The sequence below is a fragment of the Shewanella sp. BC20 genome (assembly GCF_003129585.1).
Taxonomy (GTDB): domain Bacteria; phylum Pseudomonadota; class Gammaproteobacteria; order Enterobacterales; family Shewanellaceae; genus Shewanella; species Shewanella seohaensis.
In genome coordinates, this window is sequence record NZ_NHRI01000030.1 from 1 (window position 1) to 42,397 (window position 42,397).

At 46.9% G+C, this 42,397-nt stretch carries 53 protein-coding genes and 1 rRNA gene; 47 read left to right on the forward strand and 7 right to left on the reverse strand.

Annotated features, from left to right (window positions below; genetic code table 11):
* The 41 genes from tuf (CBX96_RS20665) to rplQ form a co-directional block, all read left to right on the forward strand.
* Window positions 1–1,146, forward strand: a 1,146-nt coding sequence (tuf, locus tag CBX96_RS20665) for an elongation factor Tu (RefSeq protein WP_109287937.1), incomplete at its 5' end; no start/stop codon positions are given.
* Between the two features lie 276 nt (window positions 1,147–1,422).
* Complete coding sequence (gene secE, locus CBX96_RS20670) at window positions 1,423–1,794, forward strand: preprotein translocase subunit SecE (protein ID WP_011621018.1); 372 nt, start codon at window positions 1,423–1,425, stop codon at window positions 1,792–1,794.
* Between the two features lie 9 nt (window positions 1,795–1,803).
* Window positions 1,804–2,355, forward strand: a complete 552-nt coding sequence (nusG, locus tag CBX96_RS20675) for a transcription termination/antitermination protein NusG (protein WP_109287938.1) — start codon at window positions 1,804–1,806, stop codon at window positions 2,353–2,355.
* Window positions 2,356–2,483: 128 nt separating this feature from the next.
* A complete protein-coding gene (gene rplK / locus CBX96_RS20680) occupies window positions 2,484–2,912 on the forward strand; it encodes a 50S ribosomal protein L11 (protein ID WP_011621019.1) in 429 nt (142 codons plus the stop codon).
* A 4-nt stretch (window positions 2,913–2,916) separates the two neighbouring features.
* Window positions 2,917–3,618 (forward strand): 50S ribosomal protein L1, encoded by a 702-nt coding sequence (gene rplA, locus CBX96_RS20685; protein WP_109287939.1) that lies wholly within the window; start codon window positions 2,917–2,919, stop codon window positions 3,616–3,618.
* 265 nt (window positions 3,619–3,883) lie between these two features.
* Complete coding sequence (rplJ, locus tag CBX96_RS20690; RefSeq protein ID WP_011070609.1) at window positions 3,884–4,384, forward strand: 50S ribosomal protein L10; 501 nt, start codon at window positions 3,884–3,886, stop codon at window positions 4,382–4,384.
* Window positions 4,385–4,438: 54 nt separating this feature from the next.
* Window positions 4,439–4,810, forward strand: a complete 372-nt coding sequence (gene rplL, locus CBX96_RS20695) for a 50S ribosomal protein L7/L12 (protein WP_011624800.1) — start codon at window positions 4,439–4,441, stop codon at window positions 4,808–4,810.
* 242 nt (window positions 4,811–5,052) lie between these two features.
* Window positions 5,053–9,090: a DNA-directed RNA polymerase subunit beta gene (rpoB, locus tag CBX96_RS20700; protein ID WP_089066695.1), complete on the forward strand. Its 4,038-nt coding sequence runs from the start codon at window positions 5,053–5,055 to the stop codon at window positions 9,088–9,090.
* An 83-nt stretch (window positions 9,091–9,173) separates the two neighbouring features.
* Complete coding sequence (gene rpoC, locus CBX96_RS20705; RefSeq protein ID WP_109287940.1) at window positions 9,174–13,391, forward strand: DNA-directed RNA polymerase subunit beta'; 4,218 nt, start codon at window positions 9,174–9,176, stop codon at window positions 13,389–13,391.
* Between the two features lie 179 nt (window positions 13,392–13,570).
* On the forward strand, window positions 13,571–13,945 hold the full coding sequence (gene rpsL / locus CBX96_RS20710; RefSeq protein WP_011494631.1) for a 30S ribosomal protein S12: 375 nt from the start codon (window positions 13,571–13,573) through the stop codon (window positions 13,943–13,945).
* An 82-nt stretch (window positions 13,946–14,027) separates the two neighbouring features.
* Complete coding sequence (rpsG, locus tag CBX96_RS20715; RefSeq protein ID WP_011070613.1) at window positions 14,028–14,498, forward strand: 30S ribosomal protein S7; 471 nt, start codon at window positions 14,028–14,030, stop codon at window positions 14,496–14,498.
* A gap of 78 nt (window positions 14,499–14,576) precedes the next feature.
* Complete coding sequence (gene fusA, locus CBX96_RS20720) at window positions 14,577–16,673, forward strand: elongation factor G (protein WP_089066697.1); 2,097 nt, start codon at window positions 14,577–14,579, stop codon at window positions 16,671–16,673.
* A gap of 71 nt (window positions 16,674–16,744) precedes the next feature.
* The gene (gene tuf / locus CBX96_RS20725) at window positions 16,745–17,929 is read left to right on the forward strand and encodes an elongation factor Tu (RefSeq protein WP_011715454.1); all 1,185 of its coding nucleotides are present in this window, start codon (window positions 16,745–16,747) and stop codon (window positions 17,927–17,929) included.
* A gap of 337 nt (window positions 17,930–18,266) precedes the next feature.
* Window positions 18,267–18,578 carry a 30S ribosomal protein S10 gene (rpsJ, locus tag CBX96_RS20730; protein ID WP_011070616.1) on the forward strand — a complete coding sequence of 104 codons (312 nt, stop codon included), beginning with the start codon at window positions 18,267–18,269 and terminating at the stop codon, window positions 18,576–18,578.
* A 27-nt stretch (window positions 18,579–18,605) separates the two neighbouring features.
* A complete protein-coding gene (gene rplC, locus CBX96_RS20735; protein WP_011070617.1) occupies window positions 18,606–19,244 on the forward strand; it encodes a 50S ribosomal protein L3 in 639 nt (212 codons plus the stop codon).
* Window positions 19,245–19,261: 17 nt separating this feature from the next.
* On the forward strand, window positions 19,262–19,867 hold the full coding sequence (gene rplD, locus CBX96_RS20740) for a 50S ribosomal protein L4 (protein ID WP_011070618.1): 606 nt from the start codon (window positions 19,262–19,264) through the stop codon (window positions 19,865–19,867).
* A complete protein-coding gene (gene rplW / locus CBX96_RS20745; RefSeq protein ID WP_039977607.1) occupies window positions 19,867–20,169 on the forward strand; it encodes a 50S ribosomal protein L23 in 303 nt (100 codons plus the stop codon). The genes rplD and rplW overlap by 1 nt, the downstream gene beginning before the upstream one ends.
* A 16-nt stretch (window positions 20,170–20,185) precedes the next feature.
* A complete protein-coding gene (gene rplB, locus CBX96_RS20750; protein ID WP_011621028.1) occupies window positions 20,186–21,010 on the forward strand; it encodes a 50S ribosomal protein L2 in 825 nt (274 codons plus the stop codon).
* A gap of 14 nt (window positions 21,011–21,024) precedes the next feature.
* Window positions 21,025–21,303 (forward strand): 30S ribosomal protein S19, encoded by a 279-nt coding sequence (rpsS, locus tag CBX96_RS20755; protein ID WP_006083596.1) that lies wholly within the window; start codon window positions 21,025–21,027, stop codon window positions 21,301–21,303.
* 15 nt (window positions 21,304–21,318) lie between these two features.
* Window positions 21,319–21,651 carry a 50S ribosomal protein L22 gene (rplV, locus tag CBX96_RS20760; RefSeq protein WP_006083595.1) on the forward strand — a complete coding sequence of 111 codons (333 nt, stop codon included), beginning with the start codon at window positions 21,319–21,321 and terminating at the stop codon, window positions 21,649–21,651.
* A gap of 9 nt (window positions 21,652–21,660) precedes the next feature.
* Window positions 21,661–22,353 (forward strand): 30S ribosomal protein S3, encoded by a 693-nt coding sequence (rpsC, locus tag CBX96_RS20765; protein WP_011070621.1) that lies wholly within the window; start codon window positions 21,661–21,663, stop codon window positions 22,351–22,353.
* Between the two features lie 11 nt (window positions 22,354–22,364).
* Window positions 22,365–22,775: a 50S ribosomal protein L16 gene (rplP, locus tag CBX96_RS20770; protein WP_006083593.1), complete on the forward strand. Its 411-nt coding sequence runs from the start codon at window positions 22,365–22,367 to the stop codon at window positions 22,773–22,775.
* Window positions 22,775–22,966, forward strand: coding sequence for a 50S ribosomal protein L29 (gene rpmC / locus CBX96_RS20775; RefSeq protein WP_007644429.1), 192 nt, complete (start codon window positions 22,775–22,777; stop codon window positions 22,964–22,966). The genes rplP and rpmC overlap by 1 nt, the downstream gene beginning before the upstream one ends.
* A complete protein-coding gene (rpsQ, locus tag CBX96_RS20780; protein WP_011070622.1) occupies window positions 22,966–23,214 on the forward strand; it encodes a 30S ribosomal protein S17 in 249 nt (82 codons plus the stop codon). The genes rpmC and rpsQ overlap by 1 nt, the downstream gene beginning before the upstream one ends.
* Window positions 23,215–23,392: 178 nt before the next feature.
* The gene (gene rplN, locus CBX96_RS20785; RefSeq protein WP_011715463.1) at window positions 23,393–23,761 is read left to right on the forward strand and encodes a 50S ribosomal protein L14; all 369 of its coding nucleotides are present in this window, start codon (window positions 23,393–23,395) and stop codon (window positions 23,759–23,761) included.
* 11 nt (window positions 23,762–23,772) lie between these two features.
* Window positions 23,773–24,087, forward strand: coding sequence for a 50S ribosomal protein L24 (gene rplX, locus CBX96_RS20790; protein WP_011070623.1), 315 nt, complete (start codon window positions 23,773–23,775; stop codon window positions 24,085–24,087).
* A 12-nt stretch (window positions 24,088–24,099) separates the two neighbouring features.
* The gene (gene rplE, locus CBX96_RS20795; RefSeq protein ID WP_011715464.1) at window positions 24,100–24,639 is read left to right on the forward strand and encodes a 50S ribosomal protein L5; all 540 of its coding nucleotides are present in this window, start codon (window positions 24,100–24,102) and stop codon (window positions 24,637–24,639) included.
* 10 nt (window positions 24,640–24,649) lie between these two features.
* Window positions 24,650–24,955, forward strand: a complete 306-nt coding sequence (gene rpsN, locus CBX96_RS20800; protein WP_011621030.1) for a 30S ribosomal protein S14 — start codon at window positions 24,650–24,652, stop codon at window positions 24,953–24,955.
* A gap of 24 nt (window positions 24,956–24,979) precedes the next feature.
* A complete protein-coding gene (gene rpsH / locus CBX96_RS20805) occupies window positions 24,980–25,372 on the forward strand; it encodes a 30S ribosomal protein S8 (RefSeq protein WP_007644434.1) in 393 nt (130 codons plus the stop codon).
* Between the two features lie 10 nt (window positions 25,373–25,382).
* Complete coding sequence (gene rplF, locus CBX96_RS20810) at window positions 25,383–25,916, forward strand: 50S ribosomal protein L6 (RefSeq protein ID WP_011715466.1); 534 nt, start codon at window positions 25,383–25,385, stop codon at window positions 25,914–25,916.
* Between the two features lie 10 nt (window positions 25,917–25,926).
* Window positions 25,927–26,277, forward strand: a complete 351-nt coding sequence (rplR, locus tag CBX96_RS20815; RefSeq protein ID WP_011715467.1) for a 50S ribosomal protein L18 — start codon at window positions 25,927–25,929, stop codon at window positions 26,275–26,277.
* Between the two features lie 12 nt (window positions 26,278–26,289).
* Complete coding sequence (rpsE, locus tag CBX96_RS20820) at window positions 26,290–26,793, forward strand: 30S ribosomal protein S5 (RefSeq protein WP_007644438.1); 504 nt, start codon at window positions 26,290–26,292, stop codon at window positions 26,791–26,793.
* A 6-nt stretch (window positions 26,794–26,799) separates the two neighbouring features.
* Complete coding sequence (gene rpmD, locus CBX96_RS20825; protein WP_007644440.1) at window positions 26,800–26,982, forward strand: 50S ribosomal protein L30; 183 nt, start codon at window positions 26,800–26,802, stop codon at window positions 26,980–26,982.
* 3 nt (window positions 26,983–26,985) lie between these two features.
* Window positions 26,986–27,420 (forward strand): 50S ribosomal protein L15, encoded by a 435-nt coding sequence (gene rplO, locus CBX96_RS20830; protein WP_011070628.1) that lies wholly within the window; start codon window positions 26,986–26,988, stop codon window positions 27,418–27,420.
* A 7-nt stretch (window positions 27,421–27,427) separates the two neighbouring features.
* On the forward strand, window positions 27,428–28,768 hold the full coding sequence (gene secY, locus CBX96_RS20835) for a preprotein translocase subunit SecY (RefSeq protein ID WP_011621032.1): 1,341 nt from the start codon (window positions 27,428–27,430) through the stop codon (window positions 28,766–28,768).
* A 21-nt stretch (window positions 28,769–28,789) separates the two neighbouring features.
* Entirely contained in the window at window positions 28,790–28,903 is a 114-nt protein-coding gene (rpmJ, locus tag CBX96_RS20840; RefSeq protein WP_006083579.1) for a 50S ribosomal protein L36, read from the forward strand.
* 115 nt (window positions 28,904–29,018) lie between these two features.
* Window positions 29,019–29,375: a 30S ribosomal protein S13 gene (rpsM, locus tag CBX96_RS20845; protein WP_089066698.1), complete on the forward strand. Its 357-nt coding sequence runs from the start codon at window positions 29,019–29,021 to the stop codon at window positions 29,373–29,375.
* A gap of 14 nt (window positions 29,376–29,389) precedes the next feature.
* On the forward strand, window positions 29,390–29,782 hold the full coding sequence (rpsK, locus tag CBX96_RS20850) for a 30S ribosomal protein S11 (protein WP_006083577.1): 393 nt from the start codon (window positions 29,390–29,392) through the stop codon (window positions 29,780–29,782).
* A gap of 31 nt (window positions 29,783–29,813) precedes the next feature.
* The gene (rpsD, locus tag CBX96_RS20855) at window positions 29,814–30,434 is read left to right on the forward strand and encodes a 30S ribosomal protein S4 (protein WP_011070631.1); all 621 of its coding nucleotides are present in this window, start codon (window positions 29,814–29,816) and stop codon (window positions 30,432–30,434) included.
* Between the two features lie 24 nt (window positions 30,435–30,458).
* Window positions 30,459–31,448 (forward strand): DNA-directed RNA polymerase subunit alpha, encoded by a 990-nt coding sequence (locus tag CBX96_RS20860; RefSeq protein ID WP_011070632.1) that lies wholly within the window; start codon window positions 30,459–30,461, stop codon window positions 31,446–31,448.
* A gap of 40 nt (window positions 31,449–31,488) precedes the next feature.
* Window positions 31,489–31,884 (forward strand): 50S ribosomal protein L17, encoded by a 396-nt coding sequence (rplQ, locus tag CBX96_RS20865; protein WP_011621033.1) that lies wholly within the window; start codon window positions 31,489–31,491, stop codon window positions 31,882–31,884.
* Window positions 31,885–31,948: 64 nt separating this feature from the next.
* Here rplQ and CBX96_RS20870 read toward each other — a convergent pair whose 3' ends face one another.
* From CBX96_RS20870 to ccmA, 6 genes are all read right to left on the reverse strand, one after another.
* The gene (locus CBX96_RS20870; protein ID WP_109287941.1) at window positions 31,949–32,953 is read right to left on the reverse strand and encodes an ABC transporter substrate-binding protein; all 1,005 of its coding nucleotides are present in this window, start codon (window positions 32,951–32,953) and stop codon (window positions 31,949–31,951) included.
* 114 nt (window positions 32,954–33,067) lie between these two features.
* Complete coding sequence (ccmE, locus tag CBX96_RS20875) at window positions 33,068–33,553, reverse strand: cytochrome c maturation protein CcmE (protein ID WP_109287942.1); 486 nt, start codon at window positions 33,551–33,553, stop codon at window positions 33,068–33,070.
* Complete coding sequence (gene ccmD / locus CBX96_RS20880; RefSeq protein ID WP_011621036.1) at window positions 33,550–33,750, reverse strand: heme exporter protein CcmD; 201 nt, start codon at window positions 33,748–33,750, stop codon at window positions 33,550–33,552. The genes ccmE and ccmD overlap by 4 nt, the downstream gene beginning before the upstream one ends.
* Window positions 33,750–34,496, reverse strand: a complete 747-nt coding sequence (locus CBX96_RS20885; RefSeq protein ID WP_011621037.1) for a heme ABC transporter permease — start codon at window positions 34,494–34,496, stop codon at window positions 33,750–33,752. The genes ccmD and CBX96_RS20885 overlap by 1 nt, the downstream gene beginning before the upstream one ends.
* 1 nt (window position 34,497) lies before the next feature.
* Window positions 34,498–35,184: a heme exporter protein CcmB gene (ccmB, locus tag CBX96_RS20890; RefSeq protein ID WP_023265614.1), complete on the reverse strand. Its 687-nt coding sequence runs from the start codon at window positions 35,182–35,184 to the stop codon at window positions 34,498–34,500.
* An 11-nt stretch (window positions 35,185–35,195) separates the two neighbouring features.
* A complete protein-coding gene (gene ccmA, locus CBX96_RS20895; RefSeq protein ID WP_086904164.1) occupies window positions 35,196–35,846 on the reverse strand; it encodes a cytochrome c biogenesis heme-transporting ATPase CcmA in 651 nt (216 codons plus the stop codon).
* A gap of 325 nt (window positions 35,847–36,171) precedes the next feature.
* Between ccmA and CBX96_RS20900 the strand changes: the two genes are divergently transcribed.
* Window positions 36,172–36,471: a cytochrome c5 family protein gene (locus CBX96_RS20900; protein ID WP_011621040.1), complete on the forward strand. Its 300-nt coding sequence runs from the start codon at window positions 36,172–36,174 to the stop codon at window positions 36,469–36,471.
* Window positions 36,472–36,554: 83 nt separating this feature from the next.
* On the opposite strand, the gene ccmI is transcribed toward CBX96_RS20900, so the two are convergent.
* Entirely contained in the window at window positions 36,555–37,802 is a 1,248-nt protein-coding gene (ccmI, locus tag CBX96_RS20905) for a c-type cytochrome biogenesis protein CcmI (protein WP_109287943.1), read from the reverse strand.
* 399 nt (window positions 37,803–38,201) lie between these two features.
* Here ccmI and CBX96_RS20910 point away from each other — a divergent pair, with 399 nt between their 5' ends.
* The 5 genes from CBX96_RS20910 to CBX96_RS20930 form a co-directional block, all read left to right on the forward strand.
* The gene (locus CBX96_RS20910) at window positions 38,202–40,181 is read left to right on the forward strand and encodes a heme lyase CcmF/NrfE family subunit (protein WP_109287944.1); all 1,980 of its coding nucleotides are present in this window, start codon (window positions 38,202–38,204) and stop codon (window positions 40,179–40,181) included.
* Window positions 40,182–40,192: 11 nt separating this feature from the next.
* Window positions 40,193–40,747, forward strand: coding sequence for a DsbE family thiol:disulfide interchange protein (locus tag CBX96_RS20915; RefSeq protein WP_109287945.1), 555 nt, complete (start codon window positions 40,193–40,195; stop codon window positions 40,745–40,747).
* Entirely contained in the window at window positions 40,744–41,223 is a 480-nt protein-coding gene (nrfF, locus tag CBX96_RS20920; protein WP_011621044.1) for a heme lyase NrfEFG subunit NrfF, read from the forward strand. The genes CBX96_RS20915 and nrfF overlap by 4 nt, the downstream gene beginning before the upstream one ends.
* Window positions 41,220–41,801 carry a TlpA disulfide reductase family protein gene (locus CBX96_RS20925; protein WP_109287946.1) on the forward strand — a complete coding sequence of 194 codons (582 nt, stop codon included), beginning with the start codon at window positions 41,220–41,222 and terminating at the stop codon, window positions 41,799–41,801. Before nrfF ends, CBX96_RS20925 begins: the two co-directional genes overlap by 4 nt.
* 477 nt (window positions 41,802–42,278) lie before the next feature.
* A 16S ribosomal RNA gene (locus tag CBX96_RS20930) occupies window positions 42,279–42,397 on the forward strand; the annotation flags it as partial.

Consider the following 42,397-nt stretch of genomic DNA (forward strand, 5'->3'; position numbering starts at 1 on the left):
AACGTGGGCACCATCGGTCACGTTGACCATGGTAAAACCACTCTGACTGCAGCTATCTCTCACGTACTGGCTAAGACCTACGGTGGCGAAGCTAAAGACTTCTCTCAAATCGATAACGCTCCAGAAGAGCGTGAGCGCGGTATTACCATCAATACCTCTCACATCGAATACGATACTCCAACTCGCCACTACGCACACGTAGACTGCCCAGGCCACGCTGACTATGTTAAAAACATGATCACTGGTGCTGCACAGATGGACGGCGCGATCCTGGTAGTAGCTTCTACTGACGGTCCAATGCCACAAACTCGTGAGCACATCCTGCTGTCTCGCCAAGTAGGCGTACCATTCATCATCGTATTCATGAACAAGTGTGACATGGTTGACGATGCTGAACTGTTAGAATTAGTAGAAATGGAAGTACGGGAACTGTTATCAGAATACGACTTCCCAGGTGATGACTTACCAGTTATCCAAGGTTCAGCTCTGAAAGCGCTAGAAGGCGAGCCAGAGTGGGAAGCTAAGATCATCGAATTAGCAGCGGCACTGGATTCATACATTCCAGAACCAGAGCGTGATATCGATAAGCCATTCCTGATGCCAATCGAAGACGTATTCTCAATCTCTGGCCGTGGTACAGTAGTAACTGGTCGTGTTGAGCGTGGTATCGTACGTGTTGGTGACGAAGTAGAAATCGTTGGTATCCGTGCAACCACTAAGACAACCTGTACTGGTGTTGAAATGTTCCGTAAGCTGCTTGACGAAGGTCGTGCAGGTGAGAACTGTGGTATCCTGTTACGTGGTACTAAGCGTGATGACGTAGAACGTGGTCAAGTATTATCTAAGCCAGGTTCAATCAACCCACACACTACTTTTGAATCAGAAGTATACGTTCTGTCAAAAGAAGAAGGTGGTCGTCACACTCCATTCTTCAAAGGCTACCGTCCACAGTTCTACTTCCGTACAACTGACGTGACTGGAACTATCGAACTGCCAGAAGGCGTAGAGATGGTAATGCCAGGCGACAACATCAAGATGAAAGTGACTCTGATCTGCCCAATCGCGATGGACGAAGGTTTACGCTTCGCAATCCGTGAAGGCGGCCGTACAGTAGGTGCTGGTGTTGTAGCTAAGATTTTCGCTTAATCGCGAATTAGTTATAGTACTGAAAAAGGAAGCTTCGGCTTCCTTTTTTGTTTAAGTCGATTATTTACTAGGTTTTGTGGGTTGCAACGGCTGTGCATCCTTGCTAACAAAGTCGAATAAGAATACAATCTATGGCCGATTTTTGACCCTGAGCTTATGCAACATGCGTTTCTAAGGGTATTCGGAATGCAGAGTATCTAAAGCGTATTGTAACTGGGTCGTATGTCCCTAATTATTGTGCTCAAGCTCAGGCCGTATTGAGTAACGGAATAACCGATGACAACAAATACTGAAAACCAGACTAACTCTCTGGATATCGTGAAGTGGGGTTTAGCGATCCTATTGCTGGCCGCTGCTGTTATTGGCAATCAAATGTATAGCGAGACAAGTGCAGTGATCCGTGCACTGGCTGTTATCGTTGCATTCGCTATTGCTGGTTTTATTGCCCTGCAAACAGAAAAGGGTAAGAAAGCCTTAGCGTTCGCTCGTGAGTCGCAAATTGAAGTGCGCAAGGTCGTATGGCCAACACGTCAAGAAGCGCTTAACACCACTTTTATTGTCCTTGCTGCAACAGGTATTTTAGCCCTTGTTTTATGGGGTTTAGATGCAGTGTTAATGCACATTGTCAATTTCATCACTGGCGTATAGGCACCTCGAATGACTGAAGCTAAAGAAGCTAAAAAAAGATGGTATGTAGTGCAGGCATTCTCAGGCTATGAAAGCCGAGTTTGTAAGTCACTGATTGAATACATTAAAATGCACGGCATGGAAGAGTACTTCGGCGAAGTATTGGTTCCGACTGAAGAAGTCATTGAAATGCGTGCAGGCCAGCGTCGTAAGAGTGAGCGTAAGTTTTTCCCTGGTTATGTTCTAGTCCAGATGGAAATGAACGATGACAGCTGGCATTTAGTCAAAAGCATCCCGCGTGTTTTAGGCTTTATTGGCGGAACTTCTGATCGTCCTGCCCCAATTTCAGATAGAGAAGCGGATGCAATTCTGCGTCGCTTACAAGAAACCACAGCTTCACCGACTCACCGTGTTATTTTCGAGCCGGGCGAAGTGGTGCGTGTTTGTGATGGTCCATTTGCTGACTTTAACGGTACTGTTGAAGAAGTGGATTATGACAAGAGCCGTGTAAAAGTGTCGGTAATGATCTTTGGTCGTTCTACACCTGTTGAGCTCGATTTTAGTCAAGTCGAAAAAGGCTGATTAAATTAAATACAAAAATCCGTTTGGCAACGGGTGCGGATTTCTATATAATCCGCACCCGTTGTTTTCGGGGGAGCACGTCGGCATGTCGCTGATGCGCGTTTGAACCCAAACTGAGGAAATGTCAGATGGCAAAAAAGATTGATGCTTATATTAAGCTACAAGTGAAATCAGGTTCTGCGAACCCTTCACCACCAGTTGGTCCAGCTCTGGGTCAGAAAGGTGTGAACATCATGGAATTCTGTAAAGCGTTCAACGCCCGTACAGAAAAAATGGAAAAAGGCATGCCTATTCCAGTCGTGATCACTGTATACAGTGACCGTTCATTCACTTTCGAAACTAAGACTCCACCAGCTTCTTACTTACTGAAGACTGCTGCAGGCCTGAAATCAGGTTCTCCACGTCCAAACACTCAGAAAGTAGGTACTATCGCTCGTGCTAAGATTCAAGAAATTGCTGAATTGAAAGCGGCCGATATGACTGGTGCTGATGTTGAAGCGATGACTCGCTCAATCGAAGGTACTGCGCGTTCAATGGGTTTGGTTGTAGAGGGTTAATATAATGGCAAAACTAACTAAACGCATGCGCGTAATCCGCGAGAAAGTTGACGGTACTAAGTTATACGAAATCAACGACGCTGTTGCTCTGTTAAAAGAATTAGCGACTGCTAAGTTCGTTGAAAGTGTTGACGTTGCTGTTAACCTGGGTATCGACCCACGTAAATCAGATCAAAACGTTCGTGGTGCTACTGTATTACCACACGGTACTGGTCGTGACGTTCGCGTTGCAGTATTTACACAAGGTGCAAATGCTGAAGCTGCAAAAGCTGCTGGTGCAGAACTCGTTGGTATGGATGATCTGGCTGAGCAAATCAAAGCTGGTGAAATGAACTTCGACGTAGTTATCGCATCTCCAGATGCAATGCGCGTTGTTGGTATGTTAGGTCAAATCTTAGGCCCACGTGGTTTAATGCCTAACCCAAAAACTGGCACAGTAACGCCAAACGTTGCTGAAGCAGTTAAGAACGCCAAAGCTGGTCAAGTTCGTTACCGCAACGACAAGAACGGTATTATCCACACTACTATCGGTAAAGTGGATTTCACACCAGTTCAATTGAAAGAAAACTTGGAAGCGTTAATCTCTGCACTGAAAAAGGCTAAGCCTGCAGTTGCAAAAGGTGTATACGTGAAAAAAGTAAGCATCTCTACCACTATGGGTGCAGGTGTAGCTATCGACCAAGCGACTCTCGATACAGCTAACTAATTTTACAAGGTGAGCGCATTAGTCTATAATGCGCGCACTTTGTGGGTTGAAGCCTGTTTTTGATGCTTAATGCATCATTAATTAGGCTTCCGTCCAAGACCGCAGGTGTTTACTTTAACGGTTTACTTAATTTCCTGCGTAGACGGTGTCAGGCCCCAGCTAAATTTTTTTACTGGATAATCTGCACCGTAAGTCACTAAATACATAAGTATTTAGTATGGTAAGTACTAGGGAATACCCTAGGTGGAATCCAGGAGTAAAGCCAATGGCATTAAGACTCGAAGACAAAAAAGCGATTGTTGCTGAAGTCAACGAAGCTGCCAAAGGTGCGCTATCTGCAGTAGCCGCTGATTCTCGCGGTGTAACTGTAGGTGCTATGACCGGTCTGCGTAAAAAAGCTCGCGAAGCTGGTGTTTATGTACGTGTAGTACGTAACACTCTGGCTCGCCGTGCTGTTGAAGGTACTGCATTTGAGTGCCTAGCAGAAACGTTCACTGGCCCAACTTTGATTGCTTTCTCTAACGAGCACCCAGGTGCTGCAGCTCGTCTGTTAAAAGACTTTGCTAAAGAGCAAGCTAACTTCGAAGTTAAAGGCGCAGCCTTTGAAGGGAATTTCATCCCTGCAGCTGACATTGATCGTTTGGCGAAACTGCCAACATACGAAGAAGCACTAGCTCAGTTAATGATGACTATGAAAGAAGCATCTGCTGGCAAGTTCGTTCGTACTCTGGCCGCCCTGCGCGATCAAAAACAAGAAGCCGCTTAATTTTAAGCTGGCTGCTTAATAAAATTGAATTCAGAACAATAGGAAACATTTGTTATGTCTATCACTAAAGACCAAATCTTAGAAGCCTTTGCAGCTATGTCTGTAATGGAAGTTGTTGAACTGATCGAAGCTATGGAAGAGAAGTTCGGCGTTTCTGCTGCTGCTGCAGTAGTTGCTGGCGGTGCTGCTGATGCAGGTGCTGCTGCTGAAGAACAAACAGAATTCACTGTTATGTTAACTGCTCACGGCGACAACAAAGTTGCTGTTATTAAAGCAATCCGTGGCGCAACTGGTTTAGGCCTGAAAGAAGCTAAAGCAATGTCTGAAGCTGCTCCAGTAGCAGTTAAAGAAGGCGTTTCTAAAGAAGAAGCTGAAGCTCTGAAGAAAGAACTGGTTGAAGCTGGTGCTACAGTAGAGATCAAGTAAGCTATTATGTAGCTTACTCACCCAAGCCAATTGGGTGGAGGCTGGCGGTTTTTTAACCGTCGGCCTTTTTTGCGCTATATGCGTCGGCGATTTTTTTTCACCGTTTATCGCCAAATTTTGCAGTCCCTAGCAGAGATTACTGGTTAGGTTCTTGCCATCAACGGTGATGGGCAAACGTGCTGAATTTAATGACTATTGTTATAAGTTCAGTCTTGGTCACATCTCGCAAGCAGAGGAAACCCATGGTTTACTCCTATTCTGAAAAGAAGCGTATTCGCAAAGACTTTGGTAAGCGTCCACAGGTGTTGGATATTCCTTACCTTTTGTCTATTCAGTTAGACTCTTTTAAGAAGTTCACCGATCAAGATCCTACCGGTGAGCGCGGTTTAGAAGCCGCCTTCCGTAGCGTTTTTCCCATCAAGAGCTTTTCTGGTAATTCAGAACTGCAATACGTCAGCTATAAGCTTGGCGAGCCTGTTTTTGATGTGAAAGAGTGTCAGATCCGTGGTGTTACATATTCAGCTCCACTGCGCGTTAAGTTACGCATGGTGTTGTATGATCGTGAAGCAGCGGCCGGCACTGTAAAAGATATTAAAGAACAAGAAGTCTACATGGGCGATATCCCATTGATGACTGACAATGGTACCTTTGTGATCAACGGTACTGAGCGTGTAATCGTATCTCAATTACACCGTTCTCCAGGCGTATTCTTCGATCACGACCGTGGTAAAACCCACTCATCAGGTAAGGTGCTGTATAACGCACGTATCATTCCTTACCGTGGTTCATGGTTAGACTTTGAATTCGATCCTAAAGATGCGCTGTTCGTACGTATTGACCGTCGCCGTAAATTACCTGCGACCATCATTCTGCGAGCATTAGAGTACTCTACTCAAGAGATCCTCGACCTGTTCTTCGAACGTGTTGAATTCAAGATCAAGAAAGATACTCTGGTTATGACCTTAGTTCCTGAGCGTCTGCGTGGCGAAACCGCCAGCTACGACATCAAGGATGCTGAAGGTACCGTCTTGGTTGAAGCGGGCCGTCGCGTGACTGCACGTCATATTCGCCAACTCGAAAAAACCAACACCACTGAACTCGAAGTACCAGTTGAGTACATCGTGGGCAAATATGCTGCTCAAGATTACATCGATCCGGACACGGGTGAAGTATTAGTTTCTGCTAACAGTGAAATCAGCTTAGAAGACTTAGCGAAGTTATCACTGGCAGGCATCAAAGAGCTGAGCACGTTGTACATCAACGAGCTAGACCACGGTGCTTATATCTCTGACACTCTGCGTATCGATCCAACCACTAACCGCTTAGAAGCGTTAGTTGAGATCTACCGCATGATGCGTCCTGGTGAGCCACCAACCAAAGATGCCGCAGAAGCCCTGTTCCAAAACTTATTCTTCAGCGAAGAACGTTATGACCTGTCTAAAGTAGGTCGTATGAAGTTCAACCGTCGTCTCAGCATTCCTGATGACGAAGGTAGCGGCGTACTGTCTAAAGAAGACATCGTTGCAGTAATGAAGAACATCATTCACATCCGTAACGGCTTCGACGAAGTGGACGATATCGACCACTTAGGCAACCGTCGTATTCGTTCTGTGGGTGAAATGGCTGAAAACCAATTCCGTGTTGGTCTGGTCCGTGTTGAGCGCGCCGTGCGTGAACGTCTATCATTAGGCGATCTGAACGAGCTGATGCCACAAGACTTAATCAACGCTAAGCCAATCTCTGCTGCAGTGAAAGAGTTCTTCGGTTCTTCTCAGCTGTCACAATTCATGGACCAAAACAACCCGCTGTCAGAAGTAACGCATAAGCGTCGTATTTCTGCTCTAGGCCCAGGTGGTTTGACCCGTGAACGTGCTGGCTTCGAAGTCCGCGACGTACACCCAACGCACTATGGTCGTTTATGTCCAATTGAGACCCCTGAAGGTCCAAACATTGGTCTGATCAACTCATTAGCCAGCTTTGCCCGTACTAACTCTTACGGCTTCTTAGAAACCCCATACCGCAAAGTGGTAGACGGTGTGATCACTGACGATGTGGAATACTTGTCAGCGATTGAAGAAGGTCGTTATGTAATTGCACAGGCGAACATCGAAGTTGACTCACAAGGTCGCATGGTTGAAGAACAGATCGCATGTCGTCACAAAGGTGAATCTACCTTTATGCGCGCGTCTGACATTCAATACATGGACGTATCGCCACAACAGATCATCTCTGTTGCTGCGTCTCTGATCCCGTTCTTAGAACACGACGACGCGAACCGTGCATTGATGGGTGCGAACATGCAACGTCAAGCGGTACCAACACTGAAATCAGAGAAGCCTCTGGTCGGTACTGGTATTGAGCGCACGTTAGCTGTGGACTCAGGCGTAGTTGTTGCTGCCAAACGTGGCGGTGTGATCGATTACGTTGATGCGAGCCGTATCGTTGTTAAAGTAAATGAAGACGAGCTGCGCCCAGGCGAAGCAGGTATCGACATTTACAACCTGACTAAGTACACCCGTTCTAACCAAAACACTTGTATCAACCAACGTCCATGTTGTTCAGTTGGTGAGCCAGTGGTTCGTGGTGACGTGTTAGCAGACGGTCCGTCTACTGACTTAGGTGACTTAGCCCTTGGCCAGAACATGCGTATCGCGTTCATGCCTTGGAACGGTTACAACTTCGAAGACTCGATCTTAATTTCTGAGCGTGTTGCACAGGAAGACCGTTTCACCACTATCCACATTCAAGAGCTGTCTTGTATCGCTCGTGATACCAAGCTGGGTAGCGAAGAAATCACTGCTGACATTCCAAACGTAGGTGAATCTGCTCTGTCGAAACTCGACGAGTCAGGTATCGTTTACATCGGTGCAGAAGTGAAGGGTGGTGACATTCTGGTAGGTAAAGTCACGCCAAAAGGCGAGACACAACTGACTCCAGAAGAGAAGTTACTGCGCGCCATCTTCGGTGAGAAAGCGTCTGATGTGAAAGACAGCTCACTGCGTGTACCTAACTCTGTTAAAGGTACCATCATCGACGTTCAGGTATTTACCCGTGACGGCGTTGAGAAAGACAAACGCGCCATTGAAATCGAAGAAATGCACATTGCCCAAGCTCGTAAAGACTTAGGCGAAGAGTTCAAGATCCTTGAAGAAGGCGTATTGAGCCGTGCGCGCAACTTATTATTAAGTGCCGGTTTCACTGAAGCACAAATCGCAGCATTGCCACGTAAAGATGTATTGGTTCAAGTCATTGACGATGAAACCAAACAAACTGAACTTGAGCAATTAGCTGAACAGCATGAAGAGCTGAAAGCAGACTTCGATAAGAAGTTTGAAATCAAACGTCGCAAGATCACCCAAGGTGATGACTTGGCACCGGGCGTACTGAAGATCGTTAAGGTTTACTTAGCGGTTAAACGTACTATCCAACCAGGTGACAAGATGGCGGGTCGTCACGGTAACAAGGGTGTTATCTCTAAGATTAACCCAATTGAAGACATGCCGTACGACGAGCAAGGCAACCCTGTGGACATCGTATTGAACCCGCTAGGCGTTCCATCACGTATGAACATCGGTCAGGTTCTTGAAGTTCACTTAGGTGCTGCTGCTAAAGGTATTGGTAACAAGATTGCTGCCATGCTGGAAGATCAGCGCGAGAAGGGACTTGCAGAAGTTCGTAGCTACATCAAGCAAGTGTACGAATTAGGTGACGAAGTGCAGCAGCGCGTTGACATCGATTCATTCACTGACGATGAGTTACTGCGCTTAGCGAACAACCTGAAAGGCGGTATCCCAGTTGCTACGCCAGCCTTCGACGGTGCTAAAGAGAAAGAGATCAAGCAGATGCTTGAGCTTGCAGGCTTGCCAACCTCTGGTCAGCTGAAATTATTTGATGGTCGTACCGGTAACGAATTTGAGCGTCCAGTAACTGTAGGTTACATGTACATGCTCAAACTGAACCACTTAGTTGACGATAAGATGCACGCCCGTTCTACCGGTTCGTACAGCTTAGTGACTCAACAACCACTGGGCGGTAAAGCTCAGTTCGGTGGTCAGCGTTTCGGGGAGATGGAAGTGTGGGCACTAGAAGCATACGGTGCCGCTTATACGCTTCAAGAAATGCTCACCGTGAAATCGGATGACGTTAACGGTCGTACTCAGATGTATAAGAACATCGTCGACGGTAACCATCAGATGCAGCCTGGCATGCCAGAGTCCTTCAACGTATTACTGAAGGAGATCCGTTCACTCGGTATCAACATCGAGTTGGATCAGGAATAAGCGCAGGTATTTAGCCGCGTTTGGCAACAGAATGGTGCTCCGTGAGAGCGGAGCACCCGGTTTAACTCCTTCAGGAGAGAAACGTGAAAGACTTATTAAAGTTTCTGAAACAGCAAAGCAAGACTGAAGAATTTAACGGCATCAAAATTGGTCTGGCATCGCCTGATCTGATCCGTTCTTGGTCTTTTGGTGAAGTTAAGAAGCCAGAAACCATTAACTACCGTACCTTCAAGCCTGAGCGTGAAGGTCTGTTCTGTGCGCGTATCTTTGGCCCAGTCAAAGATTACGAATGTTTGTGCGGTAAGTACAAGCGTTTGAAGCACCGTGGTGTGATCTGTGAAAAGTGTGGCGTAGAAGTTACCCAGACTAAAGTACGTCGTGAGCGTATGGGTCACATTGAACTGGCTAGCCCAGTTGCCCACATTTGGTTCTTGAAATCACTGCCGTCCCGTATCGGTTTAATGCTGGACATGACGCTACGTGATATCGAGCGCGTACTGTACTTTGAATCTTTCGTCGTGATCGAGCCTGGCATGACCAGCCTTGAACGTGGCCAAATGCTGACAGAAGAAAACTATCTGGACGCATTAGAAGAGTACGGTGACGAATTCGAAGCTAAGATGGGTGCTGAAGCGGTATTAGAACTGCTGCGCGCAATCGATCTCGAAAAAGAAATCGAACAAATGCGTGAAGAGCTGCCATCAATCAACTCTGAGACTCGTCGCAAGAAAGTGACCAAGCGTCTTAAGTTGATGGAAGCGTTCCACACGTCTGGCAACAAGCCAGAGTGGATGATCTTAAAAGTACTGCCTGTGTTACCACCTGACTTACGTCCGCTGGTACCGCTCGATGGCGGCCGCTTCGCAACTTCAGATCTGAACGATCTGTACCGCCGCGTGATCAACCGTAACAACCGTTTGAAGCGTCTGTTAGATTTAGCTGCGCCGGACATCATCGTACGCAACGAAAAGCGTATGTTACAAGAGTCTGTTGATGCGCTATTAGATAACGGTCGTCGTGGTCGTGCTATTACCGGTTCTAACAAACGTCCTCTGAAATCTTTGGCCGATATGATCAAAGGTAAACAAGGTCGTTTCCGTCAGAACTTGTTAGGTAAGCGTGTTGACTACTCTGGTCGTTCGGTAATTACCGTAGGTCCTACTTTACGTCTGCACCAATGTGGTCTTCCTAAGAAGATGGCACTGGAACTGTTCAAGCCATTCATCTATGGCAAGCTGGAAGGTCGTGGCTTAGCGACAACCATCAAAGCGGCTAAGAAGATGGTAGAGCGTGAAGTGGCGGAAGTTTGGGACGTTCTGGATGAAGTGATCCGCGAACACCCAGTGATGCTTAACCGTGCACCAACACTGCATAGACTGGGTATCCAAGCGTTCGAACCTGTACTGATTGAAGGTAAAGCAATCCAGTTACACCCACTCGTTTGTGCGGCATACAACGCCGACTTCGACGGTGACCAAATGGCGGTACACGTACCGTTAACACTGGAAGCGCAGCTTGAAGCTCGTGCCCTGATGATGTCTACCAACAACATCCTGTCACCTGCGAACGGCGAGCCTGTAATCACGCCGTCTCAAGACGTGGTATTAGGTCTGTACTACACCAGCCGTGAGCGTATCAACGGCCGTGGTGAAGGTATGTACTTTATGTCTGTTGCTGAAGTTGAAAAAGCTTACGCAACTGGCGCTGCTGAACTGCATGCACGCGTGAAAGTGCGTATCACTGAAACCGTTATCGGTGACAATGGTGAGCGTACTGAACAACGTCGTATCGTAGATACTACTGTTGGTCGTGCTCTGCTGTCACAAATTCTGCCAGCAGGTTTGTCATTTGATCTGGTTAACCAGAACATGGGCAAAAAGCAGATTTCTAAACTATTGAACACTTGTTACCGTCAATTAGGTCTGAAAGATACCGTTATCTTCGCTGACCAACTGATGTACACAGGTTTCCGTTACGCCACTATCTCTGGTGCATCTGTCGGTATCGACGACATGGTGATCCCAGCTGAGAAGTACACCTTAGTTGCTGACGCTGAAGCAGAAGTGCTCGAAATTCAAGAGCAGTTCCAATCAGGTCTGGTGACCGCGGGTGAGCGTTACAACAAAGTAATCGACATCTGGGCAAGTGCGAACGAAAAAGTTTCTAAAGCGATGATGGAAAACCTGTCAACTGAGACAGTGATTAACCGTGATGGCGTTGAAGAGAAACAAGCTTCGTTCAACAGCATTTACATGATGGCCGACTCGGGCGCTCGTGGTAGTGCCGCACAGATCCGTCAGTTAGCGGGTATGCGTGGTCTGATGGCGAAACCAGACGGTTCGATCATCGAAACCCCAATCGTTGCGAACTTCCGTGAAGGTCTGAACGTTCTTCAGTACTTCATCTCAACCCACGGTGCGCGTAAAGGTCTAGCCGATACCGCATTGAAGACAGCGAACTCGGGTTACCTGACTCGTCGTCTGGTTGACGTTGCTCAAGACTTAGTGGTCATCGAAGACGATTGTGGTACTCACGAAGGTCTGACAATGAAGCCGCTGATCGAAGGTGGTGACGTTGTTGAGCCATTGCGTGAACGCGTACTGGGTCGTGTGGTTGCTGTTGATGTTCTGTACCCAGGTACTGAAGATGTGCTTGCACCACGTAACACTCTGCTCGACGAAGCATGGTGTGACAAGTTAGAAGAACACTCAATCGACGAAGTGATTGTACGTTCAGTAATTACCTGTGATACCGACTTCGGTGTGTGTGCGGCATGTTATGGCCGTGACTTAGCCCGTGGTCACCTGATTAACCACGGCGAAGCCATCGGTGTTGTCGCGGCACAATCAATCGGTGAACCAGGTACACAGTTAACGATGCGTACGTTCCACATCGGTGGTGCGGCATCGAGAGCGTCTGCAGAAAACAACGTTCAAGTGAAGAACTCTGGTTCGTTGAAACTGCACAACGCTAAGTACGTGACTAACACTGACGGCAAGCTGGTTATCGTTTCTCGTTCTTCTGAACTGGCGATCATCGACGAATTAGGTCGTGAGAAAGAGCGTTATAAAGTGCCTTACGGTACTGTGCTCGAGAAGTTAGAAGAAGCATCAGTTGAAGCGGGCGATATCATCGCTAACTGGGATCCACATACTCACCCAATCATCACTGAAGTGGCGGGTAGTATTAAGTTCGTTGATATGATCGACGGCGTGACCATGACTCGTCAAACAGACGAACTGACAGGTCTGTCATCAATCGTGATCCTCGACGTGGGTCAACGTGGTTCTGCGGGTAAAGAAATGCGCCCAATGATCCGTCTGGTTGGTGCCGACGGTAGCGACCTGATGATCCCAGGTACTGAAGTACCAGCACAATACTTCTTACCAGGCAGTGCGATCGTTAACCTTGACGACAACGCGCAAATCGCCGTGGGTGACGCGTTAGCACGTATTCCACAAGAATCGTCTAAAACACGCGACATCACGGGTGGTCTACCACGCGTTGCTGACCTGTTCGAAGCTCGTAAGCCAAAAGAGCCTGCAATTCTGGCGGAAATCTCTGGTACCATCTCGTTTGGTAAAGAGACCAAAGGCAAGCGTCGTCTGGTGATCACACCAGCGGATGGCGGTGAACAGTACGAAGAGATGATCCCGAAATGGCGTAACTTAAACGTGTTCGAAGGTGAAAAAGTCGAACGTGGTGAAGTTATTGCTGACGGTCCAGAAGCGGCGCACGACATTCTGCGTCTACGTGGCATCCACAACGTAGCAAACTACATTGTGAATGAAGTACAAGACGTATACCGTCTACAAGGCGTGAAGATCAACGATAAACATATCGAAGTGATCATCCGTCAAATGCTGCGTAAGTGCGTGATCACCTCTGCGGGTGACAGTGAGTTCTTAGAAGGCGAACAAGTAGAAGTGTCTCGCGTGAAGATCGCTAACCGCGACCTGATCGAACAAGGTAAAGTGCCTGCGACCTTCGAACGTGAACTGCTGGGTATTACCAAAGCGTCTCTGGCAACAGAATCGTTTATCTCTGCAGCATCGTTCCAAGAAACAACTCGCGTACTGACAGAAGCTGCCGTAGGTGGTAAGTCTGATAACTTACGTGGTCTGAAAGAAAACGTAATCGTTGGCCGTCTGATCCCAGCCGGTACTGGTTATGCTTATCACAAGACCCGTAACGATGCCCGTGCTAAGAAAGACGAGCCAGTTGTAGTGAATAAGATCACTGCAAGTGAAGCGGAACAAAACCTTGCAGACCTCTTAAACCTGGCAGGTAGCCAAGATTAAGTAATCAGTTTGTAACAAAAAGGCGCCTATGGCGCCTTTTTTATTGTAAAATGCCGCAAAAGTTGGCTATTTCTTGACAGTCAGGCATTACCTTTCTAAAATTCCGCGTCCCACCATTGTGGGATATAGATTTTTCACACCTTATCGTTGAGTTTGATTCAACTGTTTCGGAGCTATACATGGCAACTGTAAACCAGTTGGTACGTAAGCCACGCGCACCTAAAGTCGAAAAGACTAACGTGCCTGCGTTGAACGCGTGCCCACAAAAACGTGGTGTATGTACACGTGTGTACACTACTACCCCTAAAAAACCTAACTCTGCACTACGTAAAGTAGCTCGTGTGCGCTTAACTAACGGTTTCGAAGTTACTTCGTACATCGGCGGTGAAGGCCACAACCTGCAGGAACACAGCGTGATCTTAATCCGTGGTGGTCGTGTTAAAGACTTACCAGGTGTGCGCTATCACACTGTTCGTGGCGCCCTAGACTGTGCTGGCGTGAACACTCGTCGCCAAGGTCGTTCTAAGTACGGTGCTAAGCGTCCTAAGTCTTAACGCAATCCGTTAAGTAAGGCCAAGCTAGTTTTATTTTGAGAATTCCAGTTTTGGAAATCCCTGAAGCATACGGAGAATTGTTATGCCAAGACGTCGCGTTGTAGGACAACGTAAAATCCTACCAGATCCAAAGTTTCACAGTGAGTTGCTGGCTAAGTTCATCAACGTCATTATGCAAGACGGCAAAAAGTCGACTGCAGAAAAAATCATTTACAAGGCGCTAGATGTTATCGCTGAAAAGAAAGGCGCTAACCATTTAGACATCCTTGAAGCAGCCCTGGACAACGTTCGCCCATCAGTCGAGGTTAAATCTCGTCGCGTTGGTGGTTCTACTTACCAGGTACCATGTGAAGTTCGTCCTGTGCGTCGTAACGCACTGGCGATGCGCTGGTTAGTTGAAGCTGCTCGTAAGCGTGGTGAAAAATCTATGGCTTTACGTCTAGCAGGTGAAATGCTAGATGCGTCTGAAAACAAAGGTACTGCTGTTAAGAAGCGTGAAGACGTGCACCGCATGGCTGAAGCTAACAAGGCCTTTGCTCATTACCGTTGGTAATCTGATGGTGTGGGCTTAGGCCCACACCATTGTTGTTGATATTGCCAAGGCATTAGTCTTGGTGGAGAGGGTATAATAGTGGCTCGTACAACCCCAATTGAGCGTTATCGTAATATCGGTATTTGTGCTCATGTGGATGCAGGTAAAACCACCACAACAGAACGTGTTCTGTTCTATACCGGTTTGTCTCATAAAATCGGTGAGGTGCATGACGGCGCCGCGACCACTGACTGGATGGTACAAGAGCAAGAGCGTGGTATTACTATCACCTCGGCCGCTGTAACCACATTCTGGCGTGGTATGGATGCTCAATTCACTGAACACCGCATCAATATCATCGATACCCCTGGTCACGTTGACTTCACTATTGAAGTTGAACGTTCTTTGCGCGTTCTCGACGGCGCTGTAGTGGTTTTCTGTGGTTCTTCAGGTGTTGAACCTCAATCAGAAACCGTTTGGCGTCAAGCTGACAAATACCGCGTTCCACGCTTAGTGTTTGTTAACAAGATGGACCGCGCAGGTGCGGACTTTGAACGTGTAGTGAAGCAAATCAGAACTCGCCTGGGAGCGACTTGTGTGCCTATTCAATTGAATATCGGCGCAGAAGAAAACTTCACTGGCGTGATCGACTTAATCAAGATGAAAGCCATTAACTGGAACGAAGCGGACCAGGGTATGACTTTCACTTATGAAGAGATCCCTGCAGAGTTGGCGGCGAAAGCGGCTGAAATGCATGAGTATCTGGTTGAGGCAGCAGCCGAGGCCTCGGATGAACTGATGGACAAGTACCTTGAAGAAGGCACTCTGTCAGAAGACGAGATCAAGAAGGCACTGCGTCAGCGTACTATTAATAATGAAATCGTTTTAGCGACCTGTGGTTCTGCATTTAAGAACAAAGGCGTTCAAGCGGTTCTTGATGCGGTTGTGGAATTCTTGCCAGCCCCCGTCGATGTGCCTCCAATTAAGGGCATTGATGACAATGAGCAAGAAGTTGAGCGCCCATCAGATGACAATGCCCCTTTTGCGGCGTTGGCATTTAAGATTGCTACAGACCCGTTCGTGGGTACTTTGACCTTTATTCGCGTGTACTCTGGCGTACTCGAATCAGGTTCTGGCGTTTATAACTCTGTTAAACAGAAGCGTGAACGTATCGGCCGTATCGTGCAAATGCACGCTAACGATCGTACAGAACTGAAAGAAGTTCGTGCAGGTGATATCGCTGCGGCTATCGGTCTGAAAGAAGTTACCACGGGTGATACACTTTGTGATCCTGATCATAAGGTGATCTTGGAACGCATGGAGTTCCCTGAGCCAGTAATTACCATTGCCGTTGAGCCTAAGTCTAAAGCAGACCAAGATAAAATGGGTATCGCGCTGCAAAAACTCGCAGCGGAAGATCCATCCTTCCGGGTTGAGACTGACGAAGAATCATCACAAACACTGATTTCTGGAATGGGTGAGTTACACTTAGACATTATCGTTGACCGTATGCGTCGCGAATTTGGTGTTGAGTGTAACGTTGGTAAGCCACAAGTGGCCTACCGCGAAACCATTCGCGCATCAGTCGAGGCTGAAGGTAAATTTGTACGCCAATCAGGTGGCCGTGGACAATTCGGTCATGTTTGGTTAAAACTAGAGCCTAATGAAGAAGGCGCTGGTTACGAATTTATCAACGCGATCGTTGGGGGTGTAGTTCCACGTGAATTCATTCCAGCGGTTGATAAAGGTATCCAAGAGCAGATGAAGAACGGTGTTCTCGCCGGCTTCCCTGTGTTGGACGTGAAGGTCACTCTGTTCGACGGTTCATATCACGATGTGGACTCGAATGAAATGGCGTTCAAAATTGCGGGTTCTATGGGCTTCAAAAAGGGTGCGCTCGAAGCGAATCCTGTGTTGCTCGAGCCTTGCATGAAAGTAGAAGTAACTACTCCTGAGAACTACATGGGCGATGTGGTTGGTGACTTAAACCGTCGTCGTGGTTTGATTGAAGGTATGGATGATGGCTTTGGTGGCATCAAAATAGTCCATGCTGTAGTGCCTCTTTCTGAAATGTTTGGTTATGCAACTGATTTGCGTTCTGCGACTCAGGGTCGTGCTTCCTACTCCATGGAGTTCTTGAAGTACACTGATGCACCGCAAAACATTGCGAAAGCGATTATTGAATCTCGTAGCTAATTTTAAGTTACGACATAAATGTAATATGGTCCTGTTGATACAGGATTATTCTGAAAAGAAAGGAATATATCGTGGCAAAAGCTAAATTTGAACGTAATAAGCCTCACGTAAACGTGGGCACCATCGGTCACGTTGACCATGGTAAAACCACTCTGACTGCAGCTATCTCTCACGTACTGGCTAAGACCTACGGTGGCGAAGCTAAAGACTTCTCTCAAATCGATAACGCTCCAGAAGAGCGTGAGCGCGGTATTACCATCAATACCTCTCACATCGAATACGATACTCCAACTCGCCACTACGCACACGTAGACTGCCCAGGCCACGCTGACTATGTTAAAAACATGATCACTGGTGCTGCACAGATGGACGGCGCGATCCTGGTAGTAGCTTCTACTGACGGTCCAATGCCACAAACTCGTGAGCACATCCTGCTGTCTCGCCAAGTAGGCGTACCATTCATCATCGTATTCATGAACAAGTGTGACATGGTTGACGATGCTGAACTGTTAGAATTAGTAGAAATGGAAGTACGGGAACTGTTATCAGAATACGACTTCCCAGGTGATGACTTACCAGTTATCCAAGGTTCAGCTCTGAAAGCGCTAGAAGGCGAGCCAGAGTGGGAAGCTAAGATCATCGAATTAGCAGCGGCACTGGATTCATACATTCCAGAACCAGAGCGTGATATCGATAAGCCATTCCTGATGCCAATCGAAGACGTATTCTCAATCTCTGGCCGTGGTACAGTAGTAACTGGTCGTGTTGAGCGTGGTATCGTACGTGTTGGTGACGAAGTAGAAATCGTTGGTATCCGTGCAACCACTAAGACAACCTGTACTGGTGTTGAAATGTTCCGTAAGCTGCTTGACGAAGGTCGTGCAGGTGAGAACTGTGGTATCCTGTTACGTGGTACTAAGCGTGATGACGTAGAACGTGGTCAAGTATTATCTAAGCCAGGTTCAATCAACCCACACACTACTTTTGAATCAGAAGTATACGTTCTGTCAAAAGAAGAAGGTGGTCGTCACACTCCATTCTTCAAAGGCTACCGTCCACAGTTCTACTTCCGTACAACTGACGTGACTGGTACCATCGAACTGCCAGAAGGCGTAGAGATGGTAATGCCAGGCGACAACATCAAGATGAAAGTGACTCTGATCTGCCCAATCGCGATGGACGAAGGTTTACGCTTCGCAATCCGTGAAGGTGGCCGTACAGTAGGTGCTGGTGTTGTAGCTAAGATTTTCGCTTAATCGCGAATTAGTTATAGTACTGAAAAAGGAAGCTTCGGCTTCCTTTTTTATTTTGGGCTGGCGTTATTCTGAAATTTGTGTAGAATACCCGCCACTCTGAAGTTGAATAGTCTTTTTGATGACTATTTACACAGCGGGCTTGAAATCTAATTTTAGATAAGTATAATGGCCCCCTCGTTAACCTAGGTTAGCGAATTAAATGATGATTCAATGAACTCGTCATTATCATAGCGGCTCCGATTGGGAGTCGAACGGTTAAATCATCTCGCTCTGCTTTTCCAGTTAGGAAGAAGCTAGAGGGTGATTTTTTATGTGTCCATTTTAGGAGCTCTGGTCAATGCAGAACCAAAGAATCCGTATCCGCTTAAAAGGATTTGATCATCGCTTAATTGATCAGTCTACAGCGGAAATCGTTGAAACTGCTAAGCGTACAGGCGCCCAAGTACGTGGTCCAATTCCACTACCTACGCGCAAAGAGCGTTATACCGTTTTGATCTCTCCGCACGTTAATAAAGATGCTCGTGACCAGTACGAATTACGTACTCACAAGCGCCTGGTTGACATCGTAGAGCCAACTGAAAAGACTGTAGACGCTCTAATGCGTTTAGATCTTGCGGCTGGTGTCGACGTACAGATTAGCTTGGGTTAATTGAGATCCTTAGAAGAGGTTTGAGAGATGGCTATCGGTCTTATTGGTCGTAAAGTTGGTATGACTCGCATCTTCACTGAAGATGGTGTTTCTATACCTGTTACAGTAATTGAAGTTGCTGGCAACCGTGTTACTCAAGTGAAAACTTTAGAAACTGACGGCTACCGCGCGCTTCAAGTTACTACTGGTACCAAAAAAGCCAATCGCATCACTAAACCAGAAGCAGGTCACTTTGCCAAGAGCGGTGTTGAAGCCGGTCGTGGACTGTGGGAATTGCGTCTGGCAGACGGTGAAGGCGAAGGCATTGAAGTTGGTGCTGAGCTAAATGTAGGTATCTTCGCTGATGTAGCGAAAGTTGACGTTACTGGTCAATCTAAAGGTAAAGGCTTCCAAGGCGGCGTTAAGCGTTGGAACTTCCGTACTCAAGATATGACTCACGGTAACTCTTTGTCGCACCGTTCGAACGGTTCTATCGGTCAGAACCAAACGCCTGGTCGCGTATTTAAAGGCAAGAAAATGTCAGGCCACATGGGTGCCGAGCGTGTTACTACTCAAAATCTAGACGTTGTACGTGTAGATGTTGAACGTAACCTGCTACTGGTTAAAGGTGCTGTTCCGGGCGCAACTAACGGCGACCTGATCATCAAGCCTGCAGTTAAAGCTTAAGGTCTGAGGAGATAGTAATGGAATTGGTATTGAAAGACGCGCAAAGCGCTCTTGAAGTTTCCGAAACTACCTTCGGCCGTGACTTTAACGAGGCACTGGTTCATCAGGTAGTTGTAGCATACGCTGCAAACGCACGTCAGGGCACTCGTGCTCAAAAGACTCGTGCGGAAGTAACTGGCTCTGGCAAAAAGCCATGGCGCCAAAAAGGCACTGGCCGCGCTCGTGCGGGTGGTGTTAAGGGCCCAATCTGGCGTGGCGGTGGCGTAACTTTCGCTGCTAAAACTCAAGATCACAGCCAAAAAGTTAACAAGAAGATGTACCGCGGCGCGCTGAAAAGCATTCTGTCTGAGCTGGTACGTCAAGACCGTCTGGTTGTTGTTGAATCATTCAGCGTTGAAGCTCCTAAAACTAAAGAGCTGAAAGCTAAACTGAAAGCAATGAACTTAGAAGACGTGTTAATTGTGACTTCAGAAGTTGACGAGAATTTATTCTTAGCAGCTCGCAACCTGTACAAGGTTGACGTTCGTGACGTTGCAGGTCTAGACCCAGTAAGTCTGATCGCGTTCAACACAGTGCTTGTGACTGCTGATGCAGTTAAGCAAATCGAGGAGATGCTAGCATGATGATCCGCGAAGAACGTTTGCTAAAAGTAATTCTTGCACCTCACATCTCTGAAAAGAGCACTGTGAATGCTGAGAAGCACAACACTGTTGTTTTCCGCGTAGCTATCGATGCAACTAAAGCTGAAATCAAAGCTGCTGTTGCTAAGCTATTTGAAGTTGAAGTCGAATCAGTTCGCACTTTAGTGAGCAAAGGCAAAACTAAACGTACTGGTGGCCGTGCTGGCCGTCGTAGCGATTGGAAAAAAGCCTACGTGACTTTAGCTGCTGGTGCTGACATCGATTTCGTCGGCGGCGCTGAGTAAGCAAAGGAGAATTATCATGGCAGTTATTAAGTGTAAGCCAACCTCTCCAGGTCGTCGCCACGTTGTTAAAGTGGTGAACTCTGACCTGCACAAGGGTAAACCTTTTGCTGGCCTGTTGGCGAAAAAATCTAAAAGTGGTGGCCGTAACAACACTGGCCGTATCACTGTTCGTCACGTTGGTGGCGGTCACAAGCAGCATTACCGTTTAATCGACTTCAAACGCGATAAAGACGGTATCCCTGCAAAAATCGAGCGTCTGGAATACGATCCAAACCGTACTGCGCACATCGCTCTAGTACTGTATGCGGATGGTGAGCGTCGTTACATCCTTGCTGCTAAAGGCATGCAAGCTGGCGACAAGATCCAGTCTGGTGTTGAAGCCGAAATCAAAACCGGTAACGCAATGCCACTGCGCAACATTCCAGTAGGTTCTGTTGTGCACGCTGTAGAAATGAAGCCTGGTAAAGGTGCTCAGATCGCGCGTTCAGCGGGTGCTTATGTACAAGTTGTTGCTCGTGATGGCGCATATGCCACTTTACGTCTTCGCTCTGGCGAAATGCGCAAAGTGCCAGTTGATTGCCGCGCAACATTTGGTGAAGTTGGTAATGCCGAACACATGCTACGCCAGTTAGGTAAAGCAGGTGCTAAGCGCTGGAGAGGCGTTCGCCCAACAGTTCGCGGTGTTGCAATGAACCCAGTAGACCACCCACACGGTGGTGGTGAAGGCCGTACTTCTGGTGGTCGTCACCCAGTGACTCCATGGGGTGTGCCAACTAAGGGTTATAAGACTCGTAGTAACAAGCGCACTGACAAGTACATCGTACGTCGTCGTAATAAATAGTAAGAGGATTCGCCATGCCACGTTCTCTCAAGAAAGGTCCCTTCATTGACCTGCACTTGCTGAAGAAGGTAGAGAAAGCGATGGAAGCCGGTGACAAAAAGCCTATTAAGACTTGGTCACGTCGCTCAATGATCATTCCAAACATGATTGGTTTGACCATCGCTGTCCATAATGGTCGTCAGCACGTTCCTGTGTTCGTAACTGACGAAATGATCGGCCACAAACTTGGTGAATTCTCACCAACTCGCACTTATCGCGGCCATGCTGCTGATAAGAAAGCGAAGAAGCGTTAATACGGGAGGAATAAGATGGAAGTTTTAGCTAAACATCGTTTTGCCCGTACGTCTGCGCAGAAGGCTCGTCTGGTTGCCGATCAAATTCGTGGTTTGCCTGTTGCTAAGGCCCTCGAAATTTTGACTTTCAGCCCAAAGAAAGCCGCCGTACTGGTTAAAAAAGTACTTGACTCAGCTATCGCAAACGCCGAACACAACGAAGGCGCTGACATTGATGAGCTAAAAGTAGGCGCCGTCTTCGTTGACGAGGGTCCAACTATGAAGCGTATCATGCCACGTGCTAAAGGCCGCGCTGATCGTATCATGAAGCGTACCAGCCACATCACTGTGGTTGTATCAGATCGCTAGGAGAGAGCAATGGGACAGAAAGTACATCCTAATGGTATCCGTCTGGGTATCACCAAGCCTTGGATCTCTACCTGGTACGCAGATAAGTCAGATTATGCAAATAACCTGAACAGCGACTGGGAAGTGCGTAAGTATCTTGCAGACAAACTGCAAGCTGCATCAGTATCTAAGATTGTTATTGAACGCCCAGCGAAAAGCATCCGCGTTACTATTCACACTGCCCGTCCAGGCGTTGTGATCGGTAAGAAAGGTGAAGACGTTGAAGTATTGCGTGCTGCAGTTTCAAAACTGGCTGGCACTCCTGCTCAAATTAACATCGCTGAGATCCGTAAACCTGAGCTAGATGCCAAGTTAGTTGCTGACTCAATTGCACAGCAATTAGAGCGTCGTGTTATGTTCCGTCGCGCTATGAAGCGTGCGGTTCAAAACGCAATGCGTATTGGTGCTCAAGGTATCAAAGTTGAAGTTAGTGGCCGTTTAGGCGGTGCTGAGATTGCGCGCTCTGAGTGGTACCGTGAAGGTCGTGTACCTTTGCATACACTGCGTGCTGATATCGACTATTCAACCTCTGAAAGTCACACTCAATACGGTGTGATTGGTATTAAAGTTTGGATCTTCAAAGGTGAAGTTCTGGACGGAATGCTGCCACAGATTGAAGAGCCGAAACAGCAGCAACCTAAGCGCAAGCCTCGTGGTAAATAGGAGAGCCGGCAATGCTGCAACCTAAACGTATGAAGTTTCGCAAGATGTTCAAAGGCCGCAACCGCGGTCTAGCGAACGGTACCGAAGTTAGCTTTGGTACTTTTGGTCTGAAAGCAGTCGGCCGTGGTCGTTTAACTGCTCGTCAGATCGAATCTGCACGTCGTGCCATGACACGTCACATTAAGCGTCAGGGACAAATTTGGATTCGAGTTTTCCCGGACAAGCCAATTACCTCTAAGCCTCTCGAAGTGCGTATGGGTAAAGGTAAAGGTAACGTTGAATACTGGGTATGTCAGATTCAACCTGGTAAGGTTCTTTATGAGATGAATGGTGTTTCTGAAGTGATCGCTCGTGAAGCGTTTGCTTTAGCTGCTGCCAAGCTTCCAATTAAGACTACCTTCGTAACTAAGACGGTGATGTAATGAAAGCGAGCGAACTAAGAGAAAAGAGCGTTGAAGAATTGAACGCTGAACTACTTGGTCTGCTGCGTGAGCAGTTCAACCTGCGTATGCAACACGCCACTGGTCAGTTGACTCAGACTCATCAACTGAAATTAGTGCGCCGTAACATTGCGCGCGTTAAGACCATTATTACTTCTAAGGCGGGTGCATAATGTCTGATAAAATCCGTACTTTGCAAGGTCGTGTGACAAGCAACAAAATGGATAAAACCATTACTGTAGCTATCGAACGCCAAGTGAAACACCCAATCTATGGGAAGTACATTAAGCGTACGACTAAGATCCATGCACACGATGAAGCTAATCAGTGCAACGAAGGCGATGTAGTAGCGATCCGCGAATGTCGTCCTCTGTCTAAGACTAAATCTTGGACTCTGGTTGAAGTAGTATCAAAGGCCTAATTGTATTAGGTATTTAGGTAAACGGCTCCAGTATTTGGGGCCGTTTGTTTTTTAATACTATACATTCCATATTTATGGTGTTATATTTGCGCGCCATTTTTGACTAAATTCAAAGCAAAAATGGTGTTTATAGTCCCAATTGTGGGAATTGTGTAGTAACGATAGCGGAGCACTTAAAATGATCCAAATGCAATCGACTCTTGACGTCGCATGTAACAGCGGCGCACGCAGAGTTCAGTGTATTAAGGTCTTGGGTGGCTCTCATCGTCGTTATGCCGGTATCGGCGACATCATCAAGGTTTCTGTTAAAGAAGCAATTCCTCGCGCTAAAGCGAAGAAAGGTGATGTGTATAACGCGGTGGTAGTCCGTACTAAGAAAGGCGTACGTCGTCCAGACGGTTCTGTCATTCGCTTCGATCGGAATGCAGCAGTTCTTCTGAACAACAACCTGCAGCCGATTGGCACTCGTATCTTTGGACCAGTGACACGTGAATTGCGCTCTGAGCAGTTCATGAAGATTGTCTCGCTGGCACCAGAAGTACTGTAAGGAGCTTCAAAATGGCAGCTAAAATCCGTCGTCAAGACGAAGTAATCGTATTAGCAGGTAAAGACAAGGGCAAACGCGCTAAAGTTGCTCAAGTATTACCTACTGGTAAGTTAATTGTTGAAGGCATCAATCTTGTCAAGAAACACCAAAAGCCAAACCCACAACTGGGTGTAGCCGGTGGTATTGTTGAGAAAGAAGCACCGATTCAAGCATCAAATGTTGCGATCTTTAACCCTGTCACTGGCAAGGCGGATCGTGTTGGTTTCCGATTTGAAGACGGCAAAAAAGTTCGTTTCTTTAAATCGAACAGTGAACTCGTTAAGTAACTGGAGTAAACGATGGCGAAACTGCATGATAAATATCAAGAGACTGTTGTCGCTGAACTGACTAAAAAGTTCGGTTATACCAGTGTCATGCAAGTCCCTCGGATTGAGAAAATCACCCTGAACATGGGTGTTGGCGAAGCCGTTGCAGACAAAAAAGTTATGGAACATGCTGTTCGTGACATGACTGCAATCGCTGGTCAAAAACCAGTAGTGACTGTTGCTCGTAAATCAGTTGCTGGTTTTAAAATCCGTGAAGGCTACCCTATTGGCTGTAAAGTGACCCTGCGCGGTGAGCGTATGTGGGAATTCTTAGAGCGTTTAGTTGACATCGCAATCCCACGTATTCGTGACTTCCGTGGTCTGAGCGCTAAAGCGTTCGACGGCCGTGGTAACTACGCAATGGGCGTGCGTGAGCAGATCATTTTCCCAGAAATCGATTACGATAAAATCGATAAAATTCGCGGTATGGATATTGTTATCACTACCTCTGCGAATTCTGATGAAGAAGGTCGTGCTTTGTTAGACGCTTTTAACTTCCCATTCAAGAAATAAGGGTAGCGTAATGGCAAAAACATCAATGAAAGCACGTGAAGCAAAGCGTGCACAGCTCGTAGCTAAGTTCGCTGAAAAGCGCGCTGCTCTGAAAGCAATTATTGCAAATCCAGCTTCTTCTGACGAAGACCGTTGGGATGCAGTATTAAAGCTGCAAGCTCTACCACGTGATTCCAGCGCATCGCGTCAACGCAATCGTTGTAATCAAACTGGTCGCCCACATGGTTTCCTGCGTAAGTTCGGTTTAAGCCGTATCAAGTTACGTGAAGCAACCATGCGTGGTGAAGTTCCTGGCCTGCGTAAGGCTAGCTGGTAAGCACTTGTCACGGAGTAAGCTAATATGAGCATGCAAGATCCTATTGCGGATATGTTAACCCGTATTCGTAACGGCCAAGCTGCTAACAAAGTATCTGTGAAGATGCCTTCTGCTAAGCTGAAAGTCGCTATCGCGAAACTGCTTAAAGAAGAAGGTTACATCGCTGATTACGCCGTAGCAGATGAAGCCAAGCCTGAACTGGAAATTACTTTAAAGTATTTCCAAGGCCAACCAGTCGTTGAGACTATCCAGCGCGTAAGCCGTCCTGGTCTTCGTATTTACAAAGGTAAAAACGAGTTACCAAAAGTGATGGGCGGACTGGGTGTCGCAATTGTGTCCACTTCTAAAGGCCTGATGACTGATCGTGCCGCCCGCCTTGCAGGCATGGGTGGCGAGGTTATCTGCTACGTAGCATAAGGAGCTAGGAATGTCTCGTGTAGCAAAAGCACCAGTATCTATTCCAGCTGGCGTAGAGGTGACCTTAAACGAACAGACCCTGACCGTCAAAGGCGCGAAAGGAAGTCTGACTCGAGTGATCAACAATGCGGTCAATGTTGTTATTGAAGATGGCGTGATCAAGTTCCTACCTGTTGAAGGCGCTGTTGGCGCTTGGGCACAGGCTGGTACCACACGTGCATTAGTAAACAACATGGTTGTTGGTGTATCTCAAGGTTTTGAGCGTAAGTTAAAGTTAGTTGGCGTTGGTTACCGTGCGAAGCTCGTCGGTTCTGACATTGACCTGACTTTAGGTTTCTCTCATCCGTTAGTACACAAACTGCCCGCAGGCGTTACTGCAGAGTGTCCAAGCCAAACTGACATCGTCCTACGTGGCGTTGATAAACAGTTAATTGGCCAAGTCGCTGCTGAGATTCGCGGATACCGTCCACCAGAGCCATATAAAGGCAAGGGTGTTCGCTATGACGACGAAGAAGTACGCCGTAAAGAGGCTAAGAAGAAGTAGGTAACGCGATATGGATAAGAAAACATCTCGCTTACGTCGCGCTATTCGCGCTCGTAAGAAGATCCAAGAGCTGGGCGTGAACCGTCTGGTTGTACATCGTACACCGCGTCACATTTATGCTCAGGTGATCAATCCTGAAGCTCAGGTGGTGGCAGCTGCTTCAACCGTGGAAAAAGCGGTTAAAGAGCAACTGAAGAGTACCGGTAACGTAGACGCGGCTAAAGCAGTAGGTAAATTTATTGCTGAACGCGCGATCGAGAAAGGCGTAACGACTGTTGCGTTCGATCGTTCTGGTTTCAAGTATCACGGTCGTGTAGCTGCTCTGGCAGATGCTGCTCGTGAAGCTGGCCTCCAGTTCTAAGGGGTTATAAAAATGGCTAAATTAGAAGCTCAGCAAAAAGACGATCTGCAAGAGAAATTAATTGCAGTTAATCGTGTTTCTAAAGTAGTTAAGGGCGGTCGTATCTTTAGCTTCACAGCACTAACAGTAGTGGGTGATGGTAACGGTAAGGTCGGCTATGGCTATGGTAAAGCGCGCGAAGTTCCAGCAGCGATTCAAAAAGCTATGGAAAAAGCCCGTCGTAACATGGTGACCGTTGAGTTGAATGCAGGCACTCTGCATCACCCAGTTAAAGGTCGTCATACTGGTTCACGTGTATACATGCAACCAGCATCACAGGGTACCGGTATTATCGCCGGTGGCGCAATGCGTGCCGTATTAGAAGTTGCAGGCGTTCATAACGTTCTGTCAAAAGCATACGGTTCTACTAACCCGATCAACATCGTTCGCGCGACTGTAGATGCTCTGGTGCACATGAAGTCACCTTCGCAAATCGCAGCTAAGCGTGGCCTGAATGTTGACGAAATTCGGGGGTAATGCACCATGGCAACTAAAACTGTAAAAGTTACTCAGACTAAAAGTGCTATCGGTCGTTTACCAAAGCACCGTGCGACCTTAACTGGTCTTGGTCTGCGTCGCATTGGTCACACTGTTGAATTAGAAGATACTCCTTCAGTTCGCGGTATGATCAACAAGGTCTACTACATGGTTAAGGTGGAGGATTAATAGATGCGTTTAAATACTCTATCTCCAGCTGCAGGCGCTAAGCATGCACCAAAGCGTGTAGGCCGTGGTATGGGTTCAGGTTTAGGTAAAACTGCTGGTCGTGGTCACAAAGGCCAAAAATCTCGTAGCGGTGGCGGTGTACGCCCAGGCTTCGAGGGTGGTCAAATGCCACTTAAGATCCGTTTACCTAAATTTGGTTTTACCTCGCGTCGCGCTATGGTAACAGCTGAAGTTCGTGTACTCGAACTAGCTAAAGTTAACGGTGATGTTATCGACTTAAACGCTCTGAAAGATGCGAACGTTATTACTCGCAACATCCAGTTTGCGAAAATCGTTCTTTCAGGTACCATTGAGCGCCCAGTGACCGTAAAAGGTCTGAAGGTAACCAAAGGTGCACGTGCAGCGATTGAAGCTGCTGGCGGTAAGATCGAGGAATAATACGTCGATGGCAAAACCAGGACTTGATTTAAAAAGCGCGAAAGGTGGACTTTCTGAGTTGAAAGCTCGCCTCCTGTTCGTGATTGGTGCGATTATCGTCTTTAGAGCCGGTTCGTTTGTGCCAATTCCTGGTATTGACGCAGCTGTATTAGCAGAGCTGTTTGCTCAGCAAAAAGGGACCATCCTGGGCATGTTTAACATGTTCTCGGGTGGTGCTCTTTCCCGTGCTTCTATCTTTGCATTAGGTATCATGCCGTATATTTCGGCGTCGATTATCATGCAGTTATTGACTGTTGTGCATCCTGCACTCGCTGAATTGAAAAAAGAAGGCGAGTCTGGACGTAAAAAAATCAGTCAGTATACACGTTGGGGTACGTTGGTGCTGGGTACATTCCAGTCGATCGGTATTGCAACAGGGTTACCAAACTTAGTCCCTGGCCTTGTGGTCAACATTGGATTCGGTTTCTACTTTGTAGCGGTTGTGAGCTTAGTAACAGGAACCATGTTCCTTATGTGGCTAGGTGAGCAAATTACCGAACGAGGTATAGGTAACGGTATCTCGATTTTAATTTTCGCAGGTATTGTTGCTGGATTACCTTCCGCTATCGGCCAAACGGCTGAGCAGGCGCGTCAAGGTGACCTGAATGTGTTAGTATTGTTGTTGCTCGCGGTAATTATTTTTGCTGTGACTTATTTCGTGGTGTTTGTAGAGCGTGGTCAACGTCGTATCGTTGTTAACTACGCTAAGCGCCAGCAAGGCCGTAAGGTGTTCGCTGCGCAATCTACTCACTTGCCGCTGAAAATAAACATGGCGGGTGTAATTCCCCCAATTTTTGCGTCAAGCATCATTTTGTTCCCAGGCACACTGGCTCAGTGGTTTGGTCAAAATGAGTCTATGTCATGGTTAAGTGATTTTTCACTGGCTGTGTCACCAGGACAACCGCTTTACTCATTATTGTATGCAGCAGCGATTATCTTCTTCTGTTTCTTCTATACTGCGTTGGTATTTAACCCACGTGAAACAGCAGATAACCTGAAGAAGAGTGGTGCATTCATCCCTGGGATCCGTCCTGGAGAACAGACTTCGCGTTACATTGATAAAGTAATGACTCGCCTGACATTAGCTGGCGCGTTATACATTACCTTTATCTGTTTAATTCCGGAGTTCATGTTAATTGCGTGGAAAGTACAGTTCTATTTTGGCGGTACTTCACTACTAATTATGGTAGTCGTAATCATGGACTTCATGGCTCAGGTTCAGACCCATATGATGTCACATCAGTATGAGTCTGTGATGAAGAAAGCTAACCTAGTAAACAAAGCGAACTTAGATCGCTTTGGTCGCTAAGTAGCTTTACGGAGTGATGAAATGAAAGTTCGAGCTTCCGTGAAGAAGATCTGCCGTAACTGCAAGATCGTCAAGCGTAGTGGCGTTGTACGCGTTATCTGTGTTGAACCAAAACACAAACAGCGTCAAGGCTAATAGAAAGATTGTTCAGCCCAATGTTGGGCTGAACAAAATATTGTTTGCAAATCTGTCAACTGTCGAGTATCCTTTCGGGCTTTTCGCAGTTGGCCTTTAACTTAAGGAGTGCATAGTGGCCCGTATCGCTGGCATTAACATTCCTGATCAAAAGCATACAGTCATCGCATTGACTGCAATTTTCGGCATCGGCCGTACTCGCGCTAGAGCAATCTGCGCGGCTACAGCAATTGCTGAAACTGCTAAGATCAAGGAATTGAGCGAAGCTCAAATCGACACCCTACGCGAAGAAGTTGCCAAATACTTAGTAGAAGGTGACTTACGTCGTGAGATTTCTATGAACATCAAGCGTCTTATGGATCTTGGTTGTTATCGTGGTCTCCGCCATCGTCGTAGCCTGCCTCTTCGTGGGCAACGTACTAAGACCAATGCGCGTACGCGTAAAGGTCCACGTAAACCAATCAAGAAGTAACGGGAAGGTAGACAATGGCTAAAGTTCCGTCACGTTCTCCGCGTAAGCGCGTACGTAAACAGGTTGCAGATGGCATGGCTCATATCCATGCTTCTTTCAACAACACAATTGTCACCATTACAGATCGTCAAGGTAATGCGTTGTCATGGGCTACTTCAGGTGGTTCAGGTTTCCGTGGTTCACGTAAATCTACTCCATTTGCTGCACAGGTAGCTGCTGAGCGTGCAGGTGCTGCTGCTCAAGACTACGGTTTAAAAAACCTTGAAGTGTTTGTGAAGGGTCCAGGTCCAGGTCGTGAATCAGCCATTCGTGCGCTGAACGCTGTTGGTTACAAAATTACCAACATTACCGATGTGACGCCGATCCCTCATAATGGTTGTCGTCCTCCTAAAAAGCGTCGTGTATAACGCGTTTCATTAGGATAGTTGGAGAAAGATCATGGCAAGATACTTGGGTCCCAAGCTCAAGCTCAGCCGCCGAGAAGGTACTGACCTTTTCTTAAAAAGCGGTGTGAGAGCAATCGATTCAAAGTGTAAACTGGAATCAGCACCTGGACAGCATGGCGCTCGTAAGCCACGTCTGTCAGAGTACGGTTTACAGTTACGCGAAAAACAAAAAGTTCGTCGTATTTACGGTGTGTTAGAAAAACAATTCCGTAACTACTACAAAGAGGCTGCACGTCTGAAAGGCAACACTGGTGAGAACCTGTTGCAACTTTTAGAAACTCGTTTAGATAACGTTGTTTATCGTATGGGTTTCGGTGCGACTCGTGCAGAATCACGTCAGCTAGTGAGCCATAAGTCAGTTATGGTAAACGGTCGTGTTGTTAACATTCCGTCATTCAAAGTGTCTGCGAATGATGTTGTAAGCATCCGTGAAAAGTCACGTACTCAAGCTCGTATCAAAGCAGCTTTAGAAGTGGCAGCTCAACGCGAGAAGCCTACATGGGTTGAAGTCGACAGCGCGAAAATGGAAGGTGCTTTCAAGCGTATTCCAGAACGTAGCGATTTGTCTGCGGAAATTAACGAACAGCTGATCGTCGAGCTTTACTCTAAGTAAGGCTAACAAACAAGAGAGGACACAATGCAGGGTTCTGTTACAGAATTTCTTAAACCGCGTCTCGTTGATATCGAGCAGGTTAACTCAACACGTGCCAAGGTTACTTTGGAACCGCTTGAGCGTGGTTTCGGCCACACTTTAGGTAACGCGTTGCGTCGCATCCTATTGTCGTCTATGCCCGGCTGCGCGGTTACCGAAGTCGAGATTGACGGCGTACTGCACGAATACAGCAGTAAGGAAGGCGTACAAGAAGATATCCTTGAAATCTTGCTGAACCTGAAAGGGTTAGCAGTGACTATCGAGGGTAAAGACGAGGCTATGCTTACATTAAGCAAGTCCGGCGCAGGCCCTGTCATCGCAGCAGATATCACGCATGATGGTGATGTCACTATCGTGAATCCTGATCATGTTATCTGTCATTTAACAGGTAACAATGATATCAGCATGCGTATTCGCGTTGAGCGTGGTCGTGGTTATGTGCCAGCATCTGCTCGTGCACAGACTGAAGACGATGATCGCCCAATCGGCCGCTTGCTGGTTGATGCTTCTTTCTCGCCAGTTGCACGTATTGCCTACAATGTAGAAGCAGCTCGTGTGGAACAGCGTACTGACTTGGATAAACTCGTTATCGATATGACCACTAACGGTACTATCGATCCTGAGGAAGCTATCCGTCGTTCTGCAACCATCTTAGCTGAACAGCTGGATGCGTTTGTTGAGCTGCGCGACGTGACTGAGCCAGAAATGAAAGAAGAGAAGCCGGAGTTCGATCCGATTCTGTTGCGTCCTGTCGACGATTTAGAGCTAACTGTACGTTCGGCTAACTGTTTGAAAGCCGAAGCGATTCATTACATCGGAGATCTGGTACAGCGTACTGAAGTTGAGCTGCTGAAGACCCCTAACTTAGGTAAGAAATCTCTTACTGAAATTAAGGACGTTTTAGCTTCTCGCGGACTGTCGTTAGGTATGCGTCTGGAAAACTGGCCTCCAGCTAGTTTAGCAGACGACCTATAAGTCTCAGGTTTGTACAGATTTAGGTTATAAGGATTAGGTCATGCGCCATCGTAAGAGTGGTCGTCAACTTAACCGCAACAGCAGCCACCGCCAAGCTATGTTCCGTAACATGGCAAGCTCACTGGTTCGTCATGAGATCATCAAGACAACCGTAGCTAAAGCGAAAGAACTGCGTCGCGTAGTTGAGCCTCTGATAACACTTGCTAAGAGTGACAGCGTTGCAAACCGTCGTTTAGCGTTTGCACGTACTCGCGACGCTGAAGTCGTAGGTAAGTTATTCACTGAATTGGGTCCACGTTACCAGGAACGTCCTGGTGGCTACACCCGTATCCTTAAGTGCGGTTTACGTGCTGGTGATAAAGCCCCAATGGCTTACATCGAGCTAGTAGGTCGTCCAGAAGCTGCTCAAGCTGTTGAAGTTGAAGCTGCTGAGTAATTAAGGTTACAAAGTTTGAAAAACCGGGCTCTAAGCCCGGTTTTTTGTTTTTAGCGCTTTTGGGTTAATCCACCCAAGTCGTTTGTTTTTCAATTTCCTTCGGCAATGTCAATTGCCATTTCTTCATCCCTGTGCGGCTAAATCGGTATTGCCCAAGATCGTCTGTTACCGGGAAGATGCTCTCAGGCTTCTCGCCGGCGAGAATGCGCTTTGCCATGTCAGCTGCGATGCTGCCGTGATGATAACCATCGAGCACATAACCACCGATATTACCGTTGGCATTAATACTAAATCCCCAGAAGCCAAAATTAGGCACTGGCGAATTACTTTCTATCCACGCTAATAATTGGTCGGCATTAACCGACTGATCCTGCTCATCTCTCACCGCATGATATAGGGCAACGACAATAGCGCTATAGCCATTATCTTTGGCGGATAACACCTGTTGCTGCCAGTCTTTTAGGCTTGCCAATTTCAGTATATGGATCTCGATATCACTTAGATGGCTGGTTTGGTGGTTGCTGATATAGTCTGCGGCGAGCTTAGAAGTATTGCTGTCATCGAATAGCACTAAAATTTTCCGGTGCTTTTGTGATGGTAGGACGCGCTGTAGTAATAACAGTGAGCGTTTCAGCAAGGGTCTCTCGAGTACGCCTGTAAAGCGCTTATAGTCGTTTAAATGGTATTGCCTAGGATTCATATTTACTCCTAGATAAACCACCGGAATTTGACTGGCATTGAGTCGTTCATGAAGATAATTGACGGCATTGTCGTCGGCAAGAATAACGAGTTGAGGTTGTTGCTGCACAATGAACTGCCAGGCTAACTCGGCGCGTTCGCCATAGCGCTCCTTAGGTAGCCGCTTGGTGTCCATTTCGAAATGCGTGACTTGATGTTCAGGTGTGAGTTTATCGAGTATGGCCTGATAATATTGTCTATCCCAAAGATAGCTCTGGTGATAGCTCTCAATCACCACGACCTTCGCGGCATAGAGCGTGGGAGAGATGCAGGCGAGAAGTAAGATAAGGAGTTGCCGCCATCTTCTTTGTTGTGGCTTTATTGGTTGCATACACAGTTTCCTGTGGGAATACTGCGTTAATTATAGTTCAGTCTCTGAGGGTGTTCGGCCAATAAAAAAGCCTCCGAAGAGGCTCTTTAGGTATTAACAGAGACGGGATAACAGCTATTGTGTTGCTGATTTCTGCTGGCTGTAATCTAGCTTCTCATGTTTTTGGCCCATGGCTTCGGCCACTTCTGGCGGCATGTAGTTTTCATCATGCTTTGCCAGAACCTCGGTCGCGGCCAACTTGCCGTCTTCCCCTAGTACGCCTTGCGCCACGATACCTTGTCCTTCACGGAACAGATCGGGCAGCAGATCGTCGTAGGTCACCATGATTTCGCCACCTAATGAATCGTGAACGGCAAATTGTACATGCAGGCTGTTTGGATCGCGTACCATAGAGCCGACCGTTACCATGCCGCCCACACGAATACGCTGACCCGCTTCGGGTTTAACGCCGGTGTCGGCCTTACCGTTAACGATTTCAGACGGGGTATAGAATAAGTTCAAGTTGGAGTTCAGCGCATACAGCAGTAGCGAAGCAATCGCGGCTACGCCACCGATCAATGCTATGGCTAACGTCAGTCTCTTTTTGCGTCTTGGGTTCACGATTTGGTACTCCTAGTTTCTTTGAGGCGCTCTTCGCGGTTCATCTTCTTCGCTATTTCAATTAGCACTTTGCGCTTTTGGCGCGCGCTGGTGATGATCAACGTCGATAAACAGAAGAAGGTCACGCCATAGGCAAGCCACACATAAAAGGCATAGCCGCCCATGTTAAAAAAATCACTGATAGAATCGAATTGCATTATTTGACCTCCTCAGCTTTGGCAAGTTCACGCACCCAAGGGCGCATGCCGTTTCTTGCTAAGATTTCTGCTCTAAATCTCACAATAGTGATAGCCCCTATCATAAGGCCGAAACCTAAAATATTGATTAAAAGTGGGTATAACATTTCACTCGACATAGTCGATTTAGAGGTAATTTTAATAGTTGATGGTTGATGCAGTGAGCTCCACCATTCCACAGAGTATTTGATGATCGGAATATTGATCACGCCAACGATCGCTAAGATCCCTGCTGCACGAGCTGCCAGCACTTTGTCTTCAAAGGAGGCATAGAGCGAGATCACACCTAAATAAAGGAAGAGTAGTACTAATTCAGACGTTAGACGCGCATCCCATACCCACCAAGTTCCCCACATGGGTTTACCCCAAGCGGCGCCAGTAAACAGTGCGATAAAGGTAATTACCGCGCCAATGGGTGCAATAGAAGCCGCTGCCCAGTCAGCCAGTTTAACTTGCCATACTAGGCCGATAAATGCGGCTGTCGCCATGCCCATGTAGGCAGCCATTGACATCGAAGCTGCTGGTACATGGATAAAGATAATTCGGTAGCTATCACCTTGTTGATAATCCGTTGGGGCAAACATCAATCCCCATACAGTGCCGACGGTAATAAAAAGACAGGCCAAGGTGGCAAACCATGGAAATAATGTTCCTGATAACTTGTAAGCGCGTTCAGGATCCGCGTAAGGGTGTAACCATTTCCACATTTTAGTTAGTACTCACTCGCAGAGATGCACCAATTGCAAAGGGTGCTAAGGTTAACGAACCGATCAACATGGCGCCAATTATAGCGAGCTGACCATCATAGGGTAAATTCATTCCTGCAGCATCAATGGCGCTGGTCGCAAAAATCAGCACAGGAATATAAAGTGGTAAAATAAGCAGACTCAGCAACACGCCGCCTTTACGCAGACCCACAGTTAGGGCCACACCAATTGCGCCCAAGAGAGATAAAACTGGTGTGCCTAGTGTAAGTGTTGCAATCAGTGCACCATAACTGTTGGTGTCTAAATTGAGCAGCACCGCCAGCAGTGGCGCGATAATAATGAGTGGCACGCCAGTCAGTAGCCAGTGGGCTAATACTTTGGCTAACACTAAAACCGATAGTGGCTGTGGGCTGAGTAGCATTTGCTCTAAGCTGCCATCGCTAAAGTCGGCTTTAAATAAACGCTCGAGTGAAAGCATAGATGCGAGTAATGCCGCAACCCAAATAATCCCTGGGGCAATACGGGCTAGCATTTGTGGTTCAGGACCTATACCGAGTGGGAATAATGTGACTACCATGATGAAGAATAACAAGGGATTAAAGATATCGCCGCGGTGACGAATGGCGATTTTTAGATCCCGTTGTAGTAAGGTGAAAAACGCTGTAGTAAAGCTGATGCCTCTTTTCATTATGCCAAACCTTATACGAAGCGATAATCTAGACGAATTTTACGAAGCCTATCATCTTTGATAATGCCCATATCTTGGTGAGTGGTGAGGATCACGCAGCCACCATTATCCGCATGTTGAATAAATAATTGTTCAAGCTCTTCGACACCTCTTTTATCGATTGCGGTAAAAGGCTCATCGAGGATCCACACTTTACAGTCATTGTGCCAGAGTCTGGCTAATGCTGTACGGCGGTGTTGACCAGCGGATAAATGCCCGGCGAGTGCTTCCTCAAACCCGGCTAAATTCACTTTAGCGAGAATGGCGGAAGTATCGAAATCATCATAGCCACTGATTCTTAAATTGAAGTTAAGGTTTTCTTCAGCGGTTAATTCGGATTTCACCCCGGCAAGATGGCCTAAATACAATAGGTCTTCGTTATATTCGTCGCGGCAACGGTTAATATCTTCATTGAGATAAAAAGTTTGTCCAGCGTAGGGACGAGATAAGCCTGCCAATATACGTAATAAACTGGTTTTGCCGGCGCCATTTGGGCCTTCGATCTGGACGATATCGCCAGCATTAATATCAAAACTTAATTCATCAAACAGGATGCGTTCTTCGCGGATACATGTCAGCTTGCTCGCCGATACCAGTGTGTTTACTGAAGTTATATTTGTCACTGAACCCTCTATCTCAAGCCGGAAGGAAACACAAGTGATTCTAACACAAACGATATTGCGGGGTTTACACTTGCTTAATACTAGATGTCAGCAATTTGATGTGGTTCCAATAACCGCAATATTTCTCGAACTAATCGAACTTTTTTAATACTTGCTAATATATTAACGAATTTGTCACGCTTGTCGCCTTATATCATTTGTGCTGAGATTCTAATCACAAAAAGATGAGATTTATTGAAGTTTGTAGTAATCTTAGTTCGCTATAATGAGTCTGCCTCAAAGGGCAGCGAGAGCTTTGTACGTATTTGCATTAGGAACATTGAACATGAAAAAACTGTTAGCAATGACTGCAGTCGCTGCTTTGACTATGTCAGTCAACGTTTCAGCTCAAGATGCTGAAGCTATTTTCAACAAGGCATGTACCGTATGCCACAGCATGGGTGTTGCTGGTGCTCCAAAGGCGCACAACGCTGCTGAGTGGGAACCACGCTTAGCAAAAGGTATGGACACTCTGTTGCACAGTGTAAAAACTGGCTTAAACGCAATGCCACCAGGTGGTATGTGTACTGATTGTACTGACGAAGATTACAAAGCAGCTATCGAGTTTATGTCTAAAGCTCAGTAATTTTTGCAGTGTTAAAAAAACCGGCATCAGCCGGTTTTTTTATGTCTGCGCTAAGCCGAAGCTTAGCGCTAGGTGCGGATAACTTATTGTACTTGGGTATCTAACACTAAGCTTGCAGTATCACCCACATTCACTTTGCTGACCTTGCCTTGAATATCACCTGCTTGAGGTTTGATATTGCCATGCTTAGACAACACCGCAATCACTTCAACACTCGCAGTTTGGCTCAGTTTCACATCGCCGCCCATACCCGTGCTGTCATCGAGAGTTACTGTTACAGGTAAAGATTTTGCGCTCACCTTAGTTGCCGCTAATGGCACTTTAGGACCTTCAGTCGCGCGGGCGAAGACGAAGATAGTGTCATCTGGGCCAGCTTGTGCGGCCAGTTCGGGTGAAATTGAAATCGCAATGCTCACAGACTTAGTCGCAACTTTTGCCTGCTTATGTACGTCATCGTTAGGCATGCCAGCGGTTTCGCCTTGCATACGTAGGTTGGCTGTTTCAATCGCATTCATCAGTGCGGCGCGGTCTACATCGGTGCGGTCGCTGCTTAGAATGGTCTGCCATGAATCGATGGCTTTTTGATAGTTAGCTGTGAAGAAAGCATCCATACCTACGAGCAGTAAGGTCGATGGATCCTGTGGATCTAATGCTAAGGATTCATCGATCAGGGCTTGAATCTGTGGCGTCATTTGCTGACCGGCTTTGTAGTACAGTGCGGTCGCTTTCGGGCCTAACAGTTCTGCATGCTTACCGACTAAGTCCATGACTTTATCGAACGCAGCAACGGCTTTATCGAACTGGTTAGCTGAAATATAAGCATGACCCAGACTGAACCAAGCTTGGCTGTTTTCTGGCTCGGATTGTACTTGAGCTTCCATCATCTGTACGCGCTGCGCCATGATTTGCGCCGCGTCCATACCCGCATGTGGATTCGCTGGCTGAGTGTTACCAATATTCTCAAAGGCGCCCAAGTGCTGATAGAGATAACCTGAGATCGCAATCAAGCAGACAGACATGACGGATGGCCACAGTATGCTCTTAGGTTTGATCTGGTTGACGAGTGAATCATCGCTCGCTTGTTTGATGTCTTGGAGTAGGCTAATTTCTAGCTCTTTCTTCAGTGCATCAAATTCAGCTTGGTCGAGCAGTTCTTCATTGAGTTCTTTCTCAAGCGTGGCAAGACGTTCATTGAACAATTCAAGGTTAGTTTGTCTGCGAACGCCGGCTTCTTCAGTGCGTAACAACTTTTGCTGTCTGAAATGCGGGATCCAGATCAGCAGTAAGCTGACCAACACAACAAGCGCAATAAAAATCCAAAATGTCGTCATTGTTTCTATATTCACTTTAGTTTGCATAAAAGCGGTTGTTACCGCCGGCTTGGAAGCAAGATTATACGTAAAGATTATTCATTGAACAGTAATATAAGACCATCATTGCAGTGAAAACTGAGAGTTGGGCACTGGTTCACAAATTGATCCATCTAGTAAATTTTGTATGAAACTTAAGGCTCATTTATCTGTCACATGCAAAACTGTAGGCCTGTGGTGGCAACATTTAGTCAAAAACTGAGAATGAGACAAGTCACCCAGTTTTGTATGAAATAGGCAGACAGGAACAATAGCAAATACTAAAATGAACCAAATTTCGTGCATTTGTGTGAACAGCATGTTGTGCGTTGATCTAGAGTCTTTCTAAATCAACATATTATTAGAGACTGAGGAAAACCCATGATCCCAGAACTTGGACACTTTTCGCTGATTATAGGAGTGGCATTCGCCTTCTTATTAGTCAGCGTTCCCCTTATAGGTGTTGCCCGTAAAGACCAATATCTAGTGAGGTATGCTTGGCCGTTAACCTACGGAATGTTCTTCTTTATCGCTTTATCCGTAGTATCTCTTGGTTACAGCTTTGCCGTTGATGACTTCTCCGTTGCCTATGTGGCACATCACTCGAATTCCCAGTTACCTATCTTCTTTAAGATTGCGGCCGTATGGGGCGGTCATGAAGGGTCACTGCTGTTCTGGGTGTTTGCACTATCGACCTGGGCGGCTTCAGTTGCCTTATTCAGTAAAGGCTTAGAAGAAGTGTTCACCGCTAGGGTACTGGCGGTACTTGCATTGATCGTGATTGGCTTCAGCTTATTTATGCTGCTCACATCTAGCCCATTTGAACGCCTATTCCCAATGCCGGCCGAAGGTCGCGACTTAAACCCAATGCTGCAGGACGTGGGCTTAATCTTCCACCCACCAATGTTGTACTTAGGTTATGTTGGTTTCTCGGTGAGTTTTGCCTTCGCGATTGCCGCTCTCATGAGTGGTCACCTTGACTCTGCGTGGGCGCGTTGGTCACGTCCTTGGACGTTAGCCGCTTGGATTTTCCTCACGGGCGGTATTGCTTTAGGTTCTTGGTGGGCATACTACGAATTAGGCTGGGGTGGCTGGTGGTTCTGGGATCCCGTCGAAAACGCCTCCTTTATGCCTTGGTTGGTGGGCACGGCATTAGTGCATTCGCTGATCGTGACCGAAAAACGTGGTGCGTTCCGTAACTGGACCGTATTACTGTCTATCTTCGCTTTCTCATTAAGCTTACTCGGTACCTTTATTGTACGTTCGGGTGTACTGACCTCTGTGCACTCCTTCGCAGCCGATCCAAGCCGCGGTATGTTTATTCTGTTGCTGCTTGGTTTAGCCATCGGCGGCTCGCTCACGCTGTTTGCCTTCCGCGCCAGTGAAATGAGCAGCCCTGCACGTTTCGAGCTGAAATCAAAAGAAACCATGCTGTTAGTCTGTAACGTGTTACTCACGGTTGCTGCGGGTACAGTGTTATTAGGTACTTTATATCCACTGCTGATCGATGCATTAGGCATGGGTAAGATTTCTGTTGGGCCTCCATACTTCAACGCTGTGTTTGTGCCTATCGTTCTTGTACTGTTTGGCTTTATGGGTGTCGGTCCAATCATCCGTTGGAAGAAATCCAAAGCAGGTGAGCTCAAGCGCCAATTATTGGTGCCAGCTTTAGTCTCGGCAGCGATTGGTATCGTGACACCGTTTATTGTCGATGGTGCCTTTAACGCTTGGGTTGCCTGTGGTATCGCTGCAGCCGCTTGGATTGTGTTGGCAACTGCAAGAGCCGCTTACAATATCGTTAAGCCAAAAGACGGCGAAGTGAGCGTGGCGCGTATGGGGCGTAGCCAATTGGGTATGATTTTGGCCCACTTAGGTATTGCCGTGTCAGTGATCGGTGCCACTATGGTGTCGAACTACTCGATTGAGAAGAGTGTGCGTATGGGGCCTGGCGTGAGCCAAGAGCTTGCGGGCTACACCTTCAAATATCTTGAGACTAAGAACGTGGTTGGTCCTAACTACACCGCGCAGCAAGGTCAAATTGAGATCTACAAAGGCGATAAATTGCTGACCTTACTCAAGCCCGATCGTCGCCAATACAATGTGCGTACCATGGATATGACCGAAGCTGGTATCGATTGGGGTCTGTTCCGTGACTTATATGTCACCATGGGCGATCCAATCAGCAGCACTGAATTTGCTGTGCGCTTGAACTACAAACCTTTTGTTCGTTGGTTATGGTTTGGAGCAATATTCATGATGGTCGGTGGTTTCTTTGCCGCATCGGATAAACGCTATCGCTCAAAAGTGGCCGCTACGGTTAAGCCACAAGCTGAAAAAGCGAAATTAGCTACCGCGCAATAATTGGGGAATGTATGAAGAAGTTGGTTCTGTTTATCCCATTAGTCATCTTTCTTGGCATGGGGGTATTTTTATACAAAGGATTGTTTTTAAATCCACAGAAACTGGATTCAGCTCTGGAAGGAAAGCCGATCCCGGCTTTCCAACTGGAACGTCTCGAAACACCAAGCGAGATGATTACCAATGAGCAACTGAAAGGTAAAGTGTCACTACTTAACGTATGGGCCACTTGGTGCCCATCTTGTAAGTATGAGCATCCTTTCTTAGTCATGCTGAAACGCCAAAATATTCTGCCTATCTACGGGATTAACTACCGCGATGAGCGTATTCCCGCACTGGAAGAATTGAAACGTCAAGGCGACCCATACCATATCAACATCTTCGATAAGGATGGACGCTTAGGGTTAGATTTGGGTGTGTATGGCGCGCCAGAAAGCTTTATTGTCGATCATAAAGGTATTATTCGCTTCCGTTACGCGGGTCCAATCGACCAACGCGTGTGGAGCGAAACTCTGTACCCTATGATCCAACAATTACAAGCTGAAGCGGCGAAGGATGGTGCAGCGTGAAAACTCTGACAAAAATCATCGGTGGTTTAGTATTGTTGCTGAGTATGGCAACAACGGCGATGGCGACACCTGTCGATACCTACGAGTTTAAATCGCCAGAAAACCAAAAACGCGGTCTATCACTGGCCCATGAGTTGCGTTGCCCGCAATGTCAAAACCAAAACCTGATCGACTCTAACTCACCCGTTGCCCGAGATCTGCGTCTTGAAGTCTACAAGATGGTCGATGAAGGCAAGGGCGATGATGAGATCATCGAGTTTATGACCAGCCGTTATGGTGAGTTTGTCCTCTACAAACCGAAAATGGAAACCAAAACCTATATTCTTTGGTTAGGTCCAGTAGGTTTGTTGCTGCTCGGTCTTATCATTGGTTTCATCTTTATCCGCAAGCAGCGCATCGGTGGCACGACCGAGCCTGAAATCAGCGCCGAAGATCAAAAAGCGCTTGATGCTCTATTAAAGCGTGATAATAAATGAAGTCATTTGCCTTAGCTGCAATCCTAGCGAGTCTGTCTGTTGCCTTTGCTGGTGGTGCTCAAGCGTACCCTGGCATGCAGCAGGCAAATAAGCCGATAGAGTCGACTGTCGATCTGATTAACGTTTTGCCAAAAACTTATCCTATCGAACCCGTTGCCTTTAGTGACGTCGATGGCAAGGCTATCGATTTCAGCCAATACAAAGGCAAAGTCGTGATGGTGAACATGTGGGCGACTTGGTGTCCTCCCTGTGTCAGAGAGTTACCAGCGATTGAACGATTGGCGACAAAGTTTAAAGCGGAAGAGTTTGCACTATTACCTATTTCTATCGATGCGGATGGCAAACAGCAAGTTCAGCCGTTTCTAACCTCATTAGGCATGGCGAACTTTAACTCCTACTACGATCCTGAACAAAACCTCGGGCAAGTGTTTCCATTAGATACTATCCCCGCGACCTTTATTCTCGATCAAAACGGCCAATTGATCGCGTTTGTGCGATCATTTGTCGACTGGGATGACGCAAAAGCCGTATCGCTGATCCAAGGTTTTATCGATAAAGGCGCGAAAAAGCTGAATTAAGCAGCAGATTGCACGTAAATAGAACGCTATTGTAGAAAAGATCGCCATGCGATCTTTTTTCTTTTAAAAAGCACTTGCGTAAAAAGTTCTGCTGCCTATAATGCGCATCCACTGACACGGCAGACAGCGAAAGCGAACGCAGTATCAGTCAGAATCGAATGCAAAATGTGCAGTTGATTCGAAAGCCTCAAGAAGTTTGTAAAAACGCCTTGACGCGATAAGGGAAATGCGTAGAATACGCAGCCCTGACCCGCTGAGCGGTAACGCGAAAGCTGAGGTCAAATGCTCTTTAACAATCTAAACAAGAAATCTGTGTGGACACTCACAGGTGTTGAGTTAATCGAAATTACTCTGCCGTTTGGCGAGTAATCAAAATTTAAATCAATGAATGAGTGTTCATAGCAATATGTACAACGACTTATTAAGTTAAGTCGATTCAGAATTCATTGAGCCGAATCTTCGGATTCACAAAACTTTTAATTGAAGAGTTTGATCATGGCTCAGATTGAACGCTGGCGGCAGGCCTAACACATGCAAGTCGAGCGGCAGCACAAGGGAGTTTACTCCTGAGGTGGCGAGCGGCGGACGGGTGAGTA

Coding starts and splice junctions, on each gene's coding strand:
- rpsQ (WP_011070622.1), top strand. CDS start 22,966: ATGTCTGATAAAATCCGTACTTTGCAAGGTCGTGTGACAAGCAACAAA.
- rplD (WP_011070618.1), top strand. CDS start 19,262: ATGGAATTGGTATTGAAAGACGCGCAAAGCGCTCTTGAAGTTTCCGAA.
- rpsL (WP_011494631.1), top strand. CDS start 13,571: ATGGCAACTGTAAACCAGTTGGTACGTAAGCCACGCGCACCTAAAGTC.
- rpsH (WP_007644434.1), top strand. CDS start 24,980: ATGAGCATGCAAGATCCTATTGCGGATATGTTAACCCGTATTCGTAAC.
- CBX96_RS20900 (WP_011621040.1), top strand. CDS start 36,172: ATGAAAAAACTGTTAGCAATGACTGCAGTCGCTGCTTTGACTATGTCA.
- ccmB (WP_023265614.1), bottom strand. CDS start 35,184: ATGAAAAGAGGCATCAGCTTTACTACAGCGTTTTTCACCTTACTACAA.
- rplN (WP_011715463.1), top strand. CDS start 23,393: ATGATCCAAATGCAATCGACTCTTGACGTCGCATGTAACAGCGGCGCA.
- rplF (WP_011715466.1), top strand. CDS start 25,383: ATGTCTCGTGTAGCAAAAGCACCAGTATCTATTCCAGCTGGCGTAGAG.
- CBX96_RS20910 (WP_109287944.1), top strand. CDS start 38,202: ATGATCCCAGAACTTGGACACTTTTCGCTGATTATAGGAGTGGCATTC.
- rpsK (WP_006083577.1), top strand. CDS start 29,390: ATGGCTAAAGTTCCGTCACGTTCTCCGCGTAAGCGCGTACGTAAACAG.
- rpsG (WP_011070613.1), top strand. CDS start 14,028: ATGCCAAGACGTCGCGTTGTAGGACAACGTAAAATCCTACCAGATCCA.
- rplO (WP_011070628.1), top strand. CDS start 26,986: ATGCGTTTAAATACTCTATCTCCAGCTGCAGGCGCTAAGCATGCACCA.
- rplX (WP_011070623.1), top strand. CDS start 23,773: ATGGCAGCTAAAATCCGTCGTCAAGACGAAGTAATCGTATTAGCAGGT.
- rplW (WP_039977607.1), top strand. CDS start 19,867: ATGATCCGCGAAGAACGTTTGCTAAAAGTAATTCTTGCACCTCACATC.
- rplA (WP_109287939.1), top strand. CDS start 2,917: ATGGCAAAACTAACTAAACGCATGCGCGTAATCCGCGAGAAAGTTGAC.
- nusG (WP_109287938.1), top strand. CDS start 1,804: ATGACTGAAGCTAAAGAAGCTAAAAAAAGATGGTATGTAGTGCAGGCA.
- rplE (WP_011715464.1), top strand. CDS start 24,100: ATGGCGAAACTGCATGATAAATATCAAGAGACTGTTGTCGCTGAACTG.
- secY (WP_011621032.1), top strand. CDS start 27,428: ATGGCAAAACCAGGACTTGATTTAAAAAGCGCGAAAGGTGGACTTTCT.
- rplQ (WP_011621033.1), top strand. CDS start 31,489: ATGCGCCATCGTAAGAGTGGTCGTCAACTTAACCGCAACAGCAGCCAC.
- rpmJ (WP_006083579.1), top strand. CDS start 28,790: ATGAAAGTTCGAGCTTCCGTGAAGAAGATCTGCCGTAACTGCAAGATC.
- rplC (WP_011070617.1), top strand. CDS start 18,606: ATGGCTATCGGTCTTATTGGTCGTAAAGTTGGTATGACTCGCATCTTC.
- rpmD (WP_007644440.1), top strand. CDS start 26,800: ATGGCAACTAAAACTGTAAAAGTTACTCAGACTAAAAGTGCTATCGGT.
- rplJ (WP_011070609.1), top strand. CDS start 3,884: ATGGCATTAAGACTCGAAGACAAAAAAGCGATTGTTGCTGAAGTCAAC.
- rpsS (WP_006083596.1), top strand. CDS start 21,025: ATGCCACGTTCTCTCAAGAAAGGTCCCTTCATTGACCTGCACTTGCTG.
- rplV (WP_006083595.1), top strand. CDS start 21,319: ATGGAAGTTTTAGCTAAACATCGTTTTGCCCGTACGTCTGCGCAGAAG.
- rpmC (WP_007644429.1), top strand. CDS start 22,775: ATGAAAGCGAGCGAACTAAGAGAAAAGAGCGTTGAAGAATTGAACGCT.
- rplR (WP_011715467.1), top strand. CDS start 25,927: ATGGATAAGAAAACATCTCGCTTACGTCGCGCTATTCGCGCTCGTAAG.
- rplP (WP_006083593.1), top strand. CDS start 22,365: ATGCTGCAACCTAAACGTATGAAGTTTCGCAAGATGTTCAAAGGCCGC.
- rplB (WP_011621028.1), top strand. CDS start 20,186: ATGGCAGTTATTAAGTGTAAGCCAACCTCTCCAGGTCGTCGCCACGTT.
- rplK (WP_011621019.1), top strand. CDS start 2,484: ATGGCAAAAAAGATTGATGCTTATATTAAGCTACAAGTGAAATCAGGT.
- CBX96_RS20870 (WP_109287941.1), bottom strand. CDS start 32,953: ATGCAACCAATAAAGCCACAACAAAGAAGATGGCGGCAACTCCTTATC.
- rpsD (WP_011070631.1), top strand. CDS start 29,814: ATGGCAAGATACTTGGGTCCCAAGCTCAAGCTCAGCCGCCGAGAAGGT.
- rpsC (WP_011070621.1), top strand. CDS start 21,661: ATGGGACAGAAAGTACATCCTAATGGTATCCGTCTGGGTATCACCAAG.
- rpoB (WP_089066695.1), top strand. CDS start 5,053: ATGGTTTACTCCTATTCTGAAAAGAAGCGTATTCGCAAAGACTTTGGT.
- CBX96_RS20925 (WP_109287946.1), top strand. CDS start 41,220: ATGAAGTCATTTGCCTTAGCTGCAATCCTAGCGAGTCTGTCTGTTGCC.
- rplL (WP_011624800.1), top strand. CDS start 4,439: ATGTCTATCACTAAAGACCAAATCTTAGAAGCCTTTGCAGCTATGTCT.
- rpsN (WP_011621030.1), top strand. CDS start 24,650: ATGGCAAAAACATCAATGAAAGCACGTGAAGCAAAGCGTGCACAGCTC.
- CBX96_RS20885 (WP_011621037.1), bottom strand. CDS start 34,496: ATGTGGAAATGGTTACACCCTTACGCGGATCCTGAACGCGCTTACAAG.
- CBX96_RS20915 (WP_109287945.1), top strand. CDS start 40,193: ATGAAGAAGTTGGTTCTGTTTATCCCATTAGTCATCTTTCTTGGCATG.
- CBX96_RS20860 (WP_011070632.1), top strand. CDS start 30,459: ATGCAGGGTTCTGTTACAGAATTTCTTAAACCGCGTCTCGTTGATATC.
- secE (WP_011621018.1), top strand. CDS start 1,423: ATGACAACAAATACTGAAAACCAGACTAACTCTCTGGATATCGTGAAG.
- ccmD (WP_011621036.1), bottom strand. CDS start 33,750: ATGCAATTCGATTCTATCAGTGATTTTTTTAACATGGGCGGCTATGCC.
- ccmI (WP_109287943.1), bottom strand. CDS start 37,802: ATGACGACATTTTGGATTTTTATTGCGCTTGTTGTGTTGGTCAGCTTA.
- rpsJ (WP_011070616.1), top strand. CDS start 18,267: ATGCAGAACCAAAGAATCCGTATCCGCTTAAAAGGATTTGATCATCGC.
- rpsE (WP_007644438.1), top strand. CDS start 26,290: ATGGCTAAATTAGAAGCTCAGCAAAAAGACGATCTGCAAGAGAAATTA.